At 73.8% G+C, this 52,913-nt stretch carries 50 protein-coding genes and 2 pseudogenes; 18 read left to right on the forward strand and 34 right to left on the reverse strand.

The window, feature by feature from the left end; genetic code table 11:
- Window positions 1–46: 46 nt before the first annotated feature.
- From pepN to ACO1BR_RS00990, 4 genes are all read right to left on the reverse strand, one after another.
- Window positions 47–2,662 carry an aminopeptidase N gene (pepN, locus tag ACO1BR_RS00975; protein WP_426793086.1) on the reverse strand — a complete coding sequence of 872 codons (2,616 nt, stop codon included), beginning with the start codon at window positions 2,660–2,662 and terminating at the stop codon, window positions 47–49.
- A gap of 146 nt (window positions 2,663–2,808) precedes the next feature.
- Window positions 2,809–3,966, reverse strand: coding sequence for a sensor histidine kinase (locus ACO1BR_RS00980; protein ID WP_426793087.1), 1,158 nt, complete (start codon window positions 3,964–3,966; stop codon window positions 2,809–2,811).
- Between the two features lie 37 nt (window positions 3,967–4,003).
- A complete protein-coding gene (locus ACO1BR_RS00985) occupies window positions 4,004–4,684 on the reverse strand; it encodes a response regulator (protein ID WP_426793088.1) in 681 nt (226 codons plus the stop codon).
- Between the two features lie 122 nt (window positions 4,685–4,806).
- The gene (locus tag ACO1BR_RS00990; RefSeq protein ID WP_426793089.1) at window positions 4,807–5,616 is read right to left on the reverse strand and encodes a S1 family peptidase; all 810 of its coding nucleotides are present in this window, start codon (window positions 5,614–5,616) and stop codon (window positions 4,807–4,809) included.
- A gap of 263 nt (window positions 5,617–5,879) precedes the next feature.
- On the opposite strand from ACO1BR_RS00990, the gene ACO1BR_RS00995 reads away from it, so the two are divergent.
- Window positions 5,880–6,788: a hypothetical protein gene (locus ACO1BR_RS00995; RefSeq protein WP_426793090.1), complete on the forward strand. Its 909-nt coding sequence runs from the start codon at window positions 5,880–5,882 to the stop codon at window positions 6,786–6,788.
- Window positions 6,789–6,832: 44 nt separating this feature from the next.
- Here the strand turns inward: ACO1BR_RS00995 and ACO1BR_RS01000 are convergent, their stop codons facing one another.
- A complete protein-coding gene (locus tag ACO1BR_RS01000; protein WP_426793091.1) occupies window positions 6,833–7,528 on the reverse strand; it encodes an alpha/beta fold hydrolase in 696 nt (231 codons plus the stop codon).
- Window positions 7,529–7,683: 155 nt separating this feature from the next.
- Here ACO1BR_RS01000 and ACO1BR_RS01005 point away from each other — a divergent pair, with 155 nt between their 5' ends.
- A complete protein-coding gene (locus ACO1BR_RS01005) occupies window positions 7,684–8,727 on the forward strand; it encodes a LacI family DNA-binding transcriptional regulator (protein ID WP_426793092.1) in 1,044 nt (347 codons plus the stop codon).
- Between the two features lie 31 nt (window positions 8,728–8,758).
- Here the strand turns inward: ACO1BR_RS01005 and ACO1BR_RS01010 are convergent, their stop codons facing one another.
- Complete coding sequence (locus tag ACO1BR_RS01010) at window positions 8,759–9,496, reverse strand: MBL fold metallo-hydrolase (RefSeq protein WP_426793093.1); 738 nt, start codon at window positions 9,494–9,496, stop codon at window positions 8,759–8,761.
- 148 nt (window positions 9,497–9,644) lie between these two features.
- Between ACO1BR_RS01010 and ACO1BR_RS01015 the strand changes: the two genes are divergently transcribed.
- Window positions 9,645–10,148: a hypothetical protein gene (locus ACO1BR_RS01015; RefSeq protein WP_426793094.1), complete on the forward strand. Its 504-nt coding sequence runs from the start codon at window positions 9,645–9,647 to the stop codon at window positions 10,146–10,148.
- Window positions 10,149–10,211: 63 nt separating this feature from the next.
- Entirely contained in the window at window positions 10,212–10,685 is a 474-nt protein-coding gene (locus tag ACO1BR_RS01020; RefSeq protein WP_426793095.1) for a PPOX class F420-dependent oxidoreductase, read from the forward strand.
- A 196-nt stretch (window positions 10,686–10,881) separates the two neighbouring features.
- Here ACO1BR_RS01020 and ACO1BR_RS01025 read toward each other — a convergent pair whose 3' ends face one another.
- Window positions 10,882–11,646 carry an ArsR/SmtB family transcription factor gene (locus tag ACO1BR_RS01025; protein ID WP_426793096.1) on the reverse strand — a complete coding sequence of 255 codons (765 nt, stop codon included), beginning with the start codon at window positions 11,644–11,646 and terminating at the stop codon, window positions 10,882–10,884.
- A 67-nt stretch (window positions 11,647–11,713) separates the two neighbouring features.
- On the opposite strand from ACO1BR_RS01025, the gene ACO1BR_RS01030 reads away from it, so the two are divergent.
- Window positions 11,714–12,283, forward strand: coding sequence for a hypothetical protein (locus tag ACO1BR_RS01030; RefSeq protein WP_159504367.1), 570 nt, complete (start codon window positions 11,714–11,716; stop codon window positions 12,281–12,283).
- 150 nt (window positions 12,284–12,433) lie between these two features.
- On the opposite strand, the gene ACO1BR_RS01035 is transcribed toward ACO1BR_RS01030, so the two are convergent.
- The 3 genes from ACO1BR_RS01035 to ACO1BR_RS01045 form a co-directional block, all read right to left on the reverse strand.
- Window positions 12,434–13,894: a glutamate synthase subunit beta gene (locus tag ACO1BR_RS01035; RefSeq protein ID WP_426793097.1), complete on the reverse strand. Its 1,461-nt coding sequence runs from the start codon at window positions 13,892–13,894 to the stop codon at window positions 12,434–12,436.
- Complete coding sequence (gltB, locus tag ACO1BR_RS01040; protein WP_426793098.1) at window positions 13,887–18,509, reverse strand: glutamate synthase large subunit; 4,623 nt, start codon at window positions 18,507–18,509, stop codon at window positions 13,887–13,889. Before gltB ends, ACO1BR_RS01035 begins: the two co-directional genes overlap by 8 nt.
- Before the next feature lie 319 nt (window positions 18,510–18,828).
- A complete protein-coding gene (locus ACO1BR_RS01045) occupies window positions 18,829–19,560 on the reverse strand; it encodes a VIT1/CCC1 transporter family protein (protein ID WP_426793322.1) in 732 nt (243 codons plus the stop codon).
- Between the two features lie 405 nt (window positions 19,561–19,965).
- Between ACO1BR_RS01045 and ACO1BR_RS01050 the strand changes: the two genes are divergently transcribed.
- From ACO1BR_RS01050 to ACO1BR_RS01070, 5 genes and pseudogenes are all read left to right on the forward strand, one after another.
- Window positions 19,966–20,946, forward strand: a complete 981-nt coding sequence (locus tag ACO1BR_RS01050) for an ADP-ribosylglycohydrolase family protein (RefSeq protein WP_426793323.1) — start codon at window positions 19,966–19,968, stop codon at window positions 20,944–20,946.
- On the forward strand, window positions 20,943–22,217 hold the full coding sequence (locus tag ACO1BR_RS01055) for an ADP-ribosylglycohydrolase family protein (protein WP_426793099.1): 1,275 nt from the start codon (window positions 20,943–20,945) through the stop codon (window positions 22,215–22,217). Before ACO1BR_RS01050 ends, ACO1BR_RS01055 begins: the two co-directional genes overlap by 4 nt.
- Complete coding sequence (locus ACO1BR_RS01060) at window positions 22,214–23,506, forward strand: ADP-ribosylglycohydrolase family protein (protein ID WP_426793100.1); 1,293 nt, start codon at window positions 22,214–22,216, stop codon at window positions 23,504–23,506. The genes ACO1BR_RS01055 and ACO1BR_RS01060 overlap by 4 nt, the downstream gene beginning before the upstream one ends.
- On the forward strand, window positions 23,503–25,038 hold the full coding sequence (locus ACO1BR_RS01065) for an ADP-ribosylglycohydrolase family protein (RefSeq protein WP_426793101.1): 1,536 nt from the start codon (window positions 23,503–23,505) through the stop codon (window positions 25,036–25,038). The genes ACO1BR_RS01060 and ACO1BR_RS01065 overlap by 4 nt, the downstream gene beginning before the upstream one ends.
- Window positions 25,035–25,331, forward strand: a pseudogene (locus tag ACO1BR_RS01070) (CoA transferase); the annotation flags it as partial. The gene ACO1BR_RS01065 and the pseudogene ACO1BR_RS01070, both read left to right, overlap by 4 nt.
- A gap of 379 nt (window positions 25,332–25,710) precedes the next feature.
- On the opposite strand, the gene lgt reads toward ACO1BR_RS01070, so the two are convergent.
- The 11 genes from lgt to hisI all read right to left on the reverse strand — a co-directional run bounded on the left by lgt (window position 25,711) and on the right by hisI (window position 34,818).
- On the reverse strand, window positions 25,711–26,814 hold the full coding sequence (gene lgt / locus ACO1BR_RS01075) for a prolipoprotein diacylglyceryl transferase (RefSeq protein WP_426793102.1): 1,104 nt from the start codon (window positions 26,812–26,814) through the stop codon (window positions 25,711–25,713).
- 107 nt (window positions 26,815–26,921) lie between these two features.
- A complete protein-coding gene (locus ACO1BR_RS01080; protein WP_426793103.1) occupies window positions 26,922–27,716 on the reverse strand; it encodes a DsbA family protein in 795 nt (264 codons plus the stop codon).
- 92 nt (window positions 27,717–27,808) lie between these two features.
- Window positions 27,809–28,639, reverse strand: a complete 831-nt coding sequence (gene trpA, locus ACO1BR_RS01085; RefSeq protein ID WP_426793104.1) for a tryptophan synthase subunit alpha — start codon at window positions 28,637–28,639, stop codon at window positions 27,809–27,811.
- Window positions 28,639–29,910 carry a tryptophan synthase subunit beta gene (gene trpB / locus ACO1BR_RS01090; RefSeq protein WP_426793105.1) on the reverse strand — a complete coding sequence of 424 codons (1,272 nt, stop codon included), beginning with the start codon at window positions 29,908–29,910 and terminating at the stop codon, window positions 28,639–28,641. Before trpB ends, trpA begins: the two co-directional genes overlap by 1 nt.
- Window positions 29,911–30,016: 106 nt before the next feature.
- Entirely contained in the window at window positions 30,017–30,187 is a 171-nt protein-coding gene (gene trpM, locus ACO1BR_RS01095; RefSeq protein WP_426793106.1) for a tryptophan biosynthesis modulator TrpM, read from the reverse strand.
- 32 nt (window positions 30,188–30,219) lie between these two features.
- Complete coding sequence (gene trpC / locus ACO1BR_RS01100; protein WP_426793107.1) at window positions 30,220–31,029, reverse strand: indole-3-glycerol phosphate synthase TrpC; 810 nt, start codon at window positions 31,027–31,029, stop codon at window positions 30,220–30,222.
- A 175-nt stretch (window positions 31,030–31,204) separates the two neighbouring features.
- The gene (locus ACO1BR_RS01105; protein WP_426793108.1) at window positions 31,205–31,645 is read right to left on the reverse strand and encodes a DUF2752 domain-containing protein; all 441 of its coding nucleotides are present in this window, start codon (window positions 31,643–31,645) and stop codon (window positions 31,205–31,207) included.
- Window positions 31,646–31,793: 148 nt separating this feature from the next.
- On the reverse strand, window positions 31,794–32,033 hold the full coding sequence (locus ACO1BR_RS01110; protein ID WP_426793109.1) for an HGxxPAAW family protein: 240 nt from the start codon (window positions 32,031–32,033) through the stop codon (window positions 31,794–31,796).
- Between the two features lie 85 nt (window positions 32,034–32,118).
- A complete protein-coding gene (locus ACO1BR_RS01115; protein WP_426793110.1) occupies window positions 32,119–32,790 on the reverse strand; it encodes a TIGR02234 family membrane protein in 672 nt (223 codons plus the stop codon).
- Window positions 32,791–32,845: 55 nt separating this feature from the next.
- Window positions 32,846–34,381: an anthranilate synthase component I gene (locus tag ACO1BR_RS01120; RefSeq protein WP_426793111.1), complete on the reverse strand. Its 1,536-nt coding sequence runs from the start codon at window positions 34,379–34,381 to the stop codon at window positions 32,846–32,848.
- 11 nt (window positions 34,382–34,392) lie between these two features.
- Window positions 34,393–34,818 (reverse strand): phosphoribosyl-AMP cyclohydrolase, encoded by a 426-nt coding sequence (gene hisI / locus ACO1BR_RS01125; protein WP_426793112.1) that lies wholly within the window; start codon window positions 34,816–34,818, stop codon window positions 34,393–34,395.
- 32 nt (window positions 34,819–34,850) lie between these two features.
- Between hisI and ACO1BR_RS01130 the strand changes: the two genes are divergently transcribed.
- Both ACO1BR_RS01130 and ACO1BR_RS01135 read left to right on the forward strand, forming a co-directional pair.
- The gene (locus tag ACO1BR_RS01130) at window positions 34,851–34,994 is read left to right on the forward strand and encodes a hypothetical protein (protein WP_426793113.1); all 144 of its coding nucleotides are present in this window, start codon (window positions 34,851–34,853) and stop codon (window positions 34,992–34,994) included.
- Between the two features lie 68 nt (window positions 34,995–35,062).
- Complete coding sequence (locus tag ACO1BR_RS01135; protein WP_426793114.1) at window positions 35,063–35,695, forward strand: TIGR03085 family metal-binding protein; 633 nt, start codon at window positions 35,063–35,065, stop codon at window positions 35,693–35,695.
- A 30-nt stretch (window positions 35,696–35,725) separates the two neighbouring features.
- Here the strand turns inward: ACO1BR_RS01135 and ACO1BR_RS01140 are convergent, their stop codons facing one another.
- The gene (locus ACO1BR_RS01140) at window positions 35,726–36,625 is read right to left on the reverse strand and encodes a LysR family transcriptional regulator (protein ID WP_426793115.1); all 900 of its coding nucleotides are present in this window, start codon (window positions 36,623–36,625) and stop codon (window positions 35,726–35,728) included.
- Window positions 36,626–36,720: 95 nt separating this feature from the next.
- On the opposite strand from ACO1BR_RS01140, the gene ACO1BR_RS01145 reads away from it, so the two are divergent.
- From ACO1BR_RS01145 to ACO1BR_RS01155, 3 genes are read left to right on the forward strand one after another with little or no spacing between them, the layout of a single operon-like run.
- The gene (locus ACO1BR_RS01145) at window positions 36,721–37,425 is read left to right on the forward strand and encodes a succinate dehydrogenase cytochrome b subunit (RefSeq protein WP_426793116.1); all 705 of its coding nucleotides are present in this window, start codon (window positions 36,721–36,723) and stop codon (window positions 37,423–37,425) included.
- A gap of 1 nt (window position 37,426) precedes the next feature.
- The gene (locus ACO1BR_RS01150) at window positions 37,427–39,376 is read left to right on the forward strand and encodes a fumarate reductase/succinate dehydrogenase flavoprotein subunit (RefSeq protein WP_426793117.1); all 1,950 of its coding nucleotides are present in this window, start codon (window positions 37,427–37,429) and stop codon (window positions 39,374–39,376) included.
- Window positions 39,373–40,113, forward strand: a complete 741-nt coding sequence (locus tag ACO1BR_RS01155) for a succinate dehydrogenase/fumarate reductase iron-sulfur subunit (RefSeq protein WP_426793118.1) — start codon at window positions 39,373–39,375, stop codon at window positions 40,111–40,113. The genes ACO1BR_RS01150 and ACO1BR_RS01155 overlap by 4 nt, the downstream gene beginning before the upstream one ends.
- Window positions 40,114–40,175: 62 nt before the next feature.
- Here ACO1BR_RS01155 and hisF read toward each other — a convergent pair whose 3' ends face one another.
- Genes hisF through hisD form a run of 8 tightly spaced genes read right to left on the reverse strand, consistent with a single transcriptional unit; the run spans window position 40,176 to window position 45,985 of the window.
- Window positions 40,176–40,931: an imidazole glycerol phosphate synthase subunit HisF gene (hisF, locus tag ACO1BR_RS01160; protein ID WP_426793119.1), complete on the reverse strand. Its 756-nt coding sequence runs from the start codon at window positions 40,929–40,931 to the stop codon at window positions 40,176–40,178.
- Window positions 40,932–40,937: 6 nt separating this feature from the next.
- On the reverse strand, window positions 40,938–41,348 hold the full coding sequence (locus tag ACO1BR_RS01165) for a RidA family protein (RefSeq protein WP_426793120.1): 411 nt from the start codon (window positions 41,346–41,348) through the stop codon (window positions 40,938–40,940).
- A 22-nt stretch (window positions 41,349–41,370) separates the two neighbouring features.
- Window positions 41,371–42,105, reverse strand: a complete 735-nt coding sequence (gene priA, locus ACO1BR_RS01170) for a bifunctional 1-(5-phosphoribosyl)-5-((5-phosphoribosylamino)methylideneamino)imidazole-4-carboxamide isomerase/phosphoribosylanthranilate isomerase PriA (protein WP_159504343.1) — start codon at window positions 42,103–42,105, stop codon at window positions 41,371–41,373.
- Window positions 42,105–42,755: an imidazole glycerol phosphate synthase subunit HisH gene (gene hisH / locus ACO1BR_RS01175; RefSeq protein ID WP_426793121.1), complete on the reverse strand. Its 651-nt coding sequence runs from the start codon at window positions 42,753–42,755 to the stop codon at window positions 42,105–42,107. Before hisH ends, priA begins: the two co-directional genes overlap by 1 nt.
- On the reverse strand, window positions 42,752–42,916 hold the full coding sequence (locus ACO1BR_RS01180; RefSeq protein ID WP_201304852.1) for a hypothetical protein: 165 nt from the start codon (window positions 42,914–42,916) through the stop codon (window positions 42,752–42,754). The genes hisH and ACO1BR_RS01180 overlap by 4 nt, the downstream gene beginning before the upstream one ends.
- Window positions 42,916–43,521: an imidazoleglycerol-phosphate dehydratase HisB gene (gene hisB, locus ACO1BR_RS01185; protein WP_043263922.1), complete on the reverse strand. Its 606-nt coding sequence runs from the start codon at window positions 43,519–43,521 to the stop codon at window positions 42,916–42,918. The genes ACO1BR_RS01180 and hisB overlap by 1 nt, the downstream gene beginning before the upstream one ends.
- Complete coding sequence (locus ACO1BR_RS01190) at window positions 43,518–44,651, reverse strand: histidinol-phosphate transaminase (protein ID WP_426793122.1); 1,134 nt, start codon at window positions 44,649–44,651, stop codon at window positions 43,518–43,520. Before ACO1BR_RS01190 ends, hisB begins: the two co-directional genes overlap by 4 nt.
- Before the next feature lie 8 nt (window positions 44,652–44,659).
- Entirely contained in the window at window positions 44,660–45,985 is a 1,326-nt protein-coding gene (hisD, locus tag ACO1BR_RS01195; RefSeq protein ID WP_426793123.1) for a histidinol dehydrogenase, read from the reverse strand.
- Between the two features lie 319 nt (window positions 45,986–46,304).
- On the opposite strand from hisD, the gene ACO1BR_RS01200 reads away from it, so the two are divergent.
- From ACO1BR_RS01200 to ybaK, 3 genes are all read left to right on the forward strand, one after another.
- Window positions 46,305–47,906 (forward strand): oxidoreductase, encoded by a 1,602-nt coding sequence (locus tag ACO1BR_RS01200; protein WP_426793124.1) that lies wholly within the window; start codon window positions 46,305–46,307, stop codon window positions 47,904–47,906.
- A gap of 58 nt (window positions 47,907–47,964) precedes the next feature.
- Complete coding sequence (locus ACO1BR_RS01205; protein WP_426793125.1) at window positions 47,965–48,717, forward strand: LON peptidase substrate-binding domain-containing protein; 753 nt, start codon at window positions 47,965–47,967, stop codon at window positions 48,715–48,717.
- 95 nt (window positions 48,718–48,812) lie between these two features.
- On the forward strand, window positions 48,813–49,328 hold the full coding sequence (ybaK, locus tag ACO1BR_RS01210) for a Cys-tRNA(Pro) deacylase (RefSeq protein ID WP_426793126.1): 516 nt from the start codon (window positions 48,813–48,815) through the stop codon (window positions 49,326–49,328).
- 205 nt (window positions 49,329–49,533) lie between these two features.
- On the opposite strand, the gene ACO1BR_RS01215 is transcribed toward ybaK, so the two are convergent.
- From ACO1BR_RS01215 to ACO1BR_RS01230, 4 genes and pseudogenes are all read right to left on the reverse strand, one after another.
- Entirely contained in the window at window positions 49,534–50,205 is a 672-nt protein-coding gene (locus ACO1BR_RS01215) for an ABC transporter permease (protein WP_426793127.1), read from the reverse strand.
- 68 nt (window positions 50,206–50,273) lie between these two features.
- Window positions 50,274–51,083, reverse strand: a complete 810-nt coding sequence (locus ACO1BR_RS01220) for an ABC transporter permease (protein WP_426793324.1) — start codon at window positions 51,081–51,083, stop codon at window positions 50,274–50,276.
- Between the two features lie 186 nt (window positions 51,084–51,269).
- Window positions 51,270–52,259: an ABC transporter ATP-binding protein gene (locus ACO1BR_RS01225; RefSeq protein WP_426793325.1), complete on the reverse strand. Its 990-nt coding sequence runs from the start codon at window positions 52,257–52,259 to the stop codon at window positions 51,270–51,272.
- A 96-nt stretch (window positions 52,260–52,355) separates the two neighbouring features.
- A pseudogene (locus tag ACO1BR_RS01230) lies at window positions 52,356–52,913 on the reverse strand (NYN domain-containing protein); the annotation flags it as partial.

A 52,913-nucleotide genomic window follows, 5' to 3' on the forward strand; every position in this document is an offset into this window, starting at 1 on the left:
GTGCGGTGGGGCTGGGGCTTTCCGGCCCCGCCCCACCGCGTGGGCCCTACCGCTGTGCGGCGGCTTCCCTGACGTGCAACGCCCGGCGCAGGTCGTCCAGTTGGTCGGCGAGGGTGCGGCGCAGGGCGGGGGTGGGGTCGGCGTCGGCGAGGCAGCGCTCGCCGAGCCGGAGGGTCTCCTCCTCGACGAACGTGGCGGGGAACGCGTAGCGGCCGGCGGCCTTGGCGAGGGCGGGGCCGCGGCGGGCGGCGAGGGCGGGGACCGCGGCGAAGTAGCGGGCCACGTAGGGGCGGAGCAGGTCGTGTTGTTCGGGGGCCCAGAAGCCGGTGGCGGTCGCGGTGAAGAGGTAATTGGAAAGCTCTGCGAGCTCTGAAAGCTCTGCGGGTTCGGCGGGTTCGGCGGCTTCGGCGGGCGCGCCGGTTTCGCTGCCGTCGGTGGCTTCGTCGCCGGTGGTGAACAGGGCGTTCCAGGCGGCCTGTTTGGCGGCGGGGTCGGGGAGGGCCGCGTGGCAGCGGGCGGCGCCTTCGCGGCCGGTGGCGCTCTGGTCGCGGGCGAGTTCCGCGTCGATGGTGTCGCGGAGTTCGACGAGGGGGGCGGCGCCGAGTGCGGCGAGCCGGGCGAGGATGCGCCAGCGCAGTTCGTGGTCGAGGTCGGGGCCGCCGGGGACGCTGCCGTCGTCGAGCCACTCCTGGATGCCTTCGTGGCTGGTGGCGCTGTCGATGAGGGTGCGTACCGCGGTGAGGCGCAGGCCCGCTCCGGTGCCGTTCGCGGGGCCTTCGGTGTGGCGCAGCAGGTCGCGGCTGATGCCGGTGAGGGTGGCGAGGGCGGTGTGGCGGTCGGCGAGGGGGAGGTAGCGGTCGGCGATCTGGGTGCGGGCGAAGGCGAGGACGCCCTGGACGATGGCCAGGTCGGTCTCGTGCGGGAGGTGGTCGCGGGCCGCGTCCAGGTAGGCGGCGGGCGGGAGTTGACCGTCGCGGACCATGTCGCGGGCGGCGTTCCACACGACGGCGCGGGTGAGCGGGTCGGGCAGTCCGGAGAGGGAACGGGCGGCGGTCTGCCAGGACGCCGTGTCGAAGCGGACCTTGGCGTAGGTCAGGTCGCCGTCGTTGAGGACGACGAGGGCCGGGGCGGGCCGGGGGAACGTCCGGCGGGTCCGCCCTTCCTGCTGCGGGATGTCCACCTCGAAGCGGTCGCGCAGGGTGAGCCGGCCGGTGTCGGCGGGGTCGGGGTCGTAGGTGCCGACGGCGATGCGGTGCGGGCGGCTGCCGGTGTGGGTGATGTCCAGGTGCCAGGTGTCGCGGTCCTCGGCGGTGGCCGGGGTGAGGGTGTCGACGCCGGTGGTGCGCAGCCAGCGGGCGGCCCAGGCGTGGACGTCGCGGTCGGTGGCGCGGGCCAGGGAGTCGAGGAAGTCGGCGAGGGTGGCGTTGCCGAAGCGGTGCCGGGCGAAGTGGTCGTTGATGCCGGCGAGGAAGTCCTTCTCCCCCATCCAGGCGACGAGTTGGCGGAGTGCGGAGGCGCCCTTGGCGTAGGAGATGCCGTCGAAGTTGAGGAGTGCGGAGGCGGTGTCGGGGACGTCTTCGGGGGTGGGGGCGACGGGGTGGGTGGAGGGCCGTTGGTCGGCGTCGTAGCCCCAGCCCTTGCGGGCGATGGCGAAGTCGGTCCAGGTGTCGGTGAAGCGGGTGGCTTCGGACAGGACCTGGTAGCCCATGTATTCGGCGAAGGACTCGTTCAGCCAGATGTCGTCCCACCACTGGAGGGTGACCAGGTCGCCGAACCACATGTGGGCCATCTCGTGGGCGATGACCATGCCGCGGGTCTGGCGTTCGGTGTCGGTGACGGCGGAGCGGTAGACGAACTCGTCGCGGAAGGTGACCAGGCCGGGGTTCTCCATGGCGCCGGCGTTGAACTCGGGGACGAATGCCTGGTCGTAGGAGTCGAAGGGGTAGGGCTCTTCGAAGATCTGGTGGTAGCGGTCGTAGCAGCGGCGGGTGAGGTCGAGGATCTCGTCGGCGTCGGCGTCGAGGTGGGGGGCGAGGGAGCGGCGGCAGTGGATGCCGAAGGGGAGGCCGGCGTGCTCGGTGCGGACGGAGTGCCAGGGGCCGGCGGCGACGGCGACGAGGTAGGTGCTGATGCGGGGGGTGGGGGCGGCTGTCCAGGTGCCGTCGGCCTGCTGCTCGGTGCGGGCGTTGGCCAGGACGGTCCAGGTGGGCGGGGCGGTGACGGTGAGCGCGAAGACGGCCTTCAGGTCGGGCTGGTCGAAAGCGCCGAAGACGCGCTGGATGTCGTCCATGAAGAGCTGGGTGTAGGCGTAGCTCTCGCCGTCGGCGGGGTCGGTGAAGCGGTGCATGCCTTCGCCGGTGCGGGAGTAGCGCATGGTGGCGTGGAGGCGGAGTTCGTGGGGGCCGGGGGTGAGGCCGGTGAGGGGGAGGCGGTTGTCGTCGAGGGTGGCGGGGTCGAGGGGGTGGCCGTCGAGGGTGGCGGTGTGGAGGGTGTCGGGGCGGATCTCGACGAAGGTGTCGCCGGGTTCGCGGGCGGTGAAGTGCACGGTGGTGCGGGAGGTGAACTGCTCGTCGCCCTGGGTGAGATCGAGGGCGATGTCGTAACGCTGGACGTCGATGAGCCGGGCTCGGGATTGCGCGTCGGCGCGCTGCAGTACGGGCATGGAGTCATGCTGCCGCACGGCCGGTGGGGACGGCACAGGGGTTTGGGCGGGCCGGGCGGGCGCCGCCGGGGCGGTACCGGCCGCCGGGGCGGCGGCGTGCGGGGTCGAGGCGTGCGGGGTCGCGGCGGGGGCCGTGCGGGGCGGCGTCAGTCGTCCGCGGTGCCGTCCAGCGGCAGTACGGCGACGATCTCCCAGCCGCCTTCGGGCGCCGGCCCGGCGGTCAGGGTGCCGCCCAGCGCCTCGGCCCGCTCGGTGAGTCCGGCCAGGCCGAAGCCACCGCCGCCGGCCTGTTCGGAGAGCCGCGCCGGGTGGCCGCCGTCGTCGGCGATGCGCAGTGCGGCGCCGTCGGGGGCGGTGTGCAGGGCGATCCGTACGGCGGTGGCGCCGGCGGCGTGCTTGCGGATGTTGGTCAGCGCCTCGCGCACGATGCGGTAGACGGCGGCGGCCACCTCGGCGGGCAGGGTCGCGGCCAGCCCCGGCTCGACGGACAGCACGACGGGCGGGCCGGTCCGGGCGAACGCCTCGGTCAGGGCGCGCACCTCGGCGATCCCGGCGACGGGCTGGTTGCGGGCCTCGCCCTCGCGCAGCACCCGTACCAGCCGGCGCATCGCGCCCAGCGCCTCGCCGCCGGCGGTCTCGATGCGTTCGAAGGCGGCGCCGGACCGCGTCCCGTCCAGGGCGGTGAAGCGGGCGGCGCGGGCCTGGACGACGATGCCGGTGACGTGGTGGGCGACCACGTCGTGCAACTCCCTGGCCAGTTCCAGGCGTTCGGCGGCGCGTACCGCGGACAGGTCGCGCAGCCGCTGGGCGTCCTGCCAGCGCAGGATCATCGAGTAGGCGGCGACGACCACGGTCAGTACGCCGTAGAGGACGGTGAAGGCGCCCAGGCGGATGTCCCGCATGGGGGCGAGGACGCAGGCCAGGCCCAGCATGGGCCCGAGGACGGCGGCGGTGCGGCCGGGGGCCCGGTGCACCACGGCGGTCAGCAGGACCAGCAGGGCGAGGCCCTCGCCCAGGCCCCACACCTTCAGCGCGTGCTGCCCGGCGATCAGCACCGCGGACGCGGCCAGCGAGACCGTGGCGGCCGTCCAGGCCCGTACGGCCAGCGGGAACCAGCGGTAGGGCACCGCGCACAGGCACACGATGACGGCGGCGGCGACCACGACCGCGTACGGGTGGGTGGGCTGCCGGGCCAGGACCAGCGACTCGACGCCGACCAGGAAGAGCAGCACCGCGGCGAGCGCGGCCTTGGCGGCGACGGCCTTGCGGGGGTGTTCCGCGGCCCACCCGGTCGTCGGGCTCATCCGGGCGGTCCGCCGCGGCGGCCGGCGGTCCGGCCGGTCACGGTCCGCCCGTGGCCAGCCCGGTCTCCCAGGCCCAGGCGGCGATCTCGACCCGGTTGCGGGCGGCCAGCTTGGTCTGCACGTTCGCCAGATGTGACGTGATGGTGGACAGCGAGACGAGCAGCTCGGCGGCGATCTCGGCGTTGGTCCGGCCGCTCGCCAGCGCGCGGACGACGTCCTCCTCGCGCTCGGTGAGCGGCTCGGACGGCTGCCGGGCGCAGCCGCCCCGCCCGGTGGCCGGGGTCAACTCGCGCAGCAGCCGCAGGGTGATGGCGGGCGAGACCAGCGAGTCGCCGACGGCGGCGGCGCGGACGCCCTCGACGAGCATGGCGGGGCTGGCGTCCTTGAGGAGGAAGCCGCAGGCGCCGCCGCGGAGCGCGGCGTGGATGTACTCGTCGAGGTCGAAGGTGGTGACGATGACGATCCGCGGCCGTTCCCCGTATTCGGGGTGGGCGGCGGCGCGCTCGGCGAGCCGGCGGGTGACCTCCAGGCCGTCGAGGCCGGGCATCCGGATGTCGAGCAGCAGCACGTCGGGGTGCAGCCGCTCGACGGCTTCGAGGGCCGCCGCGCCGTCGACGACGTCGTCGAGGACGTCGATGTCGGGCTGGCTCTCCAGGATCATCCGGAATCCCGTCCGGACCATCTCCTGGTCGTCGGCGATGACCACGCTGATCGGCATGGCTCCATCGGAACCGCGGCGGACGGGGCCCGCAAGCACAGCGGCGGATGGCGCAACGGCGCCGCGCGGGGGCCGGGGAGCGCGCGTCCCCGGCCCCCGGCGGGCGCCGGCCGGCGGCCGGTTCAGCCGCCGAGCTGGGCGGCGGCCTTCTTGATGTTCGCCGCGAAGGCGCTCACCTGGCTGTACACCCCGGGCTTGCCGGGCCGGGCACAGCCCTCGCCCCAGGAGACGATGCCGACCTGGAGCCACTGGCCGGTGTCGTCCTTGCGGAACATCGGCCCGCCGGAGTCGCCCTGGCAGCTGTCGGTGCCGCCGGTGTCCAGCTTGCCGGCGCAGATCTCCTCACCGGGGGTGAGGGCGTCGCCGTACGCCTTCCGGCAGGCGGCGTCGTCGACGAACGGCACGGTCGCCTTGAGGAGGTAGCGCTGCTGGTCGCCGCCTTCCTTGTCGGCGCCCCAGCCGGCGATGGTGAAGTCGCCGTTGGTGAGCCGGTTGTCCTCGGCGATCTTCAGGGTGGGCCGGTCCATCGGCTTGGCGAGTCTGATGAGCGCCCAGTCCTTGCCCTTGCCGTTGTAGCCGGGGGCTTGGAGGACCTGGGTGGAGTTGGTCTTGACGGCGGCGGGGTCCTGGAGGTCGACGACTCCTGCGGTGGCGGTGATGGAGGTGTCGGGGCCGCTGCCGTCGACGCAGTGGGCGGCGGTGAGCACGATGTCCTTGGTGTAGAGGGCGCCGCCGCAGCCCATCGACAGCCGGACCATGAAGGGGAATTCGCCCTGGGCCGCCCTGGTGCCGCCGACGACGTCGGCGTGCACGGAGCCGGTGGGGTCGGGCGCGGGCGCGGCGGAGGCGGTGCCCGGCTGGAGGCTGAGGGCCGCCAGGGCGATCGCGCCGGCGGCGGTGGTTCTTCCGAGGTGCTTCGGGGAGGTGCGCAACGGGTGTCCTTTCGTGGGGGGTTAGCGTCATGACAGGCTCATGCCAACCCTGGACACAGGCATATGCACCGCAAAAGGGAACGGGAAGAACGGCAGCGCAGCGCGGAGCATCCGGGCCCGTTGGCAATGAACCCGTAAAGCGCCCTGCGATTATGTGGAGTGCGGGAAGGGAGTGACAAGGGTCAACATCCGGCCAACTCCCGCACCGCGCCCACCCCGTACGGACCGCGCCCGGCGCGCCCGACGGGCCGTACAGTGGCCGGATGGCCAGCGGCGGCAGCGACATCCAGCACGGATTCCCCCATCTCGACACGGTCCGGGCGGCCCTCACGGCCCTCTTCAGACGCCTCTCCCGCGACACGGTCGGAGCCTTCGGCACCAGCGTGCTGCCGGTCGACGTCGCCTTCGACGACACCGAGGACATCCACCTGGGCGCCCAGCGCGTCGCCCGTGCCATGGTCCACCAGCTGCGGCTGCCGGACGCCCGGATCGTGATCACCTTCCGCGAGATGGAGCACGCCGCCCATGTCGAACTGACCGCGGGCCCCGAGTACTTCGTCGAGCTCAACGAGCGGTTCAAGAAGCACCGCAAGGACATCGGCGCCGCCCTGGCCCACGAGGTGACGCACGTCTACCTGCACCGGCTCGACCTGTCATTCCCCGGCACCCGCGACAACGAGATCCTCACCGACACCGCCACCACCTACCTCGGCGCCGGCTGGCTGCTGCTGGACGCCTACCGCGAACACGGCCCGTTCTCGCAGAAGCTCGGGTACCTGACGCCGGAGGAGTTCGGCTACGTCCTCGCCAAGCGCGCCGAGTTCTTCGACGAGGACCCGGCGCCGTGGTTCACCAGCCCGCAGGCGTACGAGGCGTACCTCACCGGGCGGGCGCGGGCCCGCCAGGACGCCCGCCGCCCACCGCTGGCCGCCGCCGGCTGGGCCGCCCGGCTCCGTTACGCCAAGGACCGCCGGCGGGCCCAGGAGCGCGGGCGCACCGCCGGGCCCGCCGCCGGCGACGGCTACGCCTTCGAACCGGCGGCGGGTGCCGGGCCGCCGGCGCGGGTGTCGTTCCCCTGCCCGGCCTGCTGGCAGCGCATCCGCGTCCCGGTCCGCGGCCGGCTCCAGGCCCGCTGCGGCCTGTGCGGAACCCTTCTGGACTGCGACACCTGACGCCCGCCGATAACTGACGTAACGTCAATAATCCCTGCTGTCCGTCAGATCCAGCCCTCCAGCCCGGCCAGGAACCCCGCCAGGTCGTCCCGGTGGATGGTGTGCCCCGCGCCCCGCACCGTACGGACCTCGAAACCGCGGGCGGTCAGCTCCTTCGCGGCCTCCTCGGTGAAGAGGAACCCCTCCCCCGCGATCTGCACCAGCGACGGGACCACCGGGCGCTGCGGCGTCCGGTCGCGCAGGTGCTTCCCGGACAGGGCCAGGGCCGACCCGGTGTCCCAGTCGGCGAGCGTGGCCAGTTCGACGTCGACGTCGGCGTCGTCCCAGCGCGGGTTGAAGTTCCGCACCAGCGTGCGCTCGGCCCGCTTGAACGTCACGAACACCGCGGGATCGACCGGCTGCGCCGCCTCGGTCAGCGACCACGCCGGATCGCTGTAGACCGCGCGTGCCGGCCGCAGCCGCTCGGCCGCCAGGGACAGCGCCAGCCCGCCCAGCGAGTGCCCGATGACGACGTCGGCGCCGGCCGGCAGGGTGTCCACGAGGTCGTCGGCGAACAGCTCCGGGCTGTACTCACCGCGCGGACTGCGGCCGTGGCCGCGCAGATCGACGCCGATGACGCGATAGCCCCGCCCGGCGAGGGCCGGGCCGACCCGGTGCCAGGTGCGGTGGTCGGACATGATCCCGTGGACCAGCACCGCGATCCGGTCGCCGGTCCCCCATTCATGGGTGTGCAGCTGCATACCGTGCCCCTCTCGCCGGGTTCGCGCCGCAGGGCCTGTCCGATAGACGGGGGTCGGCGCGGCCGGGCCCGACGTTACACGTGTCACCGCGCGAGGGCCGTACCCGGAGCCCGCGAACCGCCGGCGCACACCCCTGTGCGAGGATGCCCGGCAGCATGACCGATCCCGCCAGACCGCCGGCCACCCCAACTCCCCCGACCAGCACGGCCGTTGCCCGCCGCGCCGGGGTCTCCCGCGCCACCGTCTCGTATGTGCTGAACGGGCGGGCCGCCGGGCGCGTCGCGGCGCACACCCAGGCCCGGGTCCGGGCCGCCGCCGAGGAGCTGGGGTACGTCCCGCACGCGGCGGCGCGCAGCCTGCGGGCCGGGCGCGGCAGCATCGTCCTGATGGCCGCCCCGGCGGACACCGTCCCCGCCTTCGGGCCCCTCTTCACGCACTTCCTGGCCGGGTTCCACAGCGCGCTGCACCACCTCGGCTACACCGGTGTGCTGCACGGCGCGCCCGCCGCCTCCCCCGTGGACGCCGCCCGCGCCTGGGCCGAGCTGCGGCCCGCCGCCGTACTGGCCCTGCACGGCCCGCCGTTGGACGCCCCCGCCGTCGGCCTGCTGCGGCGCGCCGGCACGGCGGCGGTCCTCACCCACGGCGCCCAGGCGCCGCCCGGTGCCCATGCCCTCCTCCTGGACCAGCGGGAGGCCGGCGCCCTGGCCGGCGCGCACCTGCTGGCGCGGGGCCGCCGGCGGATCGGCGTGGTGCGGCCGGCCGAGCGGGGCCTGGCCGCCTTCGCCGGGCCCCGGCTCGCCGGCGTACGGGCCGCGGCCGCCGGCTGCCCCGGCGCCGGGGTGCGCCCGCTCGACCTCGCCCTGACCGAGGAGTCCGCGGCCCGGCTCGCCGCCGCCTGGCCCGCGCTCGGCCTGGACGCGGTGTTCGCCTACAACGACGAGTACGCGATGCTGCTGATGCGGGCCCTCCAGGACGCCGGCCACGCCGTCGGCGGCGCCCCGGAGCAGATCGCGGTGGTCGGCGCGGACGACCTGCTGGCGGCCCGGCTGCTGCGCCCCCGGCTGACCAGCGTCCGCGCCGACATCACCGCGCCGGAGCGGATCGCCGGGCTGGTCGACGGGCTCGTCCGCGACCCGGCCGCCGCGCCCTCGGTCCACCGGCTCGGCACCTTCCGCCTCGTGGCGCGCGAATCCTCCTGACGGGCCGCCCGCCACGCCCGTGCCCGGCCGGTCAGCGCCAGTCCTCCTCGGGCGTGGCCGCCGCCAGCACCTCGCGGGCACCGGAGCGGATCGGGCCGCCGTGCGGTACGCAGACCGTGTCGAGGTCCTCCAGAGCCGCCAGCCGCCGGAACGACGCGACGGCCACGGCGCGTTCGACGTTCATGGGCCCGAGGACCGCATGCGCGCCGTCCGGGTCGGCGCCGATGATGTCGCCGGGGAAGAGCAGCCGGCTCTCCGGGAGGTGCAACGCGACACCGCCCGGCGTGTGGCCGGGGACGTGCAGCACCCGTACGGGTTCGTGCCAGTCGTCGAGGGTGTCGCCGTCGTGCAGCTCGCGGTCGACCTCGGTGTGGCGCAGCGGCGGCATCCCGCCGGCCGCGAGCCCCGCCATGATGCCTTCGTGCAGCTGCTGTTCGGCCGGGCCGAGGACCGGCGGCGGTTCGGGGGCGGTGCCGCGGATGTACGGGGCGTCCAGGGCGCCGGCCAGCACCCGGGCGCCGGTGGCGTCGACGAGTTCGGCGGCCGATCCCATGTGGTCGACGTGGCAGTGGGTGAGCACGATCTGCCGCAGCGCGGCGGGTGGGGCACCGAGTTCGGCCAGGGCGCCGAGGACGGCGGGGCCGGATCCGGGGATGCCGGTGTCGATCGCGGCGTAGCCGTCGCCGGGCAGCGCGACGAGGTACACGTGCCCTACGGGGAAGGGGAGTTGCCAGACGTGCCGGCCGATCCGGGTGAGTGCTGCGTCCATGTCCGGGACGCTAGCCGCCGCGCGTCCGGCCCGTCTCCGCTTTGTGCCGTGGGCGGATTGAGCGGAGGGCGAAAGCGCCCGGTGGAGGTCCCGGGCGGAACCCGTCGTGCCGCTGCCGCGTCCCATCGGCGACCCAAGGAGGCATGTCATGCAGTACGCCGCTCACGGCACCCGTTCCCGCTCCCGCATCCGTACGACCGCCCTGGTCCTGTCCGCGGCGGCGGCCGGCGCCGTCGCGCTCTCCGGCTGCGCCAAGGGGGAGCAGCGGGTGGGTGCCGCGGCGCCGCCCGCGCCGCAGGACGCCTTCGCCCGGCGGGCCGCCCAGATAGTGCAGGACTGGCCGAAGGTCTCCCCCGTGCCGGGCCGCCAGGAGGCGCTGCTCCCGCTGGCCGGCGCCGACCGCCCGCAGGGCACCGGCGTACGGGAGATCACGGTGACCGTCGGCCACAGCGCCTGCGACGTCCACTTCGGCGCCCGCAGCCTGGAGTCGAGGGATCTGGTGGTGGTCTCCGGCTGGGGCCGGAAGAAGAACGCGAAGGGGATGTGCACCGAGCAGCTGGCCACCGACAAGGTGACGGTGCGGCTGAAGACCCCGCTGGCGGGCCGCAAGATCGTGGACGCGGCCACCGGGAAGCAGCTGCTGAAGGGCTGACAGGCGGCCTGCCGCACCCGGCTGTTGGCATGGGAGTGCACTCCACGTCCTAGGCTCGTGGCCATGAGCCCTTCCATCGCCACCAGCACCCGCGTCGAACTGCCCGCCCTGCTGGAGTTCGTCCGTCCCCGGCACCGCGCGATCCTGCTCACCCGCCGCTCCGACGGCACCCCGCAGTGCTCGCCGCTGACCTGCGGGGTGGACGACTCCGGGCGGCTGGTGATGTCGACGTATCCGGAGCGTGCCAAGGCGCGCAACGCCCGCCGGGTGTCGTCGGTCAGCGTGCTCGTGCTGTCCGACGAGTGGAACGGCCCGTGGGTGCAGATCGACGGTGAGGCCGAGGTGATCGACGCCCCTGACTCCATCGAGCCGCTGGTCGAGTACTACCGCAACATCGCCGGCGAGCACCCGGACTGGGACGAGTACCGCGCGGCCATGGGCAAGCAGGGCAAGTCCCTGATCCGGGTGACGCCGCGGCGCTGGGGCCCGATCGCGACCGGCGGCTTCCCGGCCCGCCTCGTCGACCCGGACGCCTGACGTGCGTGGCGTCAACGGGCGGGGTGGGCGCCCCCGTTGACGCTCTGCGCCCGGCCGGTGGGGGGCCGGGCCGCCGGTGAGGCCGGGAAGGACGCCGCCCCCGTGACGTCCGCGACGGCGCCCGCGCGGCCGGGTGGCGGCGGCCGCGCAACGACCGCATCGGCCACGTCGGCCCCGTCGGCGCGACCGACGCCGTTCACGGGGCGCGCGGCGGCAGCACCGCCGGGGTGGGCGTCAGCACCTCGGCGGGCAGCCCCAGTTGCGCCCGGAAGGCGGCCCGCCCGGACTCGGTGACCGCGAGGATGCGGCTGGCCGGGGCCTTGATGATCCAGCGGTGCTCCAGCGCGTGCCGGTAGAGGGCCGCGCCGACCGCGCCGGAGAGGTGCTGGCGGCGCGAGGTCCAGTCGAGACAGGTGCGGACGTGCGCCCGGTGGGTCGGCGAGTACCCGGCCTCGGGGATGCCGAGGGCGGCCAGCCAGTCGGCGCCGGCCGCGGTGAGCACCAGGCCGTACTCCCGTGCCAGCAGCCCGCGTTCGGTCATCGTTTCGGCGATGGCCACACCGAGCGCCCCGGCGATGTGGTCGTAGCAGGTGCGCGCGTGGTGCAGGGCCCGCCGGTGGTTGGCCTCGGCCAGCGAGCGGATCCTGACCGGGCGGTACGGGGCCAGCCCGGCGAGGTTCTCCAGCGTCTCCGCGGTGTGCGGCCCGGCCAGCCGGACATAGCGCCGCCGGCCCTGCCGCTCCTCGGCCAGCAGGCCGCCGGAGACCAGGAGGTTGAGGTGCTCGGTCGCGGTGGACGGTGCGACCCCGGCGTATTCGGCCAGTTCACCGGCGGTCCAGGTGCCGCCGTCGAGCAGGGCGATGCAGATGGCGGCACGGGTACGGTCCGCGAGCAGCGCCGCGAGAGCGGCCAGGTCGGGGGTCTCCGCGGTGCTTTCGTGATCGGCGTCCCATCGGTTCATGTGCAGAGCGTAATCACATATAACACTTCGGTGAGAACCGAATCGTCCGGCTTCTATCCTCAGGGGCATGAAAACCGCGCTGGAGAAGAGCAGTTCCGTCGTACCGGCGCTGCTGTCCACGGAGAACGACGACGGCACGTTCGTGCTGGTCACGCTGCGGATCCGGTGGGATCTCGGCCCGGTGGTGAGCGTCTGGCTGCCGTCCCGCGGGCGGACCGCGCAGAATCTCGCCGTACGGCCGGACGTCGTCTTCAACCTCCCACCGAAGGAGGCGGCGGCCGAGGAGGGGGCGGGCAGCGGGACCGACGCGGAGCAGGCGCCCTGGACGGAACCGTCCGAGCTGGTACGGCCTCCCCGACTGGCGCACTGCCCCGTGCAGTTGGAGGCGCGCAGGGTCGGTGAGCGCACGGTGACCGATGGTGCGTGGACGCAGATCGAGGCGCAGGTGCTGCGGGTGCACGCGGACCCGCGCTGGGTGCTGCCGCTGGGCGACGGCACCGTCGACGTCTCGGCCTGGCGCCCGCCGGTCCACGATTTCCGGCCGCCGCGCACGCCTCCGCCGCCGGCCGCACCGGCGCCCGCACGGGAGCTGGCGCGGCAGTTGGGGCGGCGCTTCCCGGCCCAGCGGGACGCGTAGCGGCAGTGGCCGGGCCAGAAGTGCCGGACAGAAGAGCGCGGCGCCTGCCCTCCGGTCGGGGGAGGGGACAGGCGCCGCACACGGGACCCGGGATTCACCCGGTCCCCATGCCTCCGTACGACGTTGTACGGGACATCGGGTGACGGCCGCTCACACGGTCAGTGCGCGGTCCGTCGGCTTGATCGGAGCCGGCAGGGCGCTGGCTCCGGTGAGGAAGCGGTCCACGCCGCGGGCGGCGGAGCGGCCCTCGGCGATGGCCCACACGATCAACGACTGGCCGCGCCCGGCGTCACCGGCGACGTACACGCCGGGGACGTTGGTGGCGAAGTCTGCGTCGCGGGCGACGTTGCCGCGGGCGTCCAGCTCCAGGCCGAACTGCTCGACCAGGCCGTTCTCCTGGTCGGTGCCGGTGAAGCCCATCGCGAGGGTGACCAGCTGGGCCGGGATCTTCCGCTCGGTGCCGGGCTTCTGCTCCAGCTTGCCGTCCTTGAACTCCACCTCGACCAGGTGCAGCCACTGGACGTTGCCGTCCTCGTCGCCCTCGAAGTGGGTGGTGGAGACGGAGTAGACCCGCTCGCCGCCCTCCTCGTGCGCGGAGGTGACCTTGTAGAGCATCGGGAAGGTGGGCCAGGGCTGGCCCGGGTTCCGCTCCTCGCCCGGCTTGGGCATGATCTCCAGCTGGGTCACCGAGAGGGCGCCCTGGCGGTGGGCGGTGCCGACGCAGTCCGCGCCGGTGTCGCCGCCGCCGATGACGACCACGTGCTTGCCCTCGGCGGTGATCGGGGAGACCGTCAGGTCGCCCTCCTGCACCTTGTTGGCGAGCGGCAGGTACTCCATGGCGTAGTGCACGCCGTTCAGCTCGCGGCCGGGCACCGGCAGATCGCGGGAGGTGGTGGCGCCGGCGGCGATGACCACGGCGTCGTAGCGCCTGCGCAGCTTCGCGGCGTCGATGTCGCGGCCGATCTCCACCTCCGTACGGAACTTGGTGCCCTCCGCGCGCATCTGCTCGATACGGCGGTTGATGTGCCGCTTCTCCATCTTGAACTCGGGGATGCCGTAGCGGAGGAGACCGCCGATGCGGTCGGCCCGCTCGTACACGGCCACGGTGTGGCCGGCCCGGGTCAGCTGCTGGGCGGCGGCCAGACCGGCCGGGCCGGAGCCGATGACGGCGACGGTCTTGCCGGAGAGGCGCTCGGGCGCCTGCGGGGTGACGTCGCCGGCGTCCCACGCCTTGTCGATGATGGAGACCTCGACGTTCTTGATGGTGACCGGCTGCTGGTTGATGCCCAGCACACAGGCCGCCTCGCAGGGCGCGGGGCACAACCGCCCGGTGAACTCCGGGAAGTTGTTGGTCGCGTGCAGCCGCTCGCTGGCCTCGGTCCAGTCCTCGCGGTAGGCGTAGTCGTTCCACTCGGGGATGAGGTTGCCGAGCGGACAGCCGTTGTGGCAGAAGGGGATGCCGCAGTCCATGCAGCGCGACGCCTGCTTGCTGATGATCGGCAGCAGGGAGCCGGGCTGGTAGACCTCGTTCCAGTCCTTGACGCGTTCCTCGACGGGGCGGGTCTTGGCGATCTCGCGCCCGTGGTTCAGGAAGCCCTTGGGGTCAGCCATGGGTCGCCGCCTCCATCATCTTCTCGTGGGTCTCGGACTCGGAGAGCCCGGCTCGCTCGGCGGCGTCCTTGGCGGCGAGCACTGCCTGGTAGGTGGCCGGGACGACCTTGCGGAAGCGGGCGGCCGCCGCGTCCCAGTCGGCGAGGAGCTTGTCGGCGACGGTGGAGCCGGTCTCCTCCTGGTGGCGGCGCACGACGTCGTGCAGCCACTGCTTGTCGGTGTCGTCGAGCGGGCGGACCGCGTCGGCCAGCTCCTTGTTGACGTTGTCCGGGTCGAGGTCGATGACGTAGGCGATGCCACCGGACATACCGGCCGCGAAGTTGCGCCCGGTCTCGCCCAGGACGACCGCACGGCCGCCGGTCATGTACTCGCAGCCATGGTCGCCGACGCCCTCGGAGACCACCGTGGCACCGGAGTTGCGGACGCAGAACCGCTCGCCGACCCGGCCGCGCAGGAACAGTTCGCCGCCGGTGGCGCCGTAGGCGAGGGTGTTGCCCGCGATGGTGGAGTACTCGGCGAGGTGGTCGGCGCCGCGGTCCGGGCGGACCACGACCCGGCCGCCGGAGAGGCCCTTGCCGACGTAGTCGTTGGCGTCCCCCTCCAGGCGGAGGGTGACCCCGCGCGGCAGGAACGCGCCGAAGGACTGGCCGGCCGAGCCGGTGAAGGTGATGTCGACGGTGTCGTCGGGCAGGCCCGCGCCGCCGAACTTCTTGGTGACCTCGTGGCCGAGCATGGTGCCGACGGTCCGGTTGATGTTGCGGATCGCGACCTGGGCGCGGACCGGCTGGGCGGCCTCCGGGGTGTCCGCGGCCAGCGCGTCCGCGGCGAGCCTGATCAGCTCGTTGTCCAGCGCCTTCGCCAGGCCGTGGTCCTGGACGGTGACCTGGTGGCGGACAGCGCCCTCGGGCAGCTCGGGGACGTGCAGCAGCGGGGCCAGGTCCAGGCCCTGCGCCTTCCAGTGGTCCACGGCCCTGGCGACGTCGAGGATCTCGGCGCGGCCGATGGCCTCGTCCAGGCTGCGGAAGCCCAGCTCGGCGAGGAGCTCGCGGACCTCCTCGGCGATGAACTCGAAGAAGTTGACGATGTACTCGGCCTTGCCGTTGAACCGCTCGCGCAGCGTCGGGTTCTGGGTGGCGATGCCGACCGGGCAGGTGTCCAGGTGGCAGACGCGCATCATCACGCAGCCGGAGACGACCAGCGGGGCGGTGGCGAAGCCGAACTCCTCGGCACCCAGCAGGGCCGCGATGATCACGTCCCGGCCGGTCTTGAGCTGGCCGTCGGTCTGCACCACGATCCGGTCGCGCAGGCCGTTGAGCAGCAGCGTTTGCTGCGTCTCGGCCAGGCCCAGCTCCCAGGGACCGCCGGCGTGCTTGAGGGAGGTGAGCGGCGAGGCGCCGGTACCGCCGTCGTGGCCGGAGATGAGGACCACGTCCGCGTGGGCCTTGGAGACGCCCGCGGCGACCGTGCCGACACCGACCTCGGAGACCAGCTTCACGTGGATGCGGGCGGCCGGGTTGGCGTTCTTGAGGTCGTGGATCAGCTGAGCCAGGTCCTCGATGGAGTAGATGTCGTGGTGCGGCGGCGGTGAGATCAGGCCGACGCCCGGGGTGGAGTGCCGGGTCTTGGCGACCCAGGGGTAGACCTTGTGGCCGGGCAGCTGGCCGCCCTCGCCGGGCTTGGCGCCCTGGGCCATCTTGATCTGGATGTCGTCGGCGTTGACCAGGTACTCGGAGGTCACGCCGAAGCGGCCGGAGGCGACCTGCTTGATCGCGGAGCGGCGCGCGGGGTCGTAGAGGCGCTCGGGGTCCTCGCCGCCCTCGCCGGTGTTGGACTTGCCGCCGAGCTGGTTCATGGCGATCGCGAGGGTCTCGTGGGCCTCGCGGGAGATCGACCCGTAGGACATCGCGCCGGTGGAGAAGCGCTTGACGATCTCGGACGCCGGCTCGACCTCGTCCAGGGGGACGGCGGGCCGCTCGGAGGCGAAGGAGAACAGGCCGCGCAGCGTCATCAGGCGCTCGGACTGCCCATTCACCCGTTCGGTGTACTGCTTGAAGATGTCGTAGCGGCGCGAACGGGTGGAGTGCTGGAGCCGGAAGACGGTGTCCGGGTCGAAGAGGTGCGGCTCGCCCTCGCGGCGCCACTGGTACTCGCCGCCGATCTCCAGCGCGCGGTGGGTCGCGGCGATGCCGGAGGCCGGGTACCCCTTGGCGTGCCGGGCCGCGACCTCCTGGGCGACGACGTCCAGGCCGGCGCCGCCGATCTTGGTGGCGGTGCCGTGGAAGTACTTCGCGACGAATTCCTCGTCCAGGCCGACGGCCTCGAAGACCTGCGCGCCGCGGTAGGAGGCGACGGTCGAGATGCCCATCTTGGACATGACCTTCAGGACGCCCTTGCCGAGCGCCTTGATGAGGTTCTTGATGGCGGTGTCGGCGTCCACGCCGGGCAGGAACGTCCCGGCCCGGACCAGGTCCTCGACGGACTCCATGGCCAGGTACGGGTTGACCGCCGCCGCACCGAAGCCGATCAGCAGCGCGACGTGGTGCACCTCGCGGACGTCGCCGGCCTCGACCAGCAGCCCGACCTGGGTGCGGGTCTTGGTGCCGATGAGGTGGTGGTGGACCGCGGCGGTCAGCAGCAGCGACGGGATCGGCGCGTGCTCGGCGTCGGAGTGGCGGTCGGAGAGCACGATCAGCCGGGCGCCGTCGGCGATGGCGGCGTCGGCCTCGGCACAGATTTCCTCGATCCGGGCGGCCAGCGACTCACCGCCGCCGGAGACCCGGTAGAGGCCGGAGAGGGTCACGGCCTTCATGCCGGCCATGTCGCCGTCGGCGTTGATGTGGACGAGCTTGGCCAGCTCGTCGTTGTCGATGACCGGGAACGGCAGGGTCACGCTGCGGCAGGAGCTCGCGGTGGGCGCGAGGAGGTTGCCCTGGGGGCCGAGGGAGGAGATGAGGGAGGTGACCAGCTCCTCCCGGATGGCGTCCAGCGGCGGGTTGGTGACCTGCGCGAACAGCTGGGTGAAGTAGTCGAAGAGCAGCCGGGGGCGCTCGGAGAGCGCGGCGATCGGCGAGTCGGTGCCCATGGAGCCGATCGGCTCTGCGCCGGTCTTGGCCATCGGGGCGAGGATGACCCGGAGCTCTTCCTCGGTGTAGCCGAAGGTCTGCTGGCGGCGGGTGACCGAGGCGTGGGTGTGCACGATGTGCTCGCGCTCGGGGAGGTCGGCGAGGTCGATCAGCCCGGCGTCCAGCCACTCCTGGTAGGGGTGCTCGGCCGCGAGCTGCGCCTTGATCTCGTCGTCCTCGATGATCCGGTGCTCGGCGGTGTCGACGAGGAACATCCGGCCGGGCTGCAGGCGGCCCTTGCGGACGACCTTGGACGGGTCGATGTCGAGGACGCCGACCTCGGAGGAGAGCACGACCAGGCCGTCGTCGGTGACCCAGTAGCGGCCCGGGCGCAGACCGTTGCGGTCGAGGACCGCGCCGACCTGGGTGCCGTCGGTGAAGGTCACGCAGGCCGGGCCGTCCCAGGGCTCCATCATCGTGGAGTGGTACTGGTAGAACGCCCGCCGGGCCGGGTCCATGGCGGTGGAGTTCTCCCACGCCTCGGGGACCATCATCAGGACCGAGTGGGGCAGCGAGCGACCGCCGAGGTGCAGCAGCTCCAGGACCTCGTCGAAGGAGGCGGAGTCGGAGGCGTCCGGGGTGCAGACCGGGAACAGCCGCTCGACGTTTTCGGCGTGTGCGGCGTCCGCGCCGCCGAAGAGCCGCGACGCCAGCTGGGACTCGCGGGCGCGCATCCAGTTGCGGTTGCCCTTGACCGTGTTGATCTCGCCGTTGTGGGCGACGAAGCGGTACGGGTGGGCGAGCGGCCAGCTCGGGAAGGTGTTGGTGGAGAACCGCGAGTGGACCAGTGCGATGGCGGTGGCGAACCGGCGGTCGGACAGGTCCGGGAAGAAGGGCTCCAGCTGGCCGGTGGTCAGCATGCCCTTGTAGACGATGGTGCGGGCGGAGAGCGACGGGAAGTAGACGCCCGCCTCGCGCTCGGCGCGCTTGCGGAGCGCGAACGCCTTGCGGTCCAGGGCCAGGCCGGTGGTCTCCCCATCAGTGACGAACAGCTGGGAGAAGGCCGGCATGGTGGCGCGGGCGCCGTTGCCCAGCAGCTGGGGGGCGACCGGGACGACCCGCCAGCCGAGGACGTCCAGGCCCTCTTCGCCGGCGATCGTCTCGATCCGTGAGACGGCCTCGGCGGCTTCGTGGGCGTCGGACGGCAGGAAGGCGATGCCGACGGCGTAGCCGCCGGCATCGGGGAGCTCGAAGGTCACGTTCTCACGCAGGAACGCGTCCGGCACCTGGAGCAGGATGCCCGCACCGTCGCCCGAGTCGGGCTCCGAGCCGGTGGCACCGCGGTGCTCCAGGTTCGTCAGGACGGTCAGGGCCTGTTCGACCAGGGCGTGGCTGGCCTCGCCGGTGAGGGTGGCCACGAAGCCGACGCCGCAGGCGTCGTGCTCGTTACGCGGGTCGTACATCCCCTGCTGGGCGGGGCGCCCGTCCATGGGCGACCATGCGGCGGCGCTGGCGCTGCTGATGGTCGCGGAGTGCGTGGACGCGGAACGCATCGGCTCTCCCAACGTCGTCGTGGCAAAGGCATTGCCGAGGGACGACGTTGGCCCTCCGCGAAATTTCGTGCAGGTTACAGGATGGCCCGCTTCTCGAAAAGCGGATAGTGCCTTCCAACATGCGGACACCGCGCATGCGGTGAGTCTCAAGTGGGACGCGGACGGAAACGGGGCCGTCCCGTACGGCGGCGTTCGGCGAGCGACGTTGCCCGCGACGCCAGAGCCTTATGCCCGGCCGTCAACGAACCGAAACCGCTGAGTAACGCGGTAATGATGCGGTCACCCGTAGGGGACGTCAACCCTTCCCCGTTCCGGGGCCTCAGCTCACGACCGTGCCGAACAGCGCTCCCAGGCCGTAGGTCACGCCCGCCGCGGCGCCGCCCAGAGCCAGTTGGCGCAGTCCGCTGAACCACCACGAGCGGGCCGTCACCCGCGCCACGACGGCACCGCAGCCGAACAGTCCGACCAGCGCCAGCAGCACCGCGAGCCAGAGAGAGGAGGCCCCCAAAAGATAAGGAAGGAGAGGAAGAAGAGCGCCGAGCGCAAAGGATCCGAAGGAGGAAACGGCGGCGACAGTCGGAGAAGGAAGGTCCGACGGGTCGATGCCCAATTCCTCGCGGGCGTGGATCTCCAGCGCCTGCTCGGGGTCGCGGGACAGCTGCTCGGCGACCTGCCGGGCGAGCTCCGGCTCCACCCCGCGGGACTCGTAGAGCGCCGCCAGCTCGTCCTGCTCGTCCTTCGGGTGCTTGCTCAGCTGGGTCCGCTCGACGTCCAGCTCGGCCATCACCAGCTCGCGCTGGGAGGCGACCGAGGTGTACTCCCCCGCGGCCATCGAGAACGCACCGGCCGCCAGCCCCGCGAGGCCGGTGATGATGATCGTCTGCTGCGAGACCGCGCCGCCGGCGACACCCGTCATCAGCGCGAGATTGGACACCAGGCCGTCCATCGCACCGAAGACGGCGGGGCGCAGCCAGCCGCCGTTCACATCGCGGTGGGTGTGATTGTCGCGGTGCGCCACATGTGTCGGCGCGGCGGCATCCATGATCTCCATGACGGACATGTCGGGACCTGCTCCCTTCAGCGAGGTGTGGGCCGATGGCGGCACTTTCCCCTTCAACACCTCGAAGTTATGCGCGAATTGCCTTCCGCCGCTAGCAAGGAAGGCCGTACTTACCCGCCTGACCTGCGGTTTTTCGGGGAGCTCTGGCCTGAGATCCGGGTCACACGGCGTTTTCGGGGGCTTTCGCGGGCCGTTTCGCCCGGCGGACCGGCGACCGCGCGCGGGGGCCGGGGGAGGTCGACCGGGTGACCCTGCCGCCCGGGGCAGGAGAGCCGGGCCGTCACGTGGCACGAATACGGGGCAGCGGTCCGCGTCGTCCCGGGCCGCGCTTCCGAGCCGTACGACCGAAGGGCGGGCAGCGTGGGCGGAAACGTACCGGACCGGGCGCGTGGAGCGATGCTCGGGCTGGCCGCCGGGGACGCGCTGGGTGCCCCCGCCGAGAATCTGACACCTCATCAGATCCGGTGCCGCTGGGGGCGGATCGAGGGGTTCGTCACGGACGACCCGGCCGGCACCGACGACACCGAGTACGCCGTCTTCTCCGGCCTGCTGCTCGCCGCGCACGGTGCGGCGCTGACCACCGCGCAGGTCGAGGCCGCCTGGCGCCGGTGCCTGGCCGACCGCGACGAAGGGCCGTTCCGCGGCGCCGGGTTCAGCGAACGCGGCACCCTGGAGAACCTGCGCCGCGGCCTGGCCGCGCCCCGCTCCGCCCAGCACCGGCACGCCTGGAGCGACGGACTGGCGATGCGGGCCGCGCCGTTCGGGGTGTTCGCGGCCGGCCGGCCCGCCGAGGCCGCCCGGCTGGCCGCCGTGGACGGCGCGGTCAGCCACACCGGCGAGGGCATCCACGGCGGGCGGGCGGTGGCCGCCGGGGTCGCCGCCGCGATGACGGCCGACTCCCCCGACGCGGTGCTCGCCGCCGCGCTCGCCGCCGTACCGGAGGACTCCTGGACGGGGCGGTCGCTGCGGCGGGCGGTGGCGGCGGCCCGCCGGGCCGGGGCCGCGGGGCGCGCCGCCGAGGACGCGGTGCGCGACGCCGTGGTGGTCGACGGGTATCCCTGGGCTGATCTGGCGCCCGAGGCCGTCGGCCTGGCGTTCGGCGCGTTCGCCGCGGCCGGCGGCGATCCCGCCGGATCGGTACTGACCGCGGTCAACATGGGACGCGACGCGGACACCACCGGGGCGGTCGCCGGAGCGCTGGCGGGGGCGCTGCGCGGGGCCGCGGCGATCCCCGCCGCCTGGGCCGCCGCGATCGGCCCGGCGCGCGGCAGCTGCCTGCCGTCGGTGGCGGGGTACCACGTGCTGGACGTCGCGGAGTTGCTGGTGGCGGCGGGCGCGGCCGCGGCGCTCACCGGGGCCGCGGTGAGCGCCGGATGACGGGCGTCGGCGCGGCCCGGGTTCCGGTGCCGGATGCCGGGTCCGACGCCGGTGGCGCGGTGCCCACCCGCTCGCGCGTCGAGGGTCTGCTGCTCGGCCTGGCCGCCGGAGACGCCGCCGGGTGGCCCGCGGCGCGGCACCGGGCGGCCCTGCTGCCGGCCTGGACCCGGCGGCTGGCCCGCGAGCTGGACGACGTCGCCGAGCGGACCGCGAGCACCGCGCTCCCGGTGCCGTTCGCGCTCAACCAGCGGCCCGCGCCGCTGCTGCTGGGCCCGTCCGACGACGCCGAATGGGCCGCGTTCACCGCGGAGTCGGTGCTCGCCGCGGGCGGCGGCCCCGGGTGGGCCCGCCGGGTCCGGGCCGCCCTCGACCACGCCTGGCACACGCTGGCGGACGAGACGGCGGCGGGGCCGGCGGAGGCGCCCGGCGGGGCGCCCCCGCTGCGCGCCCGGATCTCGGTACGCGCCGGGCTGGCCAACCTCGCCGCCGGGCTGCGGCCGCCCGCGGCGGGGCACGACAACCCGCACTTCTTCGACGACGCGGCCTGCGTCCGGGCCGCCGTGCTGGCCGCCGTCCACCCCGGCGCGCCGGCCGCCGCGGCCGCGCTGGCCGAGTACGACGCACGGCACACGCAGGACGGAGACGGGGTGCACGGCGCGCGGGCGCTGGCCGCCGCGGCCGCCGCCGCGCTGGGCGGGGTACCGGCGGCCGGCTGCGTCGCCGCGGCGCTCGGCCAGCTGCCGGAGGAGACCGAGATCGGCCGCGCCGCCCGGCACGCGGTCCGGCTCGCGCGGCTCGCCGACGGGCCGCCCGGCCGCCCCGGTGCGGCGTTCGCGCTGGTGCCCGCGCTGGAGCACGAGATCGTCGACCACGTATACAGCTACGGCGTCGCCGCCGCCGACACCGTCCCCGTGGCGCTGGCGCTCGTCCTGGCGGCGGACGGCCGGATCGCCGAGGCGGTACCGGCCGCCGCCTGCCTCTCCCGGGTCGCCGACTCCGCGCCCGCGCTGACCGGGGCGCTGACCGGGGCGCTCGGCGGCGCCGGCGCCCTCCCCCGCGCCTGGCGCGACTCCTGCCGGGTGCTCGCCGGCTGCGCGCTGCCGCGGCTGGCCGGGACGGACCTGGTGGCGCTGGCCGGCCGGCTCGCCGCACATGCCGCACATGCCGCACATGCCGCACATGCCGCACCGGAACCGGTACCGGCACCCGTCCCGGACCCGCACCCGGCCGTACCGCCCACCCCCACCCTGGAAGGACTCACCCGCACATGACGGATACGACGGACACCACGCGCGCCACGGCCCCGGCGCCCGCCCGGGAGCCCGCGGCCCCGGCCGCCGTGCCGGGCGCCCCGGAGCCCCCGGGGCCGCGGGCCGCGGACACCCGGCCCGAGGTCGCGCCCCTGGAGGACCGGGCGGCCGGCGCCCTGGTCGGGGCCGCGGTCGGCGATGCGCTGGGCGGGCCGGTGGAGGGCTGGACGCCGGAGCAGATCGTGGCGCGGCACGGCGGCCGGGTCGAGGGCATCGTCGGGCCGTTCCACGAGGACTGGCGCACCGCCCGGCCGATCGCGCCCTACCACAAGGGCGACGGCCACGTCACCGACGACACCCTGATGACCCATGCGCTGGTCCGCGTCTACGAGACGGTGCGCGACCACCTCGACGCGTACGACGTCGCCGACCACCTCGTCCCGGACCTGATCAGCGTCCCCCGATGGATCCCCGAACTGGAGGCCGAGGCGCTGCCGTTGCAGCGGATCTTCCTCGCCGAGAAGTGGATCGTGGCGCGGCTGCACTACGGGCACGCCGATCCGCGGGAGGCCGGCGTCGGCAACATCGTCAACTGCGGTGCGGCGATGTACATGGCGCCGGTCGGCATCGTCAACGCCGGCAGTCCCGACCGGGCCTACGCCGAGGCCATCGGCCTCTCCGGTGCCCACCAGTCCTCCTACGGGCGGGAGGCGGCGGGCGTCTTCGCCGCCGCGGTGGCCGCCGCGTTCCTGCCGGACGCCACCCCCGCCTCGGTCGTCGGGCATGCGCTGCGGCTGGCGAAGGACGGTACCCGCGCGGCGATCGAGGCGGTCTGCGACGTCGCCGCGCCGCACACCGACTACGAGTCGGCGCTGGTGCCGCTGCGGGCGGCGGTGGCGCCGTTCGACACGGTCGGCCCGGACTACCGCAACCCCTCGCTGGGCGCCCGCCGCCCCTCCCGGCTGCACGCCGTCGAGGAACTCCCCATCGCGCTGGGCATGTTGCTGGTCGCCGACGGCGACTTCCGCGCCACCGTCCTCGGCTCGGTCAACTACGGCCGCGACTGCGCCTCGATCGCCACGATGAGCGGGGCGCTGGCCGGTGCGCTGGCCGGCGCGTCCGCGGTACCGGACGAGTGGAGCGGCGAGGTCGCCCGCGCCAGCCGGCTCGATCTGCACGCGCCGGCGACCGCGCTGGCCGCCGTCGCCCGCGAGGTCTTCGCCCGCGACCAGGCCCGCAACCTCCGGCACGAGCAGGCGTTCGGCGCGATCTCGGCCCGCGCGACGCGGGCGGAGGTGAGCGGGCGGTGACGGACGGCGGCGGGGGCGCGGCCCGCCCGCCCGGGTCCGGGCCGGGGCTCCGGGTCACCTGGGTGCAGCCCGAGGACCTGGTCGGGCACGAGCTGCGGCAGGCGGCCGAGGACGGGCGCGACGCGGCCGGGATCGCGCGCCGGTGGCGGGCGGCGGGCGGCGCGCCGGCCCCCGCGCGGGCGGGCGCCTCCCCCGGACCGGCGGACCCCGCGCTGCGCGCCCTCGCCGGCCGGCTGCTCGACGAAATCGCGCTGCTGCCCTGCCCGTCGGCCGCCGACGAACCGACCGACCGGGACGCGATCGCGGCGCTCTGCCCCCAACTCTCCTTCTTTGTTGGCGAGTTGACTCCGGAACATCCGGAACATCCGGAACCTACAGAACTTCCGGACCTGACGGACCGTCTGGAAGCGGCCTGGCTCGGCCGGGCCGCGGGCTGCCTGCTCGGCAAGCCCGTCGAGAAGCTGCCGCTCACCGGCATCCGGGAGATCGCCCGGTCGACCGGGAACTGGCCGCTGGACTCGTGGTTCACCGGCAAGGGGCTGGATCCGGCGGTGGCCGCCCGGTACCCGTGGAACCGCCGCAGCCGGGCCACCTCGCTCGCCGAGACCCTCGACGGCATGCCCGAGGACGACGACCTCGACCACCCGCTGCTCGGCCTGCTCCTCCTCGAACGCCACGGCCCCGGCTTCGGCACCGCCGACCTCGCGCGGCTGTGGCTGGACGAGCTGCCCGCGGGCCGTACCTTCACCGCGGAGCGCGTCGCGTACCGCAACCTGCTGGACGGCGTCGAACCGCCCGCGACCGCCCGCCACCGCAACCCGTTCCGGGAGTGGATCGGCGCCCGGATCCGGGCGGACGTCCACGGCTGGACGCGGCCGGGCGACCCGGCGGGCGCCGCCGCCCAGGTCTGGCGGGACGCCACGCTCAGCCACACCGCGAACGGGGTGTACGACGCGATGTTCGTGGCCGCCGCGCTCGCCGCGGCGGGCGGCGGCCACGACGTGCACGGCGCGCTGCGGGCCGGACTCGCGGTGATCCCCCCGCGGTCCCGGCTCGCCGCGGCGGTGCGCCACGGCATCGCGGCGGCGCACGACGAACCGATCGGCACCGCCGCCGGGTTCGCGACCGTGGTGGACCGGCTGCACGACGCCTACGGGCACCACCACTGGGTGCACGCGGTGCCGAACGCGGCGCTGCTGGCCGCCGCGCTCACCCATGCCGACGGGGACTTCACCGGCTCCATCTGCCGTGCGGTGTCCGGCGGTTGGGACACCGACTCGAACGGCGCCACCGCCGGTTCGCTCGCCGGACTGCTCGCCGGCTCCCCCGCCGCGCTGCCCGCCCGCTGGACCGCGCCGCTGCGCAACCGGCTCACCACCACCGTCGGCGGGCTGGACGGCATCGGCTTCGACACCCTCGCGCGCCGCACCGCCGCACTCGCCGTACGCCACCGCGCCCCGCGGCGCTCCCGCGCCCCCGCGCACCCGTACTCCCCCCGTCCCGCCCACCGGCCGAAGGCCGCCGCACCATGACCGACCCGTTCCTCGCCGGCGGCGCGTCCGGGCCCGCCCCGGCCACCGCCGCCGCGCCCGCCGCCGGATCCCTGGTCGGGCTGCGGGTGCTCGACCCGGCCACCCTGTTCGCCGGTCCGCTCGCCGCCGCCCTGCTCGGGGACTTCGGCACCGAGGTGATCAAGATCGAGCATCCGCGCCGGCCCGACCCGTCGCGCGGCCGCGGCCCCGCCAAGGACGGCGTCGGACTGTGGTGGAAGCTGCTCGGCCGCAACAAGCGCGCCATGACGCTGGATCTGTCCCGGCCCGGCGGGCTGGCGCGCTCCTGCGCACGGGGCCGGGCGCGGGGGTTCCTGGGCCGGGCCGCGATCCACCCCCGCCAGCTGCCCGTCGTCGAGGCGGCGTACCGCCCCGCAGCGGAGGAGACCGAGGCGGCGGAGATCGTCCGGGCCGCCGCGGCTCGGCCCGGGGCGCTGGCGCTCACCGACGGCCGGTTCGTGGACCCGGCCGTGGTGGCGGGTGCCGGCACTGGCCGGGCGAACGGCGAAGCGCCGGGCCGACCCGGTGTGAACGAGTCCGCCCGGCGCTGTGACCGGCCTACGGCCCTGACCCGATGAGAGGTCCTGACGTCGGAACACCCGTCAGGACTTGTCGTCAGGACATCTCTTCAGGGCCTCTCGTCAGGACGTCTGGTCAGGGCTCCTTGGTACCGCTGCGGCCGCTCCCGGCACGCTTGCCGGAGTCCTCCGCCGCTTCCTTGCCGCCCCCGGCCGCGGCATCCCCGGCCGTACCGTCCGCGGCACCGTCCTTCGCCCCCGCGGTACCCGTCCCGGGCCCGGCGTCGTCGGCACCCTTGGCGTCCTTGGCGTCCTCGGCGCGCTCCGCCGGACCGGTGGTCGCGGGCCCCTCGCCCGCGGCGGCCTCCTCGCCTGCCGCGCCTGCCGCACCGGCCGTGCCCTCTTCGCCCTCCGCGAGCTGCGCGCCCGGCTCGACGACCGCTTCGCGGCCCGGGGCCTTCTTCGCCGAGATCACCATGTACGCCACGGCCAGCAGGAAGACGATCCCCGAGGTCCAGTCGTTCAGCCGCAGGCCCAGGATGTGGTGTGCCTCGTCGACGCGCAGGTACTCGATCCAGGCGCGGCCCACGCAGTAGGCGGCGACGTAGAGCGCGAAGGCGCGGCCGTGGCCCAGCCGGAAGCGCTTGTCCGCCCAGATCACCAGCGCCGCGACGCCGATGCACCACAGGCACTCGTAGAGGAACGTCGGGTGGTAGGTGCCGCCGACGCGCCCGATGGCCGGGTCGGAGCTGATCTTCAGCGCCCACGGGACGTCGGTCGGCTTGCCGTACAGCTCCTGGTTGAACCAGTTGCCCCAGCGGCCGATCGCCTGACCCAGGGCGAGGCCCGGCGCCAGCGCGTCGGCGTAGGCCGGCAGCGGGATGCCGCGGCGGCGGCAGCCGATCCAGGCGCCGACCGCGCCGAGGGCGACGGCGCCCCAGATGCCGAGGCCGCCCTGCCACACCTTGAAGGCGTCGAGGGGGTGGCCGTTCTTGCCGAAGTACGGCTCGTAGGTCGTGATGACGTGGTAGAGACGGCCGCCCACCAGTCCGAAGGGCACCGCCCATACGGCGATGTCGGCGACGGTGCCGGAGCGGCCACCGCGCTGCACCCAGCGCCTGTTACCGAGCCAGACACCGACGAACACGCCGATGATGATGCAGAACGCGTAGCCGCGCAGCGGGATCGGGCCGAGATGGACGACACCGGTCGACGGGCTGGGAATGAATGCGAGGTCCATGGCAGGGTCGACGCTACCGCGCCGGGCAGGGTTGACGACAACCTGCCCGGCAACGGCTGCGTAACGTCCCCACCGCGTCGGCGGCCCGTACGCACCGCCCCGGGCGGCTAGCTCCTGCCGGGCTGCCTGCCCTTGTTCGCGTCCAGCACCATCTGCTTCAGGTGCGCGGGGGTGACCTGGCCGTTCTTCTCGTTGGCGAGGTCCTTGCCGTTGAGCAGGACGGTCGGGGTGCCGTGGAAGCCGGCCTCGGTGAAGGCGGCGTGGGACTTGCGCACGAAGCCGTTGTACGTGCCGTCGTCGACGCACTTGGTGAACCGGGGGGTGACCAGTCCCCTGACCTTGCCGGCCAGCTGGATCAGGTACTTCTTGTCGCTGAACCGGTCTTCCTGCTCCGGCGGTTGGTGGGAGTAGAGGACGTCGTGGAAATCGCGGAACCTGGCCGCGTCCTGGGCGCAGAGGGCGGCGTTGGCGGCGGTCAGCGAGCCCTTGCCGCCGGTGTTGCCGTCGATGAGGGTGGCGAGGTGGTACTCGGTCCTGAGCTGGCCGGAGTCCTCCAGTTCGTGGATCACCGGGCGGAAGCCGGTCTCGAACTGCTGGCAGGCCGGGCAGCGGAAGTCCTCCCAGACGACGAGGGTGGAGCGGGCCTTGGCCTGGCCTACGGGGATGGCGGGTTTGTCGCCGTCGCTGGCCTGCTTGGGGAGCACGATCTCGCTGTCCGCGACGCTGCCGGACCCGCCGCCGGAGGACACCCAGACCGCGACACCGCCGGCGACCGCCAGCACCGCCACCACCGATCCGCCGACGATCGCCTGGCGGATCCGCCGGGTGCGGGTCTTCTCCTGGGCACGCTGGGCCTGCAGCCGCTCGCGGGCGCTGCTCGTTTTGTCATGGTTCTGGCTCACGCCCCTGGACAACGAAGCGGAGGGGCGCTGCCGCACCCCTCCGCCGCGATGTTCGCCCTATCGGGGGATCCGCCCCCTCGGGCGGGCCGCTCCTAGCCGTTCCGGCGGACGCCCTCGCCCAGCTGTCCCGCCAGGGTGCGGACCGCCGTGAGCCCGGCGTCGAGGTCGCCCTCCGCGGCCAGCAGGCACTTGACGAAGGCGGAGCCGACGATCACCCCGTCCGCGAACCGGGCCACCTCGGCGGCCTGTTGGGCGTTGGAGACGCCGAGCCCCACGCAGACGGGGAGGCCGCGACGGGCACCAGGGGTGGCGCGCGTGCGGGCCACCAGGTCCTCGGCCTCGCGGCCGACGGACTCGCGGGTGCCGGTGACGCCCATGAGGGAGGCGGCGTAGACGAAGCCGCTGCCGGCCGCGGTGATCTTGGCGAGCCGCTCGTCCCGGCTGCTCGGGGCGACCACGAAGACGGTGGCCAGCCCGTGCTGCTCGGCGGCCTTCCGCCACACCTCGGACTCCTCGACCGGCAGGTCCGGCAGGATGCAGCCGGCGCCGCCCGCCTCGGCGAGATCGGCGGCGAACCGCTCGACGCCGTAGCGGTCGACCGGGTTCCAGTACGTCATGCAGAGCACCGGCGCGCCGGTGGCGGCGTGCACCTCGCGGACCGTGCGGATCACGTCGACGATCTTGACGCCGCCGCGCAGGGCGATGTCGTCGGCGGTCTGGATGACCGGGCCGTCCAGCACCGGGTCGCTGTGCGGGAGGCCGACCTCGACGATGTCGCAGCCGCCGTCGAGCATCTCGGTCATCGCCCGGACACCGCCGTCGACGGTGGGGAAACCGGCCGGGAGGTAGCCGACCAGCGCCGCCCGGTCCTCCTTGCGGGCCTGGGCCAGCACGGACGTCAGCAGTTCGATGTTGCCCGCCATCACTTCTCCCCCTCGCCGTTCTGCGCCGTCTCGTCCACGTTGTCGTACAGCCCGAAGTAGCGGGCGGCGGTGTCCATGTCCTTGTCGCCGCGGCCGGAGAGGTTCACCAGCAGCAGCCCGTCGGGCCCCAGTTCGCGGCCGACCTCCAGGGCGCCGGCCAGCGCGTGGGCGCTCTCGATGGCCGGGATGATGCCCTCGGTCCGCGACAGCAGCCGCAGTGCCTGCATCGCCGCGTCGTCGGTGACCGCGCGGTACTCGGCGCGGCCGGTGTCCTTGAGGTAGGCATGCTCGGGGCCGATGCCCGGGTAGTCCAGGCCGGCGGAGATCGAGTACGGCTCGGTGATCTGGCCGTCTTCGTCCTGGAGGACGTAGGAGCGCGAGCCGTGCAGGATGCCGGGGGTGCCCTCGGTGAGGGTGGCGGCGTGCTCGCCGGTCTCGATGCCGTGGCCGCCGGGCTCGCAGCCGATCAGCCGGACGCCGGCGTCGGGCAGGAAGGCGTGGAACAGGCCGATGGCGTTGGAGCCGCCGCCGACGCAGGCCAGGGCGACGTCCGGCAGCCGGCCGACGCGCTCCAGGATCTGGCGGCGGGCCTCGACGCCGATGACCCGGTGAAAGTCGCGGACCAGGGCCGGGAAGGGGTGCGGGCCGGCGACCGTGCCGAAGAGGTAGTGGGTGCGGTCGACGTTGGCGACCCAGTCGCGGAACGCCTCGTTGATGGCGTCCTTGAGGGTGCGGCTGCCGGACGTCACGGAGATGACCTCGGCGCCGAGCATCCGCATCCGGGCGACGTTCAGGGCCTGCCGCCTGGTGTCGATCTCGCCCATGTAGATGGTGCATTCGAGGCCGAAGAGGGCGCAGGCGGTGGCGGTGGCGACGCCGTGCTGGCCGGCGCCGGTCTCGGCGATGACCCGGGTCTTGCCCATCCGCTTGGTGAGCAGCGCCTGGCCCAGCACGTTGTTGATCTTGTGCGAGCCGGTGTGGTTGAGGTCCTCGCGCTTGAGGAACACCCGGGCCCCGCCGGCGTGTTCGGCGAACCGCGGCACCTCGGTGAGCGCGCTGGGGCGCCCGGTGTAGTTGACCATCAGCTCGTCGAGCTCGGCCGCGAACGCCGGGTCCGACTTGGCTTTTTCGTACTCGGCGGCGACCTCGTCGACCGCGGCGACCAGCGCCTCGGGGATGAACTTGCCGCCGAAGGGGCCGAAGTAGCCCTCGGCGCTGGGCACATGGCCTTCCGGGTCGGGAAGGAAGAAACGGGAACTGCCGGAGGACATCTGAGCACTCCTCGACCGGGGCCTACCGCCCCGGAGGTCCGGTATATCGGGATGACATGGCGGGTGCTGTGCGCAGTGGCGCGCCGCCCTTACGGGGACGGACGCGTCAGCGTGCGGTCCCCGGGCGCCATCGCATCCCGTTGATCTGGCCCGGTTCGGAGCCGATGTGGTACCGGACCCGCCGTCCGCGGACCCGGCGTGCGGGGGCCCGGCAGCCGCGGTGCCACGAGGGCAGCGCCGAGAACTTGGCCTCGGGGCGGCGGCGGACGGCGGTCATGTCGGTGGTCCCTGTCTCCTCGGTCCGGTCGGTCAGTCCCGGCCGTGCCGGATCGCCGGGTGGGAGCCCGCCGCGACCAGGTCGGCGACCGCGGTCCTGGGGTCCTTGCCGGTGACCAGCGACTCGCCCACCAGCACGGCGTCGGCGCCCTCGTTGGCGTACGCGATCAGGTCGTGCGGGCCGCGCACCCCGGACTCGGCGACCTTGACGATGTGGTCGGGGATCTCGGGGGCGACCCGGGCGAAGGTGTTCCGGTCGACCTCAAGGGTCTTGAGGTTGCGGGCGTTGACCCCGATGATCCGGGCGCCGGCGTCCACCGCGCGGGCGACCTCCTCCTCGTCGTGCACCTCGACCAGCGGCGTCAGCCCGATCGACTCGGCCCGCTCGATGAGCGAGACCAGCGCCTCCTGCTCCAGCGCGGCGACGATCAGCAGCGCCAGGTCGGCACCGTAGGCGCGGGCCTCCCACAGCTGGTAGGCGGTGACGATGAAGTCCTTGCGCAGGACGGGGATGTCGACCTTGGCGCGGACCGCCTCCAGGTCGGCCAGCGAGCCCCCGAAGCGGCGCTGCTCGGTGAGTACGGAGATGACGGCGGCGCCGCCCGCTTCGTAGTCGGCGGCCAGGCCCGCGGGGTCGGCGATCGCGGCGAGCGCGCCCTTGGAGGGGCTGGAGCGCTTGACCTCACAGATCACCGTGACGCTCTCGCCCTTGAGGGCGGCGACACCGTCCTTCGCCGGGCGCGCCTTGCGGGCCCGCTCCTTGAGCTCGTCGAGGCTGACGCGCGCCTGCCGCTCTGCGAGGTCGGCGCGGACTCCGTCGATGATCTCATCGAGCACGCTCACGCGAGCGGCCTCCTTCTTGAACGGTGGAGGGGACAGTGACCTGCGGGACTCAACCACTGCCCCAGCTGGTTCTCCGATGGTATCCGCCGCGGGGGGCAGGTCCCGCATCCGGTGGAGCACGGTCCCACTACCTGGACATCTCCGGGATTCGCGGGGATTTGTCCCGCTGTGCGGTTCACGGGTGCAACCCGGCGCCGAAGGGGAGGTTGCGGACCGCGGTGAAGGCCAGCAGCAGCCCGCCCAGCGCCCACCAGTGGACGGGGCGCGGGCGCGGCCCGGCCGTCCGGCGTCCGCGTGCGGCGCGGGTGAACCAGACCAGCCAGAAGAGCGCGAAGGCGGCGTAGCCGGCCACCGCGAGGGCGTTGTCCCCCAGGGCCCCGGCGAGGTCGCCGTGCGCGACGGCATGGGCGCTGCGCAGTCCGCCGCAGGCCGGGCAGTAGATGCCGGTGAGGTGCAGCAGCGGGCAGACGGGGTAGTGACCGGGTTCGTTGGGGTCGACGGCGCCGACCCCGGCGAAGGCGGCGGTGAGCGCTCCGAGCGTGGCCACCGGCGCGACGAGACGCCGCAGCGGGCCGCGGAATCCGTCCGGCCGCGCCGGGACCACTGGATCGCTCACGGTGCCGATGCTGCTACCGAATGTGCGAAGGCGCAGCTTCTCGGCCGCCATATGGGGGGCGGGCACGGACGGCCGGTACGCCGTGGGCGGGTGTACGGGCCGGGAAGCGGCGCCTTCGGGGGTGTTCCGGGGGTGTCGAGCGGGGGGCTCAGCCCTCCTGCGGCTGCGCCTTGGCCACCGGCTTCGCCACGCGCTTGGGCTCCTGGCCGAGGCCGGCCGCGCGCATCAGGCCACCCACCACGGCACCGGCGCCGATCAGCACGATGCCCGCCCAGAACCCGGGCACGTTCGCCATCACCATGAAGGCTCCCGAGACGCAGAAGCCGATGAACGAGATGATGACGCCGGTCCAGGCGGCGGGGGTGTGTCCGTGGCCACTGCTCGACATTGAGTGCTCCTCGTTACTCGGTCGCGCCGGGGTGCGGGCGCGGGAATCTCGTCGTCCATTGTCACCGATGGCGCGCGGAGCACTTTTACCGGGTGGGGTCCTCACCGCGGTCCAGGGACTTCCAGATCTCCTCCGGGCGGTCCAGGTCCGGCGGCGCCGGGGCGCGCCGTGGGCCGCGGGCGCCGCCGGGGGTGCGCTCGTAACGGCCCGACATCGCGGGCCAGTAGCGCCCGTAGACCAGGGCCAGCACTCCGGCGAGGAGCAGCAGGAGACCGCCGCAGGCGCCGACCCACGGCCAGACGGTGTGCGTGACGTGATGCACATCGGCACCGGTCATCCCGACCGCGTCGGACGCCTTCTCGCGGAGCGCGGAGGTGTCGGAGTTGCCGAGCGCCGCGGCGACGGCGACGCCCAGGCCGCTGAGGGCCAGCAGCGCGGCGACCGCGATCCGGCCGGTCCGGCGGACCGCGAAGACGGCGACCAGCGCGGCCAGCCCGACCACGGCCAGCGCACCGGGCACGCCGGTGACGTCGGCGCCGGTCACGGTGCGCGGCAGCTCGCCCTGGGCCAGCACCGCGTTGCCCTGGGCCCAGGTGCGGCCGGAGGCCAGCAGCGCCAGGCCGGCGCCGGCGGCGCCGAGGAGCAGCGCGAGGGCGAGACTGCGCATCGCGCTGCGCGCGGGCCGGGCGGTCGCGGGCTCGGCGCCGGACTCGCCGCCGGGCGCGCTGTCGGTACGGGACTGGGGTGCGGCACTCACGCGTACCACTATCGCCTACCGGCCGGTGCGGCCCGTCGCGCGGGGGTGCGGCCGGTCATGTACCCAGGTGGTTGGCGGTGTGCACGGCGCGCAGCACGGCCGCGGCCTTGTTGCGGCACTCGGTGTCCTCGGAGACCGGGTCGGAGTCGGCGACGATGCCGGCGCCGGCCTGGACGTAGGCGGTGCCGTCCCGCAGCAGGGCGGTGCGGATCGCGATGGCGGTGTCGGAGTCGCCGGCGAAGTCGAGGTAGCCGACGCAGCCGCCGTAGAGCCCGCGCCGGGTCGGCTCCAGCTCCTCGATGATCTGCATGGCGCGCGGCTTGGGGGCGCCGGAGAGGGTGCCGGCGGGGAAGCAGGCGGTGAGCACGTCGAAGGCGGTACGGCCCTCGGCGACCGTCCCGGTCACCGTCGAGACGATGTGCATGACGTGGCTGTAGCGCTCGACGGACATGAAGTCGACGACCTCGACGCTGCCCGGCTCGCAGACCCGGCCCAGGTCGTTGCGGCCGAGGTCGACCAGCATCAGGTGCTCGGCGCGTTCCTTGGGGTCGGCCATCAGCTCGTCGGCCAGCGCCTGGTCCTCCTGGACGGTCGCGCCGCGCGGGCGGGTGCCGGCGATCGGGTGCACCATCGCCTGGCCGCCCTCGACCTTCACCAGCGCCTCCGGACTGGAGCCGACCACGTCGAACGCGCCGCCGTCGCCGTCCTCGAAGCGGAACAGGTACATGTACGGGCTGGGGTTGGTCGCCCGCAACACCCGGTAGACGTCCAACGCGCTTGCCGTGCAGGGGGTTTCGAACCGCTGGGAGGGCACCACCTGGAACGCCTCGCCGGCCCGGATGCGCTCCTTGATGTCGTCGACGGCGGCCATGAACGCCTCGGCGCCCCACTTGCCGGTGTACGGGGGCACCGCGGACGGCGGCAGCGCGGCGGCGCTCGCGGGGGCGGGGCGGGCGAGGTCGTCGGCCATGGTGTCCAGGCGGGCCACCGCGTCCGCGTACGCCTCGTCGACGCCGGTCTCCTGGTCGTTGTGGTTGATCGCGTTGGCGATCAGCAGGACCGTGCCGCTCCAGTGGTCGAGGACCGCGAGGTCGGAGGTGAGGAGCATGGTCAGCTCGGGCAGCCGGAGGTCGTCGGTGGTGGAGTCGCCGATCTTCTCCAGGTGGCGCACGACGTCGTAACCGAGGTAGCCGACCATGCCGCCGGTGAACGGGGGCAGCCCGGCGCCCTCGACGAGGTCATGGGGAGTGTGCAGGGCCTCGACGGTGGCGCGCAGCGCGGCGAGCGGGTCGCCGCCGGTGGGCACGCCGACCGGCGGGATGCCGAGCCAGTGCGCCTGCCCGTTGCGGGCGGTCAGCGTCGCGGCGCTGCGGACGCCGATGAACGAGTACCGCGACCACGTACGGCCGTTCTCGGCGGATTCGAGGAGGAAGGTGCCGGGACGCTCGGCGGCGAGCTTGCGGTAGAGCCCGACGGGGGTGTCGCCGTCCGCCAGCAGGCGCCGGGTGACGGGGATGACCCGCCGGTCCTTGGCGAGGGTGCGGAAGGTGTCGAGGTCCGGATTGGCGGTGCCGGTGGTTCCCGTGGTCATGGGAGCGGAGCCTACTGGTCGCCGGCCGGCCCGCTCGCCAGTACGTCGGCGTCGAAGCAGGTGCGGTCGCCGGTGTGGCAGGCCGCGCCGACCTGGTCGACCTTGACCAGCACGGTGTCCGCGTCGCAGTCCAGGGCCACGGACTTGACGTACTGGACGTGCCCGGAGGTGTCGCCCTTGACCCAGTACTCCTGGCGGCTGCGGGACCAGTACGTGCAGCGGCCGGTGGTGAGCGTGCGGCGCAGCGCCTCGTCGTCCATCCAGCCGAGCATCAGCACCTCGCCGGTGTCGTACTGCTGGGCGATGGCGGGGACCAGGCCGTCGGCGCCGCGCTTGAGGCGGGCGGCGATGGCGGGATCCAGGGCGGGGGTGGTGGGAGAAGAGGAGATGGGGGTGGCGGGACAAGAAGGGGACGGCGAGGTGGGAGAACCGGTCATGCGTCCATTGTGCCGTGCGGCATGCTGCCGGTATGCATCAGCAGCCGCCGGCAGAGCCGCCGCCACCGCCGGACCCGGACCGTGTCGCGAAGGTCGCGGTGCGGGTGCTGGTGGCGGTGTTCGTGGCGGCGGCGGTGGCGGCCGTGCTGGTGGTGACGTGGGTGCTGCGGAGCTGACGGCCGGCGTGGGCGGCGGCCGGGGGCGCGCCGTGGCAGGGGATGCCGGGCGGTCGTAGGCTGGCCGTATGTCGACCCATGCGAAGCGTGAACGGCTCCTTCTGGCCGACCTGTTGGAGAGCGCGGGCCCCGAGGCCCCGACGCTGTGCGAGAACTGGACGGCGCGGGATCTGGCCGCGCACGTGGTGGTGCGCGAGCGGCGCGCCGACGCGTCCGCGGGGATCCTCGTCAAGCCGCTGGCGGCGCGGCTGGAGCGGGTGCAGGCGGAGTTCGCGGCGAAGCCGTACGAGGAGCTGATCCAGCTGATCAGGACCGGGCCGCCGAGGATGTCGCCGTTCGCGCTCAAGCAGATCGACGAGGCGTCGAACACGGTCGAGTTCTATGTGCACGCCGAGGACGTGCGGCGCGCCCAGCCGGACTGGGCGCCGCGCGAGCTGGACCCGGTCTTCTTGGACGCGCTGTGGGCGCGGTTGGAGCGGGCGGCGCGGGTGCTGGGCCGGAAGGCGCCGGTCGGGCTGGTGCTGCGGCGGCCGGACGGGCAGACGGCGGTGGCGCACCGGGGCACCCCGGTGGTGACGGTCACCGGCGAGCCGGGCGAGCTGACGCTGTTCGCTTTCGGGCGGCAGGACGCGGCGCATGTGGAGCTGGACGGGGACGAGGGCGCGGTCGCCAGGGTGCTGGAGGCGAGGCTGGGCGTCTGAGCGCGCCCGCCGCCCCGCCGTCCGGCGGCGTCAGGACGTCCCCGGGTCCAGGTGCTCCATGAGGATGCGCTCCAGCTCGCGGGCGGCCCGCGGCGGGGAGACGTCGCCGCGGTGCGCGACGCAGACCACCCGGTGCATGCCGGGGGTGGCGAAGCGGGTGACGCGCAGCCCGGAGCGTTCGGCGACCATGCTGGGGACGACGGCGATGCCGAGGCCGGCGCGGACGAAGCCGAGGACCGCGTCCATCTCGCCGCCCTCGACGGTGAAGGTGGGTTCGAAGCCGGCCGCCCGGCAGGCCGCGGTGGTGAATTCCCGCAGGTCGTAGCCGCGGCGGAACATGGCCAGCGGCCGACCGCGCAGGTCTTCGACGCGGATCCGGGTGCGCCGGCCGCCCACCGGGGCGGGGCGGTCCGGGGCGGAGACCACCACCAGCTCCTCGCGCAGCAGCTCGGAGGTGGCCAGCGCCGGGGCCTGTACGGGCAGCGGCGTGATGATCAGCGCCAGGTCCAGCTCGCCGTCGGCCAGCGCCCGTACGAGGTCCTGGGAGCCGTCCTCGGTGACGATCAGGTCGACGCCCGGGTAGGTGGCGTGGAAGGCGCTCAGGACGTCGGGGACGAGGCTGGCGCAGAGGCTGGGCGGGGCCCCGAGGCGGAGCCGGCCGCGGCGCAGCTGGGCGACCTCCTGGACCTCGCGGCGGGCGGTCTCGGTGTCGGCGAGGATGCGGCGGGCCAGCGGAAGCAGGGTCTCGCCGGCGTCGGTGAGGGTGATGTGGCCGCGTGCGCGGTGGAACAGCTCGGCGCCCAACTCCCTTTCCAGGGACCGGATCTGCTGGGAGAGGGAGGGCTGGGCGACGTGTTCGCGCTCGGCGGCGCGGGTGAAGTGGCGGGTGTCGGCCACGGCGGTGAAGTAGCGGAGCTGCTGCAGCTGCATAAGGGGAATATAAAGCAACGATAGGCCGCGCCTATGGAGATGAGCCGCACCATGTCTTGGACTGATCGGCGGCACCGTCCCTACCGTCGGGACCCATGGCACTGGACACAAGGACGGATCGACGGCCGTCCTTCACGGGCGTTCTGTGGCGCTCGACCGTCGGCAAGAAGACGGCGATGGCCGTCAGCGGCATCGTGATGCTGCTGTACCTGGTCGTCCACATGATGGGCAACCTCAAGATCTTCTTCGGACCCCCGGACTTCAACGCCTACGCCGCCTGGCTGCGCACCATCGGCGAGCCCTTCCTGCACCACGAGTGGTTCCTGTGGATCGCCCGGGTGGTGCTGGTCGTCGCGGTCGTCACGCACGCGGTGGCCGCCTACCAGCTCAGCCGCCGGGACATCGCCGCCCGTCCGGCCACATACGTGCACAAGCGCCGCCGCGCGAGCTACGCCACCCGCACCATGCGCTGGGGAGGCGTCATCCTCGGCCTGTTCATCGTCTGGCACGTCCTGGACCTGACGACGCTGACGGTGAACCCGCGCGCCGAGGCCGGCCACCCGTACGAGAACGTGGTGGCGACCTTCTCCACCTGGTACGGCGACGTGATCTACATCGTGGCGATGCTCGCGCTCGGCCTGCACGTCCGGCACGGCTTCTGGAGCGCCGCGCAGACCCTGGGCGCCAACCGGCCCGGCCGCGACCGGCTGTTCAAGGGCCTGGCGAACGTCCTCGCAGCCGTCCTGACCGTCGGCTTCATCGCCGTCCCCGTCTCCGTGATGACCGGAGTAGTGAGCTGACATGAGTACGTACACGCACTACGCGACCGGCGCGCCGGTCGCCGACACCAAGGCGCCCGCCGGGCCGGTCCACGAGCGCTGGGACACCCGCCGCTTCGAGGCGAAGCTGGTCAACCCGGCCAACCGCCGCAAGCACACGGTGATCGTCGTCGGCACCGGCCTGGCGGGTGGCGCGGCCGGCGCCACGCTCGCCGAACAGGGCTACCACGTCGAGCAGTTCTGCTACCAGGACTCGCCACGCCGGGCGCACTCCATCGCCGCCCAGGGCGGCATCAACGCCGCGAAGAACTACCGCAACGACGGCGACTCCGTCCACCGGCTGTTCTACGACACCGTCAAGGGCGGCGACTTCCGCGCCCGCGAGTCCAACGTGCACCGGCTCGCGCAGATCTCCGTCGAGATCATCGACCAGTGCGTGGCCCAGGGCGTGCCGTTCGCCCGGGAGTACGGCGGGCTGCTGGACACCCGCTCGTTCGGCGGCGTCCAGGTCTCCCGTACCTTCTACGCCCGCGGCCAGACCGGACAGCAGCTGCTGCTCGGCGCCTACCAGGCGCTCTCCCGGCAGATCGCGGCCGGCACCGTCCGGCTGCACCCCCGCACCGAGATGCTCGACCTGATCGTCGTCGACGGCCGGGCCCGCGGCATCGTCGCCCGCGACCTGGTCACCGGCGAGATCACCTCGTACGTCGCGGACGCGGTGGTGCTGGCGTCCGGCGGCTACGGCAACGTCTTCTACCTGTCGACGAACGCCATGAACTCCAACGCCACGGCCATCTGGAGGGCGCACCGCCGCGGCGCGCACTTCGCCAACCCCTGCTTCACCCAGATCCACCCGACCTGCATCCCGCGCACCGGCGACCACCAGTCCAAGCTGACGCTGATGAGCGAGTCGCTGCGCAACGACGGCCGTATCTGGGTGCCGAAGGCGCAGGGCGACAACCGCCCGCCGGCCGAGATCCCCGAGGACGAGCGGGACTACTACCTGGAGCGGATCTACCCGTCGTTCGGCAACCTCGTCCCGCGCGACATCGCCTCCCGCGCGGCGAAGAACGTCTGCGACGAGGGCCGCGGCGTCGGGCCCGGGGGCCAGGGCGTCTACCTGGACTTCGCCGACGCCATCGCGCGGATGGGACGCGGGGCCGTGGAGGCCAAGTACGGCAACCTCTTCGACATGTACGCCCGGATCACCGCCGAGGACCCGTACACGGTCCCGATGCGGATCTACCCGGCCGTGCACTACACCATGGGCGGGCTGTGGGTCGACTACGACCTCCAGACCACGATCCCGGGCCTGTTCGCGGTCGGCGAGGCCAACTTCTCCGACCACGGCGCCAACCGCCTGGGCGCGAGCGCGCTGATGCAGGGCCTCGCCGACGGCTACTTCGTCCTCCCGTCCACGATCAACGACTACCTGGCGCGCCACCCGCGCCAGGAGGCCGTCACCGCCGAGCACCCGGTGGTCCGGGAGGTGCTGGCCGAGACCGAGGACCGGCTGAACCTGCTGCTCGCCGTCGACGGCGACCGCACCCCCGACTCCTTCCACCGCGAACTCGGCGAACTCCTGTGGGAGTACTGCGGGATGGCCCGCACCGACCAGGGGCTGCGCAAGGCCCTCGACCGGATCCCGCAGATCCGCGAGGAGTTCTGGCGCCGCATCAAGGTGCCCGGCACGGGCCAGGAGTTCAACCAGTCGCTGGAGAAGGCGAACCGCATCGTCGACTACCTGGAGCTCGCCGAGCTGATGTGCCTCGACGCCCTGCACCGCGCCGAGTCCTGCGGCGGCCACTTCCGCGAGGAGTCCCAGACCCCGGACGGCGAGGCCGCCCGCGACGACGCGGCGTTCTCCTACGCCGCCGCATGGGAGTTCACGGGGACCGGCGCGGCCCCCACCCTCCACAAGGAAGACCTGGTCTTCGAGTACGTCCACCCCACTCAGCGGAGCTACGCATGAGGCTCACCCTGCGCGTCTGGCGCCAGAAGAACGCCGACGCCCCCGGCACCATGACCCCCTACGAGGTCGACGGCGTCTCGCCGGACATGTCGTTCCTCGAAATGCTCGACACCCTCAACGAGCGGCTGATCCTGGACGGTGACGATCCGGTCGCCTTCGACCACGACTGCCGCGAGGGCATCTGCGGCGCGTGCAGCCTGGTCATCAACGGCGACGCCCACGGGCCGGAGCGGACCACCACCTGCCAGCTGCACATGCGGTCGTTCGCCGACGGCGACACCATCGACATCGAGCCCTGGCGCGCCGCGGCCTTCCCGGTCGTCAAGGACCTGGTCGTCGACCGCTCCGCCTTCGACCGGATCATCCAGTCCGGCGGCTACATCACCGCGCCCACCGGCTCCGCCCCCGAGGCGCACGCCACCGCCGTCCCCAAGCCGGCCGCCGACACCGCCTTCGAGCACGCCGAGTGCATCGGCTGCGGCGCGTGCGTGGCGGCCTGCCCCAACGGCTCGGCGATGCTCTTCACCTCCGCCAAGGTCGTCCATCTCAACTCGCTGCCGCAGGGCGCCCCGGAGCGGGAGTCCCGAGTCCTGGACATGGTCGGCCAGATGGACGCCGAGGGCTTCGGCGGCTGCACCAACACCGGCGAATGCGCCACCGCCTGCCCGAAGGGCATACCGCTCTTCAGCATCGCGACGATGAACCGGGAGTTCGTCCGGGCGGCGCGGAAGCGCTGACCGGCGGGGCCGGGCCCGGCGATCCCGGTCCGGCCCCGGCCCGGCACCGGCTCAGAAAGTCCTCAGCGGACCGGGTGCCCCGCCTCGCGCAGGGCCTCCTTGACCTGGCCGATGCGCAGGTCGCCGAAGTGGAAGACGGAGGCGGCCAGCACCGCGTCGGCGCCGGCGGCGACCGCCGGGGCGAAGTCGGCGAGCCTGCCGGCGCCGCCGGAGGCGATGACCGGCACGGAGACGTGCCTGCGGACCGCCTTGATCATCTCCACGTCGTAGCCGTCCTTGGTGCCGTCGGCGTCCATGGAGTTGAGCAGGATCTCGCCGGCGCCCAGTTCGGCGGCGCGGTGCGCCCACTCGACGGCGTCGATGCCGGCGGAGCGGCGACCGCCGTGGGTGGTGACCTCGAAGGCGCCCGCGGCGGTGCGGCGGGCGTCGACGGAGAGCACCAGCACCTGGCTGCCGAAGCGTTCGGCGATCTCCCGGATCAGATCGGGGCGGGCGATCGCGGCGGTGTTGACGCCGACCTTGTCGGCACCGGCGCGCAGCAGCTTGTCGACGTCCTCGGCCGTGCGGACGCCGCCGCCGACGGTCAGCGGGATGAAGACCTGCTCGGCGGTGCGCCGGACCACGTCGTAGGTCGTCTCGCGGTTGCCGGAGGAGGCGGTGATGTCGAGGAAGGTCAGCTCGTCGGCGCCCTCCTGGCCGTAGACCTTCGCCATCTCGACGGGGTCGCCCGCATCGCGCAGGTTCTGGAAGTTGACGCCCTTGACGACGCGGCCGTTGTCGACGTCCAGGCAGGGGATGACGCGGACCGCCAGGGTCATGTCGGTTCAGCCCTCTCTGACAGTTTCCCGGGACGGGTCCCGGAAGGCTTCTAGTTCTACTTCGACGAGTACGCGGGAGTCGACGAAGCCGGAGACCACGACCATGGTCGCGGCGGGCGGCGCGGCCTCGAAGAGTTCGCGGTGGGCGCGGCCGGCCGCGTCCACATCGCGCAGGTGGGTCAGGTACACACGGGTGCGCACCACGTCGGCGGCGCCCAGGCCGAAGGGTTTGAGCGCCGCCAGCGCGTTGCCGAAGGCGACCCTGGTCTGGACGTAGGGGTCGCCCTCGCCCTGGAGGACACCGCCGACCAGCGGCAGGGTGCCGGCGACCAGGACGCGGTCGCCGGCCGCCACGGCGCGCGCGAAGCCAAGGGTCTCTTCCCAGGGACTGTCGGTCCGTACGCGCTCGATGGTCATGACGCCGCCTTCCCGTTGGCCGTTACGACACTGCTGCCAGTGCCTCTTCCAGGGTGAACGCCTTCGCGTAGAGCGCCTTGCCGACGATGGCGCCCTCGACACCCTCCGGCACCAGGGTCGCGATCGCCCGCAGGTCGTCCAGGGAGGAGACGCCGCCGGAGGCGACGACCGGGCGGTCGGTGGCCGCGCAGACGTTCTTGAGGAGTTCCAGGTTGGGGCCCTGGAGGGTGCCGTCCTTGTTGATGTCGGTGACGACGTAGCGGGCGCAGCCCTCGGAGTCCAGGCGGGCCAGCGTCTCGTAGAGGTCGCCGCCGTCGCGGGTCCAGCCGCGCCCGCGCAGGGTCGTACCGCGCACGTCCAGGCCGACCGCGATCCGGTCGCCGTACTCGGCGATGATCTTGGCGACCCAGTCGGGGTCCTCCAGCGCCGCGGTGCCGATGTTGACGCGGGTGCAGCCGGTCGCCAGGGCGGCGGCCAGCGAGTCGTCGTCGCGGATACCGCCGGACAGCTCCACCTTGATGTCCATGGAGCGGGCGACCTCGGCGATCTGCGCGCGGTTGTCGCCGGTGCCGAAGGCGGCGTCCAGGTCGACCAGGTGCAGCCATTCGGCGCCGGCCCGCTGCCAGGTGAGAGCGGCCTGGAGCGGGTCGCCGTAGGAGGTCTCGGAGCCGGACTCACCGTGCACCAGGCGGACCGCCTGGCCGTCGCGGACGTCCACTGCGGGGAGGAGTTCGAGCTGCTTCGCGGAGGGGGACATCACAGGGTCTCGATCCAGTTGGTCAGGAGCTGGGCGCCGGCGTCGCCGGACTTCTCGGGGTGGAACTGGGTGGCCCACAGCGGGCCGTTCTCGACCGCGGCCACGAACGGCTCCCCGTGGGTGGCCCAGGTGACCTTCGGCGCGGCGATGCTGGTGCTGCCGGCCTCCAACTCCCAGTCGTGGACCGCGTAGGAGTGCACGAAGTAGTAGCGGGCGTCGGCGGGCAGTCCGGCGAAGAGCCGCGAGCCCTCGGCGGCGCGGACGGTGTTCCAGCCCATGTGCGGGACGACCTCGGCCTTGAGCGGGCCGACCGTGCCGGGCCACTCGTCCAGGCCCTCGGTCTCCACACCGTGCTCGATGCCGCGGCCGAAGAGGATCTGCATCCCGACGCAGATGCCCATCACCGGACGGCCGCCGGACAGCCGGCGGCCCACGATCCAGTCACCGCGGGCCTCCTTGAGGCCGCGCATGCAGGCGGCGAACGCGCCGACGCCGGGCACCAGCAGCCCGTCGGCCTTCATGGCCGTGTCGTAGTCGCGGGTGACCTCCACGTCCGCGCCGACATGGGCCAGGGCGCGCTCGGCGGACCGGATGTTGCCGAAGCCGTAGTCGAAGACGACGACTTTCTTACGGGGTGCCGAGGCGGTCAATTCCACACCCCCAGCCGCATCACACCGGCGACCAGGCACATCCCGGAGGCGATGGCCATGAGGGTGATGACGCTCTTGGGCAGCTTCTGCTTCCAGAAGGAGTAGACACCGCCGACGAGGAAGAGGCCCACGAGGATGAAGACGGTGGACAGGCCGTTCATCAGAGGGCGCCCTTCGTCGAAGGAAGGATCCCAGCCGCGCGCGGGTCGCGCTCGCTGGCGTAGCGCAGGGCCCGGGCCAGCGCCTTGAACTGGCACTCCACGATGTGGTGGGCGTTGCGCCCGTACGGGACGTGGATGTGCAGCGCGATCTGCGCCTGGGCGACGAAGGACTCGAAGATGTGCCGGGTCATCGTCGTGTCGTAGGTGCCTATCATCGGCGCCATGTTCTCCGGCTCGGTGTGCACCAGGTACGGGCGGCCGGAGAGGTCGACGGTGACCTGGGCGAGCGACTCGTCCAGCGGGACGGTGCAGTTGCCGAAGCGGTAGATGCCGACCTTGTCGCCGAGGGCCTGCTTGAAGGCGGCACCCAGCGCGAGGGCGGTGTCCTCGATGGTGTGGTGGGTGTCGATGTGCAGATCGCCGTCGGTCTTGACCTTGAGGTCGAAGAGGCCGTGCCGGCCGAGCTGGTCGAGCATGTGGTCGTAGAAGCCGACACCGGTCGACACGTCGACCTGGCCCGTGCCGTCGAGGTCGATCTCGACCAGAACCGTCGTCTCCTTGGTGGTGCGCTCCACGCGCCCCACGCGGGCGGTGGCCCCGCTCATCGCTTGTTCTCCTTCAGGATGCGTTCTTTCCACACCGTGCGAACCGCGTCGAGGAACGCGTCGTTCTCGGCCGGGGTGCCGGCGGTGACCCGCAGCCAGCCCGGTACGCCGTTGTCACGGACGAGTACGCCGTGGTCGAGGAGCGCCTGCCAGACGGCGTGCGCGTCGTCGAAGAGGCCGAACTGGACGAAGTTGGCGTCCGAGGCGACGACCTGGCAGCCGATCGCCCGCAGTTCGTCGACCAGGCGGTCCCGCTCGCTCTTGAGCTGCTCGACGTACTTCAGGAGCGTGTCGGTGTGCTCCAGGGCGGCGAGCGCGGTGGCCTGGGTGACGGACGAGAGGTGGTACGGCAGCCGGACCAGCTGGACGGCGTCGACCACGGCGGGGTCGGCGGCGAGATAGCCCAGCCGCAGCCCGGCGGCGCCGAACGCCTTGGACATCGTCCGCGACAGCACCAGGTTCGGCCGGCCCTCGATCAGCGGCAGCAGCGAGGGGCGGTGGCTGAACTCGCCGTACGCCTCGTCGACCACGACCAGCGCCCCGGCCGAGTCCGCCCGGGCGGCCTGCGCGGCCTCGTACAGCGCCAGGACGGTGTCCGCCTCGACGGCGGTGCCGGTCGGGTTGTTCGGCGAGCAGATGAAGACCACGTCGGGCCTGCGCTCGGCGATGGCCGCCTTCGCCGCCTCGACGTCGACGGTGAAGTCGTCGCCCCGCGGGCCGGAGATCCAGCCGGTGCCGGTGCCGCGCGAGATCAGCCCGTGCATGGAGTACGAGGGCTCGAACCCGATGGCGGTGCGGCCGGGGCCGCCGAACGTCTGGAGCAGCTGCTGGATGATCTCGTTGGAGCCGTTGGCGGCCCAGACCTGGGCGGCGGTGACCTCATGGCCGGCGGTGCGGGTGAGGTAGCCGGCCAGCGCGGTGCGCAGCTCGACCGCGTCCCGGTCGGGGTAGCGGTTCAGCTGCCGGGCGGCCTCGGTGACCCGCTCGGCGATCCGCCGGACCAGCGGCTCGGGGAGCGGGTAGGGGTTCTCGTTGGTGTTGAGGCGCACCGGGACGTCCAACTGCGGCGCGCCGTAAGGGGACTTGCCGCGCAGCTCGTCCCGGATCGGGAGATCGTCAATCTTCGTCACGTACGTGCTCACTTGCTCTGGGGGACCGTCCAGCCGAACCGTGCCTTCACCGCCGCGCCGTGGGCCGGGAGGTCCTCGGCCTCGGCGAGGGTCACCACATGGTGGGCGACCTCGGCCAGCGCCTCGCGCGAGTAGTCCACGACGTGGATGCCGCGCAGGAACGACTGCACCGACAGCCCGGAGGAGTGGCAGGCGCAGCCGCCGGTGGGCAGGACGTGGTTGGAGCCGGCGCAGTAGTCGCCGAGCGACACCGGGGAGTGCGGGCCGACGAAGATCGCGCCGGCGTTGCGGACCCGGGCGGCGACCGCGGCGGCGTCGGCGGTCTGGATCTCCAGGTGCTCGGCGCCGTACGCGTCCACGACCTTCAGGCCGGCGTCCAGGCCGTCGACGAGGACGATCGCGGACTGCCGGCCGGAGAGCGCCGGCACGATCCGGTCCTCGGTGTGCTTGGTGGCCGCGATCTGCGGCCCCAGCTCCTTCTCGGTGCGCTCGGCCAGCTCCGCCGAGTCGGTGACCAGCACGGCGGCGGCCATCGGGTCGTGCTCGGCCTGGCTGATCAGGTCGGCGGCGAGGTGCACCGGGTCGGCGGTGTCGTCGGCGAGAATCGCGATCTCGGTGGGCCCGGCCTCGGAGTCGATGCCGATCCGGCCCTTGAGGAGGCGCTTGGCGGCGGCGACGTAGATGTTGCCGGGGCCGGTGACGAGGTTGGCCGGGGCGCACTCGTCGGTGCCGTACGCGAACATCGCGATGGCCTGGGCGCCGCCGGCCGCGTAGACCTCGTCCACGCCGAGGAGGGCGCAGGCAGCCAGGATCGTCGGGTGCGGCAGGCCGCCGAACTCCACCTGCGGCGGGGAGGCCACAGCCAGCGAGTCGACGCCCGCCTCCTGCGCCGGGACCACGTTCATGACGACGGAGGAGGGGTAGACCGACCGGCCGCCGGGCACGTACAGCCCGACCCGCTCGACCGGGACCCAGCGCTCGGTGACCGTGCCGCCGGGGACGACCCGCGTCGTGACGTCGCTGCGGCGCTGCTCGCGGTGGACGATCCGGGCGCGCCGGATCGACTCCTCCAGGGCGGCCCGCACGGCCGGGTCCAGCGCGGCGAGGGCGTCGCGCAGCGCCTCGGCCGGGACCTTCACCCGCTCGATCTCGACCCCGTCGAACCGCCGCGCGTACTCGATCAGCGCCGCGGTGCCGCGATGGCGTACGTCCTCGCAGATGGGCCGCACTTTCTCCAGGGCGGCTTCCACGTCGAACTCGGCACGGGGCAGCAGGTCGCGCAGGGCGCCGCCCTCGGGGAGGGCGTCACCGCGCAGGTCGATTCGGGAGATCACCCCACCAGTGTCTCAGACCCGCTCTCGGGGCCGAGCGGCCGTATCACTGAGTGATACGCAGTGACGCACGGCGCGCACCGCCGCGGCCGGGCCCGCGAAGTTGACCGGAGTTGGCCCTGACCACGCGTGTTCAACCGGTCACGAGGTGGGCAAGGGGACGGTGCGGGCGTACGGGGGCATCCGTGGGGCGGGCGGGAAGACGGCCGCCGGGATGCGTCCGAACAGGTAGTACGACCCGGCGGGGCCGCAGCGCGGTACGCGGCACGGCACCCGCCGGCGTCACACGGCACACAGGCACGCACAGCAAGGGGGATCCACCGTGACCGGAGCCAGGGACGGCGACGCGCCCGCCGACCTGCGACTGACCTCGGCGGAATGGAGCATGTGGCAGGCGTTCCGCAACGGCAGCACCTGCGATCTGCACACCCGCGAGGCGTCCCGCGACGATCCGCACGGGCAGCACCTGTGGGGCCCGGAGCGCCGGGTACGGGCCCGGATACTGGCGCTGCTGCTGCTCGACGGGCCGCCGGCGCAGCCCGGCCGGGTCTCCGCGCTCAAGCTGACCGGTGCGTACATAACGGACACTCTCGACCTTGCGGGCGGCACGATCAAGCCATTCGTGGAGCTGCGGGACTGCCGCTTCGAGGCGGAGGTGCTGCTGCCGGAGAGCCGGTTCACCACGCTGCGGATGGCGAACTGCGCGATACCCCGGCTGGAGGCGGCCCGGCTGCACACCGAGGGCGATCTGCACCTGCCGCGCTGCGTGGTGCAGTCGGGCATCCGGCTGACGGACGCGCACATCGGCACCGACCTGATGCTCAACCAGGCCGTGGTGCACAAGGACCGGCAGGGCCGCTCGATCACGGCGGACGGAATGACCGTCGGCCAGGACCTCCAGGCCGAGATGCTGGAGTCGCACGGCGAGCTGTCGCTGCGCGGCGCCACCGTCGGGGTGTCGCTGAGCCTGCGCGGCAGCCACCTGAGCAATCCCTTCGGCCGCCGGGCGCTCAACGCCCCCCAGCTGACCGTCGAGCGCACCCTGTACCTGACCGCCGCCGGCCTGGCCAACTCCCCGTTCTCCAACGGCGCCACACCCCCGTACGGCATCACCCACACCCCCGCGCGCGGCACGCGGATGCAGCGCTTCGAGTGCGAGGGCGGGGTGCGGCTGGACGACGGGCGGTTCGGGGACGCGGTGGACCTGGAGCACGCCCGGTTCGTGATGGAGTCCGACCAGGAGCTGTCGCTGCGCCGCATCCACACACCGGAGCTGCGGTTCCTGGGCGAGCGCCCGCAGCGCGGCCGGGTGATCCTCTCCGGCGCCCGGGTCGTCAACCTCGTCGACAAGTCGGCGAGCTGGCCGGGGCTGGGCGGGCTGATGATGGCCGGCTTCTCCTACGAGACGCTGATCCCGCGCGGCCACTTCCCGCTCGCGCAGCGGCTCCAGTGGGTGGCCGCGGCAACCCCCGAGTACGCGCCCGAGCCGTACGAGATGCTGGCCGCCTCGCTGCGCGCGATGGGCGAGGACGCGGACGCCCGGGAGGTGCAGCTGGCCAAGCAGCGGCGGCGCCGCGAGACGCTGCCGCTGGCGGCGAAGGCGTGGGGGTTCCTCCAGGACTGGACGGTGGCCTACGGCTACCGGCCGGGGCGGGCCGCGTTGTGGATGGCGGTCCTGTGGGCGATCGGCACCGCGTACTTCTCCGCCTATCCGCCACCGCTCCTCAAGCACGACGAGGCGCCGCACTGGAACCCGTACCTCTACTCGCTGGATCTGCTGCTGCCGCTGGTCGATCTCCATCAGGGCGAACTCTGGGCGCCGGCCGGCCTCGCCCAGTGGGTGTCGGCGGTGATGATCCTGGCGGGGTGGGTGCTGGCGACGACCATGGCGACCGGTGCGTCCCGGCTGCTGCAACGGCAATAGCACCGGTACGGGGACGGGGTGGTGGCCCGCGCCGCCGCAGGCTCTAGGCTTACGGGCTGTGACCTCCGTTCGCCTGCCGCTCTTCCCCCTCAACTCGGTGCTGTTCCCGGGACTGGTGCTCCCGCTGAACGTCTTCGAGGCGCGGTACCGGGCGATGATGCGCGATCTCCGGGCCGCGCCCGAGGACGACCGCCGGTTCGCGGTGATCGCCATCCGGGACGGCCGCGAGGTCGCGCCCACCGCGCCCGGACTGCCGGACGCCACCCTCCCGGCCGGCGACGGCCCGGCCGCCGGCTTCGGCGACGAGCCGATCCGGGCGTTCCACGCCGTCGGCTGCATCGCGGACGCGGCGACCATCCGGGAGAAGTCCGCCGGCTCCGGCTCCGACCCCGGCTATGAGGTCCTGGCCACCGGCACCACCCGCTTCCGGCTGCACTCGGTCGACGCCTCCGGCCCGTATCTGACGGCCGAGGTGACGGAGCTGGCGGAGGAGCAGGGCGAGGGCGCGGGCGCGCTGGCGTCGGGCGTCGTCCGGGCCTTCCGCACGTACCAGAAGCGGCTGGCCTGGGCGCACGAGCGGACCCTGTCCAGCGGCCAGGACCTGCCCGCCGACCCGTCGGTGCTGTCGTACCTCGTCGCCGCGGCGGCGGTCCTGGACGTGCCCGCCAAGCAGCGGCTGCTGGAGGCGCCGGACACCGCGGCCCGGCTCGGACAGGAGCTGAACCTGCTTCGCCACGAGTCGGCGCTGCTCGATAAGCTCCCGTCGCTGCCGGCCGTGGACCTGACCCGGCAGCCGACGAGCCCCAACTGACGCGCGGCGGCCGGGAGTCCGGGCGGCCGCACGGCGCGGGGGTGCCGGTCGCGCGCTCCCGGATCCGGGTTCCGTACGAGTGAGGCGACACCGCGGTGGCGAAGAAGACGAAGCAGGGCAGGAAGAGCGGCCAGCAGTCCGGCGGCACCCCGGCGACGGTGGCGCTGGCGGCGTCCGGAGTCCCGTTCACGGTCCATGCCTACGAGCACGACCCGGCCGCCGCGTCGTACGGCGAGGAGGCCGCCGAGGCGCTCGGGGTCTCCCCCGACCAGGTGTTCAAGACGCTGCTCGCGGACGTCGACGGCACCCTCACGGTCGCCGTGGTGCCGGTCTCCGGCTCACTCGACCTGAAGGCGCTGGCCGCCGCGGTGGGCGGCAAGCGGGCCGCGATGGCCGATCCGGCGGCGGCCGAGCGCAGCACCGGCTACGTCCTGGGCGGGATCTCCCCGCTCGGCCAGCGCAGGCGGCTGCGCACGGTCGTCGACGCCTCGGCGCAGGGCCGGGCGACGGTGTGCGTCTCGGCGGGGCGGCGCGGCCTGGAGGTCGAGCTGGCGCCGGACGACCTGGTCGCGCTGACGGACGCGCGGATCGCGCCGATCGCCCGCGGCTGACCGCCGCCGGACGTGGCCGGCGCACGCCCTTTACGGCACGGCCTCCCTTCGCTATTCCTCGGCTACGACCGGGGAGGAGGTACGCCATGTCGAAGAGGACCCGCAAGCGGAAGTGGCGCATCAGGAAGGGCCGGGCCAATCACGGGCGCCGGCCGTCCTGAGGCACGGCAGGCACGTCCTGAAGGAGGGACCCACCGGCCGGGCGTCAGCCGCCGGCCGGTGGCTCCTGCTGTGACTCCTGCCGCGGCTCGTGCTGCGGCCGGTCGGACCAGTCCGGCCACTCGGGCTCTGGGTCGCGCGGCCCGAACAGCCCGACCAACGCCAGCAGCGTCAGCATCGACGCGATCGGCCAGGCCAGCAGCGCGCCCTTCGCCTGCAGCCGCAGCGGGCCGTCGAAGACCACTCCGGGCCCGACCTGCCGGGCGTGCGCGACCACGTCCGGGGTGGGCCCCAGCCACATCCCGACCAGCCAGCCGAGCCCGGCGCCCAGCAGCCCACCGACGACCAGCGAGACCACCAGCGGGATCCCGCCGCGCCGCCGGAAAAAGAAGACCGCGGCGGCGGTCACCACGCCGAAGGCCAGGCCCAGCAGGACGAAGGTGCCGTCCGCGCCGATCGCCTCCTCGCCCTCGGTGTTCTTGAGGTAGACGTTGTGGGCGTCCGAGATCAGCGGGATGCGCGGCGCCAGCCAGGCCCACAGCACCCCCAGCAGCGCCCCGCTCAGCGCCACCAGCAGCGCGATCAGCGCGCCCTCGCGCAGCTCGCGGGCGCGTTCGGGGCCGCCGCCGGCCGGTGCGGCGTCGGGGCCCGGATCGGACGGGTGCGGTTGCGGCTCTTCGGACGGCTGGCCGTCGGGGGGCGTCTGCGGTGCGGTCACCCCGTCATCGTGCCAGGTCGGCGCCGTGGCCCCGGCAGCAGGAGGCCCGGTCGGGCCCGTCGCGCCGGTCACCGGGCCGCCGCCCGGCGGTAGGCCCAGGTCGCGACGGCCAGCGAGAGCACCCCGACGGCGGCGCAGACACCCAGGTCGGCGCAGACCACGAACCAGTCGGGACGCGGCGCGAAGCTGTGCGCCAGCGCCTCCACCCCGTAGGTCGAGGGCAGCAGATCGCGCGCCCAGCCGATCGCCTCGGGCATCCGCCCGGCCGGCAGCACGCCCAGCAGCAGCGCCGCCGACATACCCAACTGGCCGCCGAGGGTGGCCAGTTCCTGGCGCGGCGCGAGCAGCCCGAGGGTCGCGCCGAGACCGGACAGCGCCGCCCCGGACAGCGGGACGACGGCGACCAGCACCCACAGATGAGCCATCGGCAGCTGGAAGAGCAGCGAGCCGACGACCGCGGTGGCCACCGTCCCCGGCACCGTGAACGAGGCGTACGCACCGGCCGCCCCGAGCACCACGGCGGCCGGCGGCACCGGCAGCGTCGCGTAGTGGTCGAGCCCGCCGCCGGCCCGCAGCTGGCCGAAGTACTGCGCCAGCAGGTTGAGCGCCACGAAGGCGACGACCAGCACGGCGGAGCCGGAGACCACCGACCGGGCCGGGTCGCCGCCGCTGACCACACCGCGCAGCAGCACCATGATCCCGACGGACTGGAAGGTGGCGACGAACAGCAGCGGTATCCGGGCGACCCGGGCCCGGGAGAGCTGGGCGCGGTAGACGGCGCCCAGTGCGGGCAGCAGCCGGGCCCGCGGCGCCAGCGGGGCGGCGCGGCCGTCGTCCGGCCACGCCCCGGCCCCGGCCACCGCCTGCGCGGGAACCACACTCACGTCGTCACCCAGCTCTCGTCGTCGTCTCGCCGTCCCGGCATCGTCGCCGGCGGCCCGGACCGCGCGCCGCCGCGCGCCGCGCCGCTCACGCCGTCACCAGCCCCTCCGCGCGCCCGCCCAGCGCCGGACCGCCATCCCCCGGGGGCAACCCCCGGACCCCCGGCCGACCGCCGACGCCCCTCACGCCTTCACCAAACCCTCCGCGCGCCCGCCCAGCGCCAGGTACACGTCCTCCAGGCTCGGCGTGGCCAGGGTGAAGTCGTCGAGGGCCGCGAAGGCGGGGCCGGCGGTGACCGCGGTGACCGCGGAGCGGGCCTGGTCGGCGGGGAGGCGGAGGGTCCAGCGGCGGCCGGAGGTGCGGGCGGCGGCGCCGAGGGCGGCGACCTCGGGGACGTCGAGCGGGGGGCGGTCCCGCCAGACCAGCTCCAGCCGGACCTCCTCCCCCACCAGTTCCTTCAGGCCACCGGGTGTGTCGCAGGCGATGACCCGGCCGCGGTCGATCACCGCGACCCGGTCGAGCACGCTCTCGGCCTCCAGGACGTTGTGGGTGACCAGGAGGACGGTGGCGCCGCGCTCGGCCCGGCGGCGGTCCACCGCGGCCCACACGGCGCGCCGGGCGACCGGGTCCATCCCGGTGGTCGGCTCGTCCAGCACCAGCAGCGGCCGTTCGCCGATCAGCGCGGTGGCGAAGCAGGCCAGCCGCCGCTGCCCGCCGGACAGCTTCTTCAGCGCCCGACCGGCGAGGTCTCCGAGGCCCAGCTCGTCGATCACCGCGTCCCGTTCGGCGCGCGCCTCGCGGGTGCCCAGGCCGCGCAGCCGGCCGGTGGTCTCCACGGCCAAGGCGACGGTCAGCTCGTCGAGCGCGGTGGACTCCTGCCCCAGGTAGCCGAGCAGCCGGGCGGCCCGCTCGGGGTGGCGGACCAGGTCGTGGCCCAGTACGGAGATGCTCCCGGAGTCCGGCCGCAGCAGCCCGGTCAGCTGGCGGACCAGGGTGGACTTGCCGGCGCCGTTGGGCCCGAGCAGCCCGAAGATCTCGCCGCGCCGTACGTCGAGGGTGATGCCGTCGCTGGCGCGTACCGCAGGCGCCTGCGCCGCCCCGCGCCGCCCGCGCAGCGCGGGGTAGGTCTTGACCAGGTCCCGCACGGCGCACACCGGCACGCCGCGCTCCACCTGTGTTGCGCCCGTCTTCACGAGCTATGAGGGTACGCCGCCCCGCCCGGCGCCCGGCCCGCGGGGCCGGGCGGCGCGGGCCGCCGGGCGCACCGGTCAGTCCGCGGCCGGGGCGTGTCCGGCGGCCGTGCGGAGGTCGACCTCGCGCCAGAAACCGGCCCGGATCGCGTACCGGTCGTGCTCGTCGATCTGGTCGTCCTTGTGGGCGAGCAGCCCGAACCGGGCGGCGTAGCGCAGGAGTTCGCCGTCGATGCGGTGCGGGATGCGCGGGTACTCCGTCGAGAGCTGCTGGAGGTGGGCGGTCTCGGAGAGCCGCTCGGTCCAGCGGCGGGCGAAGACCTGGCCGACCTCGAAGGGGTCGCCGCTGACCGCGGTGATGTCCTCCTCGCGGTCGGCCCAGCGCTGCTCGGCGCTGGTGAGCTGGGCGAGGGTGGGCAGCAGGGAGGTCTCGGAGGGCTCCCCGAGCGGGCCGCCGCGCTCGACCCAGCCCTTGTCGGAGGACCAGCGCAGGGTCGCGGCGGGGGTGGCTGCGGGTTGGCCGCCGTTGCCGGCGGGGCCCTGGCCCGCGGCGTGCGCCCGGCCGAGTCCGGCCAGGTCCTTGGGGGTGGGGACGCCCCGCGAGGCGCCGGAGCCCGCCTCGCCCTCGTCGCGCCC

Origin of the sequence: Streptomyces sp. YGL11-2, from assembly GCF_050054615.1 — a bacterium.
Classification (GTDB): Bacteria; Actinomycetota; Actinomycetes; order Streptomycetales; family Streptomycetaceae; genus Streptomyces.

What these genes read in the sequence shown, in the direction of transcription:
- ACO1BR_RS01055 (WP_426793099.1), top strand. Translation starts at nt 20,943, where the DNA reads ATGACGGGCGTCGGCGCGGCCCGGGTTCCGGTGCCGGATGCCGGGTCC.
- ACO1BR_RS01165 (WP_426793120.1), bottom strand. Translation starts at nt 41,348, where the DNA reads ATGACCATCGAGCGCGTACGGACCGACAGTCCCTGGGAAGAGACCCTT.
- ACO1BR_RS01050 (WP_426793323.1), top strand. Translation starts at nt 19,966, where the DNA reads ATGCTCGGGCTGGCCGCCGGGGACGCGCTGGGTGCCCCCGCCGAGAAT.
- ACO1BR_RS01000 (WP_426793091.1), bottom strand. Translation starts at nt 7,528, where the DNA reads ATGCAGCTGCACACCCATGAATGGGGGACCGGCGACCGGATCGCGGTG.
- ACO1BR_RS01130 (WP_426793113.1), top strand. Translation starts at nt 34,851, where the DNA reads ATGCATCAGCAGCCGCCGGCAGAGCCGCCGCCACCGCCGGACCCGGAC.
- hisI (WP_426793112.1), bottom strand. Translation starts at nt 34,818, where the DNA reads ATGACCGGTTCTCCCACCTCGCCGTCCCCTTCTTGTCCCGCCACCCCC.
- ACO1BR_RS01010 (WP_426793093.1), bottom strand. Translation starts at nt 9,496, where the DNA reads ATGGACGCAGCACTCACCCGGATCGGCCGGCACGTCTGGCAACTCCCC.
- ACO1BR_RS01045 (WP_426793322.1), bottom strand. Translation starts at nt 19,560, where the DNA reads ATGGAGATCATGGATGCCGCCGCGCCGACACATGTGGCGCACCGCGAC.
- ACO1BR_RS01030 (WP_159504367.1), top strand. Translation starts at nt 11,714, where the DNA reads ATGAAAACCGCGCTGGAGAAGAGCAGTTCCGTCGTACCGGCGCTGCTG.
- ACO1BR_RS01015 (WP_426793094.1), top strand. Translation starts at nt 9,645, where the DNA reads ATGCAGTACGCCGCTCACGGCACCCGTTCCCGCTCCCGCATCCGTACG.
- ACO1BR_RS00995 (WP_426793090.1), top strand. Translation starts at nt 5,880, where the DNA reads ATGGCCAGCGGCGGCAGCGACATCCAGCACGGATTCCCCCATCTCGAC.
- hisF (WP_426793119.1), bottom strand. Translation starts at nt 40,931, where the DNA reads ATGACCCTGGCGGTCCGCGTCATCCCCTGCCTGGACGTCGACAACGGC.
- ACO1BR_RS01035 (WP_426793097.1), bottom strand. Translation starts at nt 13,894, where the DNA reads ATGGCTGACCCCAAGGGCTTCCTGAACCACGGGCGCGAGATCGCCAAG.
- ACO1BR_RS01005 (WP_426793092.1), top strand. Translation starts at nt 7,684, where the DNA reads ATGACCGATCCCGCCAGACCGCCGGCCACCCCAACTCCCCCGACCAGC.
- ACO1BR_RS01135 (WP_426793114.1), top strand. Translation starts at nt 35,063, where the DNA reads ATGTCGACCCATGCGAAGCGTGAACGGCTCCTTCTGGCCGACCTGTTG.
- ACO1BR_RS01110 (WP_426793109.1), bottom strand. Translation starts at nt 32,033, where the DNA reads ATGTCGAGCAGTGGCCACGGACACACCCCCGCCGCCTGGACCGGCGTC.
- ACO1BR_RS01120 (WP_426793111.1), bottom strand. Translation starts at nt 34,381, where the DNA reads ATGACCACGGGAACCACCGGCACCGCCAATCCGGACCTCGACACCTTC.
- ACO1BR_RS01155 (WP_426793118.1), top strand. Translation starts at nt 39,373, where the DNA reads ATGAGGCTCACCCTGCGCGTCTGGCGCCAGAAGAACGCCGACGCCCCC.
- ACO1BR_RS00985 (WP_426793088.1), bottom strand. Translation starts at nt 4,684, where the DNA reads ATGCCGATCAGCGTGGTCATCGCCGACGACCAGGAGATGGTCCGGACG.
- ACO1BR_RS01145 (WP_426793116.1), top strand. Translation starts at nt 36,721, where the DNA reads ATGGCACTGGACACAAGGACGGATCGACGGCCGTCCTTCACGGGCGTT.
- ACO1BR_RS01150 (WP_426793117.1), top strand. Translation starts at nt 37,427, where the DNA reads ATGAGTACGTACACGCACTACGCGACCGGCGCGCCGGTCGCCGACACC.
- gltB (WP_426793098.1), bottom strand. Translation starts at nt 18,509, where the DNA reads ATGCGTTCCGCGTCCACGCACTCCGCGACCATCAGCAGCGCCAGCGCC.
- trpA (WP_426793104.1), bottom strand. Translation starts at nt 28,639, where the DNA reads ATGGCGGGCAACATCGAACTGCTGACGTCCGTGCTGGCCCAGGCCCGC.
- trpB (WP_426793105.1), bottom strand. Translation starts at nt 29,910, where the DNA reads ATGTCCTCCGGCAGTTCCCGTTTCTTCCTTCCCGACCCGGAAGGCCAT.
- ACO1BR_RS01020 (WP_426793095.1), top strand. Translation starts at nt 10,212, where the DNA reads ATGAGCCCTTCCATCGCCACCAGCACCCGCGTCGAACTGCCCGCCCTG.
- priA (WP_159504343.1), bottom strand. Translation starts at nt 42,105, where the DNA reads ATGTCCCCCTCCGCGAAGCAGCTCGAACTCCTCCCCGCAGTGGACGTC.
- ACO1BR_RS01025 (WP_426793096.1), bottom strand. Translation starts at nt 11,646, where the DNA reads ATGAACCGATGGGACGCCGATCACGAAAGCACCGCGGAGACCCCCGAC.
- ACO1BR_RS01140 (WP_426793115.1), bottom strand. Translation starts at nt 36,625, where the DNA reads ATGCAGCTGCAGCAGCTCCGCTACTTCACCGCCGTGGCCGACACCCGC.
- ACO1BR_RS01180 (WP_201304852.1), bottom strand. Translation starts at nt 42,916, where the DNA reads ATGAACGGCCTGTCCACCGTCTTCATCCTCGTGGGCCTCTTCCTCGTC.
- ACO1BR_RS01060 (WP_426793100.1), top strand. Translation starts at nt 22,214, where the DNA reads ATGACGGATACGACGGACACCACGCGCGCCACGGCCCCGGCGCCCGCC.
- ACO1BR_RS00980 (WP_426793087.1), bottom strand. Translation starts at nt 3,966, where the DNA reads ATGAGCCCGACGACCGGGTGGGCCGCGGAACACCCCCGCAAGGCCGTC.
- hisB (WP_043263922.1), bottom strand. Translation starts at nt 43,521, where the DNA reads ATGAGCGGGGCCACCGCCCGCGTGGGGCGCGTGGAGCGCACCACCAAG.
- pepN (WP_426793086.1), bottom strand. Translation starts at nt 2,662, where the DNA reads ATGCCCGTACTGCAGCGCGCCGACGCGCAATCCCGAGCCCGGCTCATC.
- lgt (WP_426793102.1), bottom strand. Translation starts at nt 26,814, where the DNA reads ATGGACCTCGCATTCATTCCCAGCCCGTCGACCGGTGTCGTCCATCTC.
- trpM (WP_426793106.1), bottom strand. Translation starts at nt 30,187, where the DNA reads ATGACCGCCGTCCGCCGCCGCCCCGAGGCCAAGTTCTCGGCGCTGCCC.